Origin of the sequence: Nocardiopsis sp. FIRDI 009, from assembly GCF_003386285.1 — a bacterium.
Classification (GTDB): Bacteria; Actinomycetota; Actinomycetes; order Streptosporangiales; family Streptosporangiaceae; genus Nocardiopsis.
Window position 1 is genome coordinate 1 of sequence record NZ_QPNC01000017.1, and the last position, 56,306, is coordinate 56,306.

Here is a 56,306-nt window from a genome sequence, read left to right on the forward strand (position 1 = left end):
AGACTGTCCCACGTGAGCTCAGTGGCGTCAGCGAGTTCCTCTTCGATGATCTCGTTGCACAGACCGACGCACTCATCGCAGATACACAACTCGCCCGGGCCCGCGACGAGTCTGCGGGCCGCCCGCTGATCCCTGCCGCAGAACGAGCACGTCGGCAGCGGTTGGCCGGCGTCGGCGCGTGTCACTCGGACCCTCTCCTCACACGGGCGTCCGGGCGGTCGACAACGGTGCCCGAATCCCAGATGATGTGATCATCTGGACTGCACGGTATCCCGGGTCGGGGCGGGCCGCAAAGCACGCTTTCCGGGCCGGTCAGCGGTGGTCTGCGGGAACGCGGGTCGCCACGGCGTGACCCGCGCCCCGGCCGACCGCCCCGGCCGTGATCCGTCCCGCCTCGACCCGGACGGCGGCCTCGGTGGTGTCCCCGACCGGTGCCACCCCCGCTGCGGCGGCGACACGGCCGTCGCCGTCCAGGACCAGACGCAGGCGCGGCCGGGCGGGCTCGGGTAAGGCCGCGCGCAGTGCGCCGCACACCCGCGCGACCGCCAGCCGGGCCAGCGGCGCCCCTTCGCCGGGGGCTCCGGTGACCACGACCGCCGTCACGTCGGCGCCGGCGGGTGCGGAGCGCACGGCCTCCTCCACCCCTCCAGGCGCCGATCACCCCGAAGGGATCGGCGAAACCCGGTGCCGTGCCGGTGAGCCGCACCGCCCCGCAGAGCATGGTCAGCACCGTCTCGGCGGCGCGGACCCGGCGTCCGCCCCCCGGTTCGGCCAGGGCCTCCAGGGACAGGCCGAGCAGGATCGCGCCGAGCCGCATCAACTGCGTGTACGCCAGCCGCAGCGGTGCGTCCGCGAGGGTCTCGGGGGACGGTTCGGCCCACACCGACGGGAGGTCGGGGCCGTCGGGCGGCGTCCCGGCCCCGGCCAGGGTCGCGCGGGCGAAGGCGCCCAGGGCCCGCCGTGGCGTGGCACCGGCGACGGTCGGCGGAGCCGCCCCGACCGCGCGGCGGTCCGGGAGGCGACCGGGACCCCGGAGCGGCCCCGGGTGGTCAACCGGTGGTGCGCCTGTGGTGCTTTCCGGTCATCGGTCTGGCACGCGGGGCGGGCGCGCGGCGCGCGTGCGAGCGGCCCGACTCGAAGATCCGGCGGTCACGCGCCAGCCGCAGCAGCCCGCCGGCCAGGACCAGGGCGGCGGCCCCCAGCAGGACGTGGAACACGAGGTCGACCCACAGCGCGGCGGTGCCCTGCGCACCGGCCAACGTGCGCAGCGCGGTGTACGGCCACGGGGAGCCGAGCAGGACGACCAGGCTCGCCAGGACGGCGGCGGCCACCCCCCTGGACTCGGGGAACACGCCTCGGGCGTACCGCCAGCCGAAGACCGCGACGGCGGCCGCGGCCCCCAGCATGAGCGCGTCCCACGCGGTGAGCACCATCAGCGGCCACGGCCGGTCCGCCGCGGGTTCAAACACGAACAGCATCGAGGTGAGAAGGTAGGACAGGAGCGCCACGACGGCGACGACGGCCGTGACGGCTCCGACCCTGAGCAAACGCGGCACGGAGAACGCCTCCTCGGGCAGGGCGCGATCGGGTGGGAACGGCCTGACCCAACACTCGACTCATACCCGTTGACCTGGCCCGCCATCCGTGTTGGGCTCCCATCATGGACAGCTTCGCCCCCATCGAGACGGACGCCTGGGCCGTCGGTACCCCCGGGCCGATCGGGACCCGCCCGCTGCACCGCGTGCGGCGGACGGTCGGACCGCCGACCGGACGCCGGGTCGTGGTGCGGGTGCGGGTGTGCGCCGTGTGCCGGACCGACCTGCACCTGGCCGAGGGCGACCTGCCGCCCCGTGCGCCCGGCACGGTACCGGGCCACGAGGTCGTCGGAGACGTCGTGGCCGTCGGGGAGTCGGCGACGCGGCTGGCACCGGGCAGCCGCGTCGGTGTGGCCTGGCTCGCCTCCACCTGCGGGGAATGCCGCTACTGCCGACGCGGGAACGAGAACCTGTGCCCCGACTCCGCCTACACGGGTTGGGACGCCGACGGCGGGTACGCGCGCTACCTGACCGCCGACGAACGCTACGTCCACCCCCTGCCCGAGGGCCTGGCGGACCGGACCGCCGCGCCGCTGCTGTGCGCGGGCATCATCGGGTACCGCGCGCTCACCCGCGCGGAGCTGCCCGAGGGCGGGGTCCTCGGGATCTACGGGTTCGGCGCCTCGGCCCACCTCACGGCACAGGTCGCGCTCGCCACGGGGGCCCGCGTCCACGTCATGACCCGCTCCGAGCGGGCGCGGGAGCTCGCGCTGCGGCTGGGCTGCCACTCGGCGACCGGCGCACGCGGGACCCCGCCGGAACCGCTGGACTCGGCGATCCTGTTCGCCCCCGTCGGCGACCTGGTCCCCACCGCCCTGTCGGCGCTGGACCGGGGCGGAACCCTGTCGATCGCGGGGATCCACCTCACCGACGTCCCACCGCTGAACTATCAGCGGCACCTCTTCCAGGAACGCACGGTCCGCAGCGTCACCGCCAACACCCGCGCCGACGCACGTGAGTTCCTCGCCCTGGCCGCGGAGCACCCGCTGTCGGTCCAGACCACGCCCTACCCCTTCGAGCGGGCCGACCAGGCACTGGCGGACCTGGCCGCCGACCGGGTCAACGGCGCCGCCGTCCTGACCGTCGGGGAGGGCTGAGAGCGGCCCCGGCGGCGTGCTCAGGTGCGGTGGGCGACCAGAACCGGGCACGGCGCGTGGTGCAGCAGCGCGTGCGCGACCCCGCCCAGCGCCAGCCGGGCGAACCCCCGGGTGCCCCGGGCCCCGACCGCGATCATGCGCGCGCCCGCCGCCGCGTCGATCAGCGCGGTCGCGGGCTGTCCCCGCACGACCCGCCGGACCACCTCCACGTCCGGGAAGTCGGGCAGGTGGCGCGCCAGGACCGCCTCCAGGGCCGCTCCCTGGGTCCGGGTCATCTCCTCGTCCACACTCGCCCAGGGACCGAGTCCGGCGGAGGAGAACACCGGAGGCGACCACGCCCAGACCGCGCACACCCGGTCACCGTGGTGGGACGCCGTGCGCAACGCCGCCACCACCGCGCAGTCCGCGTGCCGGGAACCGTCCACGCCCACCACGATCTCCCTGGCCCCCGGGTCGACCCCCGCCTCTCCCACGACCAGCACGTATCCGGGGGCGTGCGCCGCCACCTGGTAGGCCACCGAGCCGATCCGCATACCCGGGAAGCCGCCCCGGCCCCGCCTGCCGACCACGAGGACGTCGAACTCCCGGGCGTGCCTGAGCAGCTCCTCCGCCGGTGACCCGGTGACCACGCGCACGTCGACGTCCAGGTCGGGCCAGCGCTCGTGCACGTGGGCCCCGGCGGTCTCGGCCGCCGCCACCGCCTCCCGCTCCAACAGGTCGGAGGGCCAGCGCGACGCCGACTCGGCCAGGCCGGTCTCGTAGACGGTCATCAGCGTCAGTCCGCCCTCCCGGTACACCGCCTCCCGCGCGGCGCACTCGACGGCCCGCAGGCCGGTTTCCGAGCCGTCCACCCCCACCAGGATCGATCCCACGAGCGTCCCTTCCGTCGTCCTCGGTTCCCATCGTCCCCCGGACACCGCGCCCCCGCGCGGCGACACGACGGCGCCCCGGACGTCGCGGCCCTCCCCGCCCACGGCACACGTGGTCCTCCCTTTACCTACACCACCGCCACCGACGCGTATCGTCGAACGTGGGGCCGTGCCACTCGAGGTGACATGGGAGGGACCATGTCCGACACGACCGCGCGGCGTGAGGAGACCTCCGACCGCGCACCGGGGCTCGGGGACCTGGGTGAGGAGCTGCGCCGGGCGATCCGGGCGGTGGGCGCCCACGCCGGAGCCCTCTACCTCCGTGAGCCCGGTGACTCCACGCTCGTGATGTCCGTGCTGTCGGGGGTGGCGCGCGACATCGTGCGCTCCTGGTTCCGGGTCGCCCTCACCACCGGCCTGCCGGTGGCCGAGGCGGCCCGCGAGCGGCACCTGGTGTGGCTGCCGAGCGGCGAGGAACTGGCCCAGCGCTTCCCGCGCGCGGCGATCACCGTCCCCTACGACTTCGCCACGGTCGCCTACCCGCTGGCGAGGGACAAGGAGGTGCTCGGCGGGTTCTTCACCATCGGACGGTCCGACCGGCCGGGGCTGTCGAGCGCGGAACGCCAGGCCCTGGCCGAGCACGCGCGGGCGATGGTCGACATCCTGGAGCGCGCCCGGTCGATGGGGCAGCCGATCAACCCGACGCCCTCGCCCTACATGCTGCGGCCCCCTCCCCAGTCCGCGGACCCCGGCGAGGCGCTGGCCACCCTGGTCGGCCGGCTGCCCGAGGGGTTGTGCTCCCTGGACGTCAACGGCCGCGTCACCCTGGTCACCGACGCCGCGGCCGAACTCCTGGGCAGGTCCGGTGAGGATCTCGTCGGCCACCGGCCCTGGACCGCGCTGCCGTGGCTCGACAACCCCGTCTACGAGGACCGGTACCGGGCGGCGGTGCTCAGTCACCGATCGACGGAGTTCGTGGCGCTGTGCCCGCCGGACCGGTGGCTGTCGTTCCGGCTCCACCCGGGCGAGACGGGGGTCAGCGTGCTGATCTCCCCGACGGAGGTCGAGTGGGAGGGCGAGGAGCCGCACACCCGGCAGGCGCCGACCCGGGCCAGTGTGCTGTACCACATCCTCCACCTGGCCTCCGCGCTGACCGAGGCCGCCAGTGTCAACGACGTGATCGACCTGGTCGCCGACGAGATCGTCCCGGCGGTGGGCGCGAGCGCGCTGGCCCTGTTCACCCACGTCCCCGAGCGGCGGCGGCTGCGCCTCATCGGCCAGCGGGGGTTCGACCCCGCGTTCGTGGCGGGCATCGACGGTGAGTCGGCCGACGCCAGCGCCCCCGCGGCCCGGGCGGCGACCACCGGCGTGCCCGGGTTCTTCCGTTCCCTCAGGGAGCTGGAGATGGTCTATCCGTCACCCGACGTGTACGTCCAGAAGGACATGGAGGGGTGGGCGTTTCTGCCGCTGGTGGCGTCGGGGCGCCCGATCGGCGCGTGCATGCTCGGCTTCACCCGGCCGCACAACTTCACGGTGCAGGAGCGGGCGGTGCTCAACTCCCTCGGCGGACTCATCGCCCAGGCCCTGGAGCGGGCCCGGTTGTACGACCTCAAACTCGACCTGGCGCGGGGGCTCCAGGCCGGGATGCTCCCGCGCTGGCTACCCCGGGTCGACGGGCTGTCCAGTGCCGCCCGCTACCTTCCGGGGAGCGAGGGCATGGACATCGGCGGTGACTTCTACGACCTGATCCCGCTGGGGCCGGGGCGCGTCGCCGCGGTGATCGGCGACGTGCAGGGGCACAACGTGTCCGCGGCCGCCCTGATGGGACAGTTGCGCACGGCGGTCCTGGCCTACGCCACCGCCCGCGACGGCCGCCCGGGAGAGGTGCTCACCCAGACCAACCGCCTGCTGTGCATGATGGAGTCCGAACTGTTCGCCAGTTGCGTCCTCCTCCGGCTGGACACGGTGTCGGGACAGGTGCGCATGGCGCGGGCGGGACACCCCGAGCCGCTGTTGAGCGGGCCCGACGGCGGCCGTGTCCTGGAGTCGCCGGACGGGCTGCTGCTGGGGATCGACCCGGACGCCGAGTACCCGGAGACGGAGTTCGAACTCCCCACCGGGGCGACCCTGGCGCTGTACACGGACGGGCTGGTCGAGGCTCCGGGCACCGACCTGGACGAGGCCAAGGCGGAGATGGCCGAGCGGCTCGCGACGCTCCACCGTCTTCCGGTCGACCGGGCCGCCGACGAGCTGACGTCCGACGTGGACGCCGTCCCCCACCGCAGGGACGACATCGCGCTGCTGCTCCTGCGCGCCATGCCGTGAGCGCGTGCTCCGGAGCCCCGGGCGGTGCCGGTCAGCCCGCGCCGCCGCCGATCCGGCGCCGCAGCCAGTCCGGGGTGTGCTCGGCGTCGCGGGGGAAGTGGAGGGCGTCGACGGCGTAGTGGACGTCCCCGGGGTCGAGTCCGAAGGCGGGTTCGTCATCGTAGGAGTAGTCGACGCGGTAGCGACCCGGGCGCGTGACGACGTACTCCAGGCCGAACCAGGTGCCCTCTCCCCGGGTGTACATGCCCTCCCGCAGCCGGGACAGGGCACGGTGCACCCCCTGCGGCTTCCGCAGCGGCGTGACCTCGCCGGACGGGTCGACCGCGCGGTACTCCACGCCCTCGTACCCCAGCAGGGTCCGGTAGGAGAGGCGGAGTTCGCGCCAGTCCTCGAGGGCCTGCTCGACGAGTTCCAGGCCGACCTCGACCAGGATCTCCCGCTGCTCGTCCGGGGACAGGGGCCGGAGGGGGACGCTGGGCGATCCGCCCGGCTCCACCGTGAGGGCGGGAGGGGACCAGCGGGTCTCCTCCGTGGCCAGGTGCACCCACTCCGGGCGCCATCGCGGCGCGCGTCCGCGTACCTCCTCGACGACCGTGCCGGGCCAGACCCGACCGCCCGACGGATCACGCGGCGGGTGCCAGCGCGGCCAGTGGTCGTAGGCGCGGTCGACCTCCGCGGTCCGCTCCGTGACGACCATCCGGACGAAGAACCACCGCCCGTGCTCGGGGTGGGCCTCGGCGTCGCGTAGGGCCCGCAGGAGCGGGTGCAGCTCGAAGCCCGTGATCCGCTCACCGGACTCCTTGGTGATCCACCACCCGGCCAGCGGTGAGTAGGTCACCGTGGTGCTGGCACCCGGGTCGAGCGCCTCGGCCCGGATCCAGTCCACGACCCGGTCCAGTTCCGGGCTCGGTGCGGGGGCCGGGCGCTCCGCCTCCCCGGCCTGGCGCATCGCGTCACCGATGAGCAGTCCCCACGCGACGTCACCGATGGCCGCGGGCGCGGGGCGCTCCGGCCTGGCATGCCCGGCGGGTAGGGCGGGACGCTCCGTTCCCGGCATCAGCCCGGTCCGCCGGGCGATGTCCATGGCGGCGTCCACGCCGTAGGCGTGGGGTGCGACGAGGCCGCGGACCGCCGTCACGTCAGCCCGGTCGACCGCGCCGGACTCGGCGCCCAGCAGCACGCGCCGGACCGCCGCTCGTACGGCGCCGGGGGTGGCCTCCGACGACCGCCCCCCTCTCAGGTGTCTGGTCAGAGCGTTCACGGCCTCGTCGGTGGAGGCCAGGTCCTTCAGGAGGATGGCCAGCCCGTCGTCCTCCAGGTCGTCCGGGTAGGGCGTGCGCCCCCAGGCGCCGTCCCACCAGTAGACGAAGGCGGCCTGTTCGGCGGCCTCCAACCCGCCGACCCACTCCCAGGGCAGCCAGTCCGGGGCGCCCCGGAGCAGGTCGAGGGAGTCCGGCAGGAGTTCGAGTGTGTCGCTGCACTCGTGGTCGTAGCCGACCAGGACGGCGCGGTTCCCCTCGACCCAGGTCAGGCGCCAGGTGTTGCCGCCTCCGTCGTCGTAGAACAGGATCCGTCCGTCGAGCGCCAAGGGGGTCCGGCAGCCGAGCGCGGCCAGGGCGGCCATCGTCGCGGCGCGCGCCCACAGCAGGTGGGGAGGGGGGAGGTCGTCGGGGCGTCCGGGGTGGTGGAACGGCACGGGGTCTCTTCCTGTCGGCGGGGTCCGGGGGAAGAGTAGGGGCACGGGCGGACAGGCCGTGCGGGCCCCGGGCGGAACGGGGTGGTCAGTCCGCGCGGGTGAACTCGAACCTGGCTCCGTCGGCGCTGTGGGAGACGTACTCGACCGAGTAGGTCATCAGCTCCGCGGACTCCCCGGGGCGCAGGGTGGCCGACTCCTCCTCGTCCCGGCGGGTGCGCTCCTCCTCCCGCTCCACGGTGACCTCGGCGCTCTGGTCGTCGGCGACCTCGATCTCGAACTCGAAGTCCACGCGCTTGGTGTCCTGGAGGTCGCCGGAGTACCTCGTGCCGTTGACCACCACGGTGCAGTCACCGCCACGGCACCGGGTGTTGTTCATACCCGAGCAGGAGGTCGAGGCGAGCGCCACGAGGAGGGTCACAGCGCAGACGGCGAGTGCGCGAGGTTTCATGTTCGCCCTTCTGATCCGGCGCCGGGGGGATTCCCGGTCGACGAGCAGGCGTCAGGCTAGCAGTGCGGAGAAGCTCCTCCCCTGTCCCCTCAGGGGCACCGCTGGTCGGGCCGCCCCGGTTGGTCGGGCTCGGCGGGGTTGTGCGCGGCGCACCGGGGGTCCGGGGGGCGCCCCCCGGAAGAAACGACGAGACGACCCGGTGAGCGCGGTCACGCGCGAACAGGGCCGTCTCGGAGGCGAGTGGGCGCGAAGGGACTCGAACCCCTGACCTATTGCTTGTAAGGCAATTGCTCTAACCAACTGAGCTACGCGCCCGGCATCGCAGGCGATCATACCGCCTCACAGGGGGCGCCGCTCCTTCCGGTTTCCGGCGAGCGAACGCAGCTCCCGGAGATAGGCGTCCACGTCACGGGGTTCGGAGATCGGGGTGGTGACCGTCCAGCGGACGATCCCCTCGGCGTCGAGGAGGAAGGTTCCTCGCCGCGCGGTCCCCCGGGCGGTGTCGAAGACCCCGTAGGCGTCGGCGACGGCGCCGTGCGGCCAGAAGTCCGACAGCAGCGCGAACGGGAAGGACTCCCGGTCCGACCAGGTGCGCAGGGCGAACACCGAGTCCACGGACACGGCCAGGACCGTGGCTCCGAGCGCGTCGAACTCCGCGTGGCGCGCGCTCAACTCGGCGAGCTCGCCCGAGCAGACCCCGGAGAAGGCCAGGGGATAGAAGACGATCAGCACGGGGCGGCCCCGCAACCCGCTCAGGGTCGTGTCCTGCCCGTACTGGTCGTGCAGCGTGAAGTCGGGCGCGCGGGCGCCCTCGGTGATGATGTCGTTCATGTTCGTCGGCGGGCGCCCCTCAGCGCCGCGCGCCCTCCTTCGGGACGCGCGGCACCGGATGCCCCCACCCCGTCGGGGTGGAGTCCGTCACCGCTTGGGAACGACCATACGGGTGCAGGACCAGTCAGCGCCGACGCTGATCGCACTGGTCTGCGACAGGCCGGACGTGGCGGCCGCTTCGGAGACGTCACCCGGGGACACGTGCAGTTCGCGCCCCGCCTTCGGCGTCAGTACCAGGATGATGCCGCCGTCGGCGATCAGGGGCACCGTGTCCATCAGGGCGTCGGTGAGATCCCCCTCCTCGTCGGACCGCCACCACAGCAGTGCCGCGTCGACGTCACCGTCGAAGTCCTCGTCGACCAGCGCCTCGCCCGTGAGTTCGGCGATGGATGCGCGCAGTCCCTCGTCGACGTCGTCGTCGAAACCGAATTCCTGCACCACCTGACCCGGCTTGAATCCGAGTCGGTCAGCCAAGCCGCGTTCGCTCTGTGCCTGGCCCGCGGTCGCGCTCACGAAAGTTCTCCTCCACAGATGATTTTTCTCAATCTTGCCTGCACGAAGCAGTTGTCACAACGATGTCGGGCCATGCCAAGCGCCTGTCCTGTGGGTCCGTAACCATCGTTGATCGCCTAGTTCACACGCTAGTGGCATCTCCCGTCAACGCACCGTCCAACCCGGATCCTTCCTGGTTCCCGTCCTCACGCCGACGTCAGGAACGACAGGCGCACCTGCCGGTCCGGGTTGTCGATGTTGAGGTCGACCACCGCGATGGACTGCCACGTGCCCAGTTCGAGCCGTCCGGACAGCACCGGGACGGTGGTCTGCGGTGCGACGTAGGCCGGCATGACGTGGGATCGCCCGTGGCCCCGGGAACCGTGCTTGTGCCGCCACCGGTCGTCGGCGGGGAGCAGGTCGTCGAGCGAGGCCAGCAGGTCGTCGTCGGACCCGGCCCCGAGCTCGATGATGGCCACACCGGCGGTCGCGTGCGGGACGAACACGTTCAGGAGCCCGTCGCCGCCGTCGGCGACAAAGTCCGCGCACTCACGGGTGATGTCCGTGACGCTCTCCGAACCTCCTGTGTGCAGCTCAAGGATCTGTGTCCGCATAGCGCCACCTTCGCGCAGCCGGGGCGCTCGTGCAACCATCTTCGGCCGAGCTGTGGATGACGGGGGGTCTACGAAACGCCATACTCGTCCACGACGTGTGAGAACCTGGGACAAAAGAGGGGGAACGGTGACTGTCTCGTTACGTCTGGGGCCCCTGTTGCGGCACGTGGCCCCGACCAGCGCGACGGTGTGGGTGGAGACCGACGCCCCGTGCCGTGCGCGGATCCTCGTCGACGGCCGCGAGGCCGCCTCGGCGCGCACCTTCACCGTGCACGGTCACCACTACGCCGTGTGCGAACTCACCGACCTCCGGCCGGGGGCACGCCTGCCGTACGAGGTCCTGCTCGACGACACGCCCGTCTGGCCCGAGCCGGACAGCCCCCTTCCGCCCAGCGTCGTGCGCACACCCGCCCCGGACGCCCCCACCCGCCTGCTGTACGGCTCCTGCCACACCGCCACGGGCGACAGCCCGGAGGGGCTCGTCCGCCACGGGCCCGACATGCTCCGCGCCACCGCGCGGCGCCTGGCCCGCGAACCCGTCGAGGGCAACCTCCTCCTGCTGCTCATCGGCGACCAGGTCTACGCCGACGAGGTCCAGGAACCCGTGCGCGAACTCCTGCGCCGGGCGCGCGAGGACGATCCCGCCGACGGCGCCCCCGACGACGAGGTCGTCCGGTACGGCGAGTACGCCGAGTTGTACCGGCAGGCGTGGAGCGACCCCCAGGTGCGCTGGCTGCTGTCGACCGTCCCCACCCTCATGGTCTTCGACGACCACGACATCCGCGACGACTGGAACACCTCCGCCGCCTGGCGCCGCGCCATGGACGCCCGCCCCTGGTGGCACGCGCGGATCACCAGCGGGCTGGGCGCCTACTGGGTGTACCAGCACCTGGGCAACCTGTCCCCCGCCGACCGCGACGCCGACCCGGTGTGGAACCGGATCCGCGACCACGGCTCCGACGCGGGCGAAGTCCTGGACGCGTTCGCCTGGCGGGCGCACGACGAGCCCTCGTCCTACCGCTGGAGCCACCGTTTCGACGCGGGGGCCGTCCGCGTCCTGGTCACCGACACCCGGTGCGGCCGCGCCCTGGGCGGGGACGGGGAGCCGGAGCGGTCCATCCTCGGTCCCGACGGACACGCGTGGCTGGACGAGCACCTGACCGGCGGCCACGAGCACGTCGTGGTCGCCTCCACCGTCCCGGTCCTCCTCCCCCCGGCGGTACAGCACCTGGAGGCGTGGAACGAGGCGGTGTGCGAGGGCGCGTGGGGCGGCTGGGCCCGGGGGCCGGCGGAACGACTGCGCCAGGCCCTGGACCTGGAGCACTGGGGCGCCTTCCAGCGCTCCTTCCGCCGCCTGGGCGAGGGGGTTCGCGCCCTGTGCCGGGGTGAGCGGGGCCGGGCGCCGGCCACGGTCCTGTTCCTGAGCGGCGACGTCCACTTCTCCTACCTCGCCCGGACGGACGTGGCGGAGGACGCCCCTCCGACCGGGCTCCGGGACGGGACCGGGCCGGAGGGGCGCCGCACGCGCGTCGCCCAGCTCGTCTCCTCGCCCCTGTGCAACCAGCTGCCGCTCTCGCTGCGCCGGAGCGCCCGGCTGTCCGCCAGCTGGCCGTTGGCCGCCGCGGGGCGGGTGCTGACGTGGTTGGCGCGGGTTCCCCGCCCCTGGCTCCGCTGGCGCCTGGACGGCCCCCTGTACTTCGGCAACACGATCGGCGAGGTGGTCTTCGACGGCCCCGACGCCGAGGCGGTCTGGTACCACTGCCCGGAGGCGGGGCAGGACGCCCCGCCGCGTGTGCACCGGCGCGTGAACCTGTGACGAGGGTCCGTCCGTGCCGACGGCGCGGACGGACCGCGGCGGACGCCGTCAGTGCTTGGGCGCGCTCGGACGCCGCGTCGACCGCGTGCCGTGGCGCTGCCGCCCGACGGTCCGCAGGGCGCCGCCGCCCTCGATGACGCGCCGCGCCGCGCGGTGCACGGTGGCCCGCGTCCCCCCGACGGTGATCCGTCGTCCCACGGCTCCGGCGCCGGAATCGGAGCCGGTGTCCCCGGCGGTCTCCGGTGTGGTCTCCGGTCCGGTCGGGGCGGCGTCCGTCCCGCTCACGGACGCGTCGGCCCTACGCTCCCCCTCCTGCGCCGCGCTCCGCGCGCGGTCACGCTCCTCGCGCCACCGCCGCCAGGCGACCGCCAGCGGCGTGGCCACCGGCCAGGTGACCTTCGCCGGCCGTGACAGGGCGTGCCACAGGTAGGCGGTGGTGCCCCACGCCTCCATCGCGCGGCGCGCCCGCGTGATGGTGAAGAAGGTGGGCATGGCCATCAGCAGCTGCGGCCAGGACAGCGCCAGGGCGGCGAGGAGCGGGTACAGGCCGCCGCCGACGAGCGACGCGGTCGCGCCGAGCGCCACCGGGACGAGCGCGAGGCAGATCCGCAGGTTGGTGAACTGCCGGAAGCGGTGCAGGGACCGGCGGGCGGAGACCTGGGGCGAGAGCCCCTCGGGCAGCGGCGTGGGCTGGACGACCAGCGCCAGGAGGAGGGTGCCCACACCCATCGAGGTGGCCAGGAGGATCGTCCACCCGGGCGCGGAGAGGTCGCCTCCGACGGCGAGGGCGACCAGCGCGAGCACCGGGACCGGTGCCGGAACCCAGAACAGGACGCGTCTGCGCAGCTCACCCTCCTGCGTGGGTTGGAGGGCGGCCTCGGTCGCCGCCTCGATCAGCCGGAACCTCGTCGTCGGTCGCTCGACCACAGCCTTGACCCCCCAAGAACGTCGTGTCGGAGCGGCGCGGGGACCTCGCCCGAGGCATGCCCTTCCTCGCGGTCCCACAGGCGTCCCGCCCACCACAAAGCTATCCCTTTTGGTACGGTCCCCGGGCGCACACGGGCAGTTACAGACATACCCGACCGGAGTGAAACATCCATAAGTAGCCAGGTACGACGCACAACGATCAGGTTACGGATGGGTTCGTGCCGCTGATCACAGCGTCCCCCGCCGTCGACGGCGGTCGCGCGAAGGCCCCTACTCCGCGCCGGCCAGGCGTCCCAGGGCCACCGCCACCCTCAGCACGAACGACCCGCGCCCGTCCGAGGGCGTGTGCCCGGTCAGCTCGGCGATCCGGCTGAGCCGGTACCGGACCGTGTTGGGGTGGACGAACAGCATCCGGGCCGTCGCCTCCAACGACGACGCGTGCTCCAGGTACACCGACAGCGTGTCCAGGAGCGGCGACCCCGCCCCGGCCAGGGGGACGTACACCTGCTCGACCAGCTCCCGCCGCGCGTCGGCGTCCCCGTGCAGCGCGCGTTCGGGCAGCAGGTCGTCGGCGCGTACCGGACGCGGCGCGTCGGGCCAGGCCACCGCGGCCCGCAGACCGTTGACCGCCGCGCGCGCCGAGGCCCCCGCCGCCCTGAGGTCGGGCACCGCCGGACCGACGACGACCGGCCCCGGCCCGAACAGCCCGGCCAGCGGCTCGGCGGCGGCCAGGGGCAGCTCCTCCTCCGGGTAGCGGTCTCCGACCCCGACCACCACGACCACCCGGGAGCCCTGACGGCCGGCGAGGACGTCGTGCCCGAGTCGGCGGGCGGCCGCGCGCAGGTCGTCCAGGACCTTGGCGCCGCCCTCCCCCTCGCTCTCACCCGCGACGGCGATCACCGGCGTGTGCGACCATCCCAGGGCCGAGCCCCAGGTCTCCAGCCCCTCCTCCCGGTCGCCGTGCAGCAGAGCGTCGACGATGAGGGCCTCCAGACGGGCGTCCCACGCCCCCCGGGCCTCGGCCGCGCGCGCGTAGACCTTCGCCGAGCTGAACGCGACCTCCCGCGTGTACCGCAGCACCGCCTCACGCAGCTGCTGGGCGCCGCCCGGCGCGGCCAGTTCGTCGACCTGGGCCTCGACCACCTCGATGACCACGCGGATCATGTCGACGGTCTGCTGCAGCGACACCGACCGCGTGAGTTCGCGCGGGGCCGTGCCGAAGACCTCCACCGTGATGGCGGGGCGGCCGCGCACGGGGTTGCGGAACCAGTCGACGAAGGCCGCCACCCCCGACTGCGCCACCAGGCCGATCCACGACCGGTCCTCCGCCGACATCCGGCGGAACCAGGCGAGCCGATCCTCCATGCGCGCCACGGCCGCCGTGCCGAGCGCGCCCATGGAGCGCTCCAGGCGACGCACGGTCTCCGCGCGCACGCGGTCCTGCTCGGTCTGGCCCGTGTCCTCGCCGTCGGGCTCTCGGGCATCCTGGTGTCGGGTGTTCACACCCCCAGGTTCTCATCCCGTGTCCCCCGGGAGGCGGCCCGCTCCGCGTCGGCGGTCGGCGGGAAGGCGCGGTCACCCTCCTCCGCCCCTGCTGGCGCGCCCCCGCGGCCCGGGAGGGTGATCTCCCCCACCCGGGGACGAGGGCGCGAACCCACCCTCGACACCGCCTTTGTGGAGGGCCTACAAACGACCTCAAGGTAAGTTCGTGTGCCTCCCCCTCTGACTGGTGATCCTCTACAGGGCAAGGTTGATGCTGTGCTTGTAATCGTTGCTCCCGGCCAAGGTGCCCAGGTCCCCGGTTTCCTCTCCCCGTGGCTGGAACTGCCCGGTGTCCCCGAACAGTTCGCCGCGTGGTCCGAGGTGACCGGTCTCGACCTGGTCCGCTACGGCACCGAGGCTGACGCGGACGAGATCCGCGACACGGCCGTGGCCCAGCCCCTGCTGGTCAGCGCCGGGCTGGCCGCCGCCTCCGCCATCTTGGGCACGCTGTCCGCCCCCGGCGCCGGGTTGCCCGCCGACCGCACCCTCGTGGACGCCGTCGCCGGTCACAGCGTCGGTGAGTTCACCGCCGCGGCGGTGACCGGAGTCCTGTCCCCCGGCGACGCCCTCGCCCTGGTCGCCGAGCGCGGCCGGGGGATGGCCGACGCCGCCGCCCGCACCGAGACCGGCATGACCGCCGTCCTCGGCGGGGTGCGCGAGGAGGTGCTCAAGGCCATCGCGGACTCCGGTCTCACCCCCGCCAACGACAACGGGTCCGGGCAGATCGTGGCCGCCGGGACGACCGAGCAGCTCGCCGCGTTCGCGGAGAACCCGCCCGCCCGCGCCCGGCTGCGCTCCCTCTCGGTCGCCGGGGCGTTCCACACCGAGCACATGGCCCCGGCCGTGGAGCGCGTCCGGGCCGCCGCGGCCTCCCTGTCCCCGCAGGACCCCTCGACCCGACTGTTGTCCAACGCCGACGGCGCCGTCGTCGGGAGCGGGTCGGAGTACCTGGACCGCCTGGTCTCGCAGATCTCCTCCCCGGTCCGCTGGGACGCCTGCACCCAGACCCTCGCCGACCTGGGCGTGACCGCCCTGATCGAACTGACCCCCGCCGGGACCCTCACCGGGCTGGCCAAGCGGGCCCTGCGCGGCATCGACCTGCTCGCGGTGAAGACGCCGGACGACATCGACCGCGCCACCGCGCTCATCAAGGAGCACGCCGGCGTCAGCGCCCCGACCGGCGCCGACCAGGAAGGCTGACCATGTTCAAGACCCCGAACGCTCTCGCGGGCGCGGCCATCGTCGCTTTCGGCGAGTATCAGCCCTCCCGGGTCGTGACCAACGCCGACCTGGAGGCCCGTGTCGACACCAACGACGAGTGGATCCAGAGCCGGGTCGGCATCAGGGAGCGCCGTGTCGCCGGTCCCGAGGACACCGTGGAGAGCATGGGCGTGGCCGCCGGCGGCAAGGCCCTGGCCGCCAGCGGACTGTCCCCCGAGGACATCGACCTCGTGATCGTCGCCACGTGCACCGTGACCGACCAGATCCCCAACGCCGCCGCGACCGTCGCCGCCCGTCTGGGCATCACCGCCCCCGGCGCCTTCGACGTCAACGCCGCCTGCGCGGGCTTCTGCTACGCGCTGGGCGTCGCCTCGGACTCGGTGCGCGCCGGCAGCGCGCGCAACGTCCTGGTGATCGGCTCCGAGAAGCTCAGTGACTGGGTGGACTGGGACGACCGTTCCACGTGTGTGATCTTCGCCGACGGCGCCGGGGCGGCCGTGGTCTCCGCGACCGAGGAGCACGGCATCGGCCCCGTGGTCTGGGGTTCCGACGGCGGCCGTGCCGACAAGATCTACCTGCGCGACCACAAGTATCTTTACCAGGAGGGCCAGGCGGTGTTCCGCTGGACCACCACCGAGCTGTACAAGGTCGCGCTGGAGGCCCTGGAGCGGGCCGGGGTGGAGCCCGGTGAGCTGACGGCGTTCGTGCCGCACCAGGCCAACCTGCGGATCGTGGAGGCCATCGCACGGAGGCTGGGCGCGCCCCAGGCACTCGTGGCCCGCGATATCGTCACCGCTGGCAACACCTCCTCCGCGTCCATTCCCCTCGCGCTCTCGCGCATGGTCGGACGCGGAGAACTGCCCTCGGGGAGCACCGTGCTCACCCTGGGCTTCGGGGCGGGACTGGTCTACGCCGCTCAGGTGATCCGCATCCCCTGACCCCGTCCCTCGGCCCGCGGTCACACCCCACGAGCCGACCCCGTAACGCGGGGGGCACCCCCGCGACAGAAGCGTCAACCAAGGAGACACACGACATGGCTCACAGCGAGCAGGAGATCCTGACCGGCCTCGGCGAGATCATCGAGGAGATCGTCGGGACCGAGCCCTCCGAGGTCACCCCGGAGAAGAGCTTCGTCGACGACCTGGACATCGACTCGCTGTCCATGGTGGAGATCGCCGTCGCCGCCCAGGACAAGTTCGGCGTCGAGATCCCCGACGACCAGCTCAAGGACCTCAAGACGGTCCAGGACGTCATCACCTTCATCCAGAAGTAGCGTCCCCGGGTCGCCGGTGCCCCGCGCCCCGGCGACCCGAACCGCGTGCCGCGGCGGCCAGCCGCCGCCCGGCCCCGTCCAGACATCCGCCAACGCCTCCCGGCACCCCGCGGCCGGGTACGATCCACGAGAAGGGCGATCGGATCATGTCCAAGACCGATGTCGTCGTCACCGGCCTCGGTGCCACCACCCCCCTCGGGGGTGACGTCGCGACCACATGGTCCGCGCTCCTCGACGGCCGGTCCGGTGTCACCATGCTCGACCCCGACTGGCACGAGACGCTCCCGGTGCACTTCGCCGGGCGTATCGCTCAGGAGCCCTCCGAGAAGCTCCCCCGCCCGAGGCTGCGCAGGCTCGACCGCACCCAGCAGTTCGCCCTGATCGCCGCCGAGGAGGCGTGGGCCGACGCGGGCAGCCCCGAGGTCGACCCCCTCCGTCTCGGTGTCGTCGTCTCCAGCGGTATCGGTGGCATCCTCACCATCCTGGAGCAGTACGACACCTTCCGTGAGAAGGGCTGGAAGCGGGTCTCCCCGTTCACCGTGCCCATGCTCATGCCCAACAGCCCCGCCGCCGCGGTCTCCCTGGAGTACGGCGCCCGCGCCGGTGCGCACGCCCCGGTCAGCGCCTGCGCGTCCAGTGCCGAGGCCATCGCCAACGCCGTCGACATGATCCGTGACGGCCGCGCCGACGTCGTGATCGCCGGTGGCACCGAGGCCGCGCTCCACCCGCTCAACATCGCCTCGTTCGCGTCCATGCGCGCCCTGTCCACCCGCAACGACGACCCGCAGGGCGCCTCCCGCCCGTGGTGCACCACCCGTGACGGGTTCGTGATGGGCGAGGGCGCCGGGATCATCGTCCTGGAGTCGGCGGAGCACGCCGCCAGGCGCGGTGCCCGCGTGTACGCCCACGCCTCCGGGGTGGGCTACACCGCCGACTCCTACGACATCGTCCAGCCCGACCCCGAGGGCACGGGCCAGGCGCGGGCGATCGAGCTGGCCCTGGCCGACGGCGACCTCGCGCCGGGCGACATCGTGCACGTCAACGCGCACGCCACGTCCACGCCCGCCGGGGACGTCGGCGAGACCCGCGCGATCCGCGCGGCGCTGGGCGAGTCCGCCGCCGACCGGGTCGCCGTGTCCTCGACCAAGTCGATGACCGGCCACCTCCTGGGCGGTGCGGGCGCCGTGGAGTCGATCGCCACGATCCTGGCGCTGCACGACGGCCGTATCCCGCCGACGATCAACATCGAGCAGCTCGACCCGGACGTCGTCGTGGACATCGTCCGCGACAAGCCCCGGGACATGCCCGCCGGTGACGTGGCGGCCATCAACGAGTCCTTCGGCTTCGGCGGCCACAACGTCGCCCTGGCCTTCCGCCGCGCCTGACCCGGCCTCCCGCGGGCGCCGCGACGGCGCCCGTCACCGCCGCCCGGCCCGAAACCGCCTCCGGTGAACCGGACGCGGTTTCGGGCTGTTTCGGTGCGATGTGACGGTCCGTGTCTGGATCGGTCTTCGCACAGGTGAAGGTCTGCTGAACAGGAGCGCACAGACCTTTTTCCCGGGTTCGGGACCCGCCACCATGAGAATGTGTCTGTCCACTCGCCCCAGCGGCTCGCAGAGATCCCCCGTACCGACAAGAGCGCTCCGGCGCCCCGACGTTCCTCCGGTGCCGTGACCTACCGACCCGTCGTGGACCTGGACTCCAGCGCCGTCGTGGCCGTCGAGGTCGTCACGTCCCTTCCGCCCACCGGCCGGGACAGCATGGCCGAGGTGACCCCCCGTGAGCAGATGATGGTCGCCGAGTGGCTGTTGACGCTGGTCAGGGAGGCCGCGAGCACGGAGAGCCTGCTCCCGCTCGTCCTGCCCCTGCCCGCGCGCACGCTGACCGCGGGAGACGAGTTCGTCTCGCTGGTCGACAGCCGACTGCGCCAGGCGGGTCGACGGCCGCGCGACATCACCTTCCTGCTCACCGCCGACCTGGCCGACCTGCCCCGCCAGACCGTCACCTCCGGGGTGGCCCGGCTGCGGACGGCCGGGTTCCGCTGCGGTTTCGGTACCGCGTTGGTCCGCCCGGACCTGATCCTGGAGACCACGCCGTTCCTCATCCGTCTCGACCCCACGATCGTGTCGGGGATCTCCTCCGACCAGCGCAGGACCACCGTCGTCGAGGGCCTGGCCCGGCTCGGCCGGGGCAGCGGCGTCTACGCGATGGCCTCGGGCGTGTCGAGCGCCGACGACGTCGTCCGACTGCGCCGCTGCGGCCTGCGGGTGGGAACGGGAACGTTCTTCGCCGACGACGACTGGCGGCCCGGCGACCGCGTCACGCAGGTGCCCGAACCGGTCACCACCGACCAGGACGCGAGCGACGCCGGCCCGCAGATCACCGAGTTCATGCTGCCGCCGGTGGGCTTCGACGCCGACTCCACGGCCGGGGAGATCCTGGACGCGTTCACCAAGGACCCCGCGCTCAACAGCGTCATCCTCATCGACCACCGCGACCGTCCGCTGGGCGTGATCGACCGCACCCGGTTCCTGCTGTCGGTGACCGGCCGGTACGGGCACGCGCTGCACGCCAAACGGCCCTCGATGCGGCTGGCCGAGTCACCGCGGACCGTGCCCGCGTGGATGTCGGCGCTCGCCGCGCTGCGGGTGGCCGGTCAGGACAACAGCCGCGTCTACGAGGACCTGATCGCGACCAACTCCTACGGGCAGGTCGTCGGCGTGGTCCACGTGTCCGACCTCATCCAGTCGCTGTCGCGTAGCTGACCGGCCCCGGCCGGACCCCCGCTAGTGGCTGGGGGTGGGTCCCTTGGTGCCCGAGGGACTGCTGGTCGGCGTGCCCCCGTCGGTCGGATCGAACCGGCCGGGCTCCATCCCCCGTGCGATGTCCCGCGCCATCCGCTCCCGCGTCGCCTCGTCGTGGAGGTAGTCCAGCGTGGGGCGCTTGGGCAGGCGGCCGTCCCCCGAGGAGCGGCCCAGGGCGCGGCGGCGCAGCCACGGCACCAGGTACTGACGGGCCCACCGGCGGTTCTCCCGACGGCGCAGGATACGCGGCAGCTGCCGGGGCGGGGTGCTCCAGGGATCGGTCCACGACTCCCGGGGACCCATGGGGAACCCGAGCAGGTCGGCGACCCGGGCGGCGACGATCTGGTGGCCGGTGCCGTTGAGGTGGAGCCGGTCGTCGCTCCAGGCACGGGAGTCGGTGAGCGCGTTGAGCGCCCACAGGTCGACGATCTCGGTCCCCGTGCGTTCGGCGACGGCGCGCATGTGCATGCTGAACACCGCGATGCGGCCGCGGTAGTAGCGCAGGACGGGGATCCATCCGGTGTCGTGGCCGGACAGGATCACGACGCGGATCCCGGCGTCGCCCAGTCGGCGGACGCCCTCCTCGAACTGCTCGGCGAGCTGGTCGAGGTCGCCGCCGGGCCGCAGGACGTCGTTGCCGCCCGCCAGGACGGTGACCAGATCCGGCTTCCACTCCAGGGTCTGGTCGAGCTGCTCGCCGAAGATGTGCCGCATCCGGCGACCGCGCACGGCCAGATTCGCGTAGCGGAAGTCGGGCGTGTACGAGCCGAGGTGCTCCGCGAGGCGGTCGGCGAAGCCGCGGTACTCACCGCCGGGGCCGCTGTCGTCCTCCATCCCCTCGGTGATGCTGTCGCCGATCGCGACGTAGGACCGGATGACGTCCGGTCTGGTGGCTCGCGCGGCCGCTGGGGGATTCGTCTCTACGTCTGTCACGTCAACCAATCGTCCGGCTCGACCGTCCCACGCTCGCGAGGCGCCGAGGGCGCGTGGGAACGGAAGTCTGGCAGGGGCCGCGATGCCGCCGCCCCGATCCGAACACCGTCGACCCAGGTCGGCCGCTGGGCGGCCACCCGACCGAAGGGCGTTCGGACGAGGACAGTGCCCGTCCAGCATACCCGCGCCCCGTCTCGGCGCGCGGGTACGGGAAGGGTTCGGGGCGCGCCGGACACACCCGCCGCGGCGTGCGAACACGTGTCGGGTCCCCCGCCCCGGCAAGGCCGTTCGCACCATCAGCACCATATGGGGTAGATCACATACACAGCGGGTGCTTCGTCTCCGATGGCCCTTGTCACCGTCGCCGCACGAGCAGATCACAGTCACATCAACCGAGCCCGGGACGCCTCGGGGGTACCCATGTGGCTCCCGGCCACGTACGATCTTGCGACAAGTACTCACGGCGCCCCTGTCCCCCGGCACGCCGTGCCCACTCACGGCACAACCGACCGGTACCCGCCGGTCCGGCCCCCACTGGGTGAAGGGCGCGTACTGTGGTGCATCGAACCGAAGGCCCGTGCGGTTCCTCCCCAATTCACGTGCAGTCACCAGGAGGTCGAGGTCCCCAGCGGATGAACGCCGTCTCCCCGATCTGCCTCGTCGACCTCGCCCCCGCCCTGCGGTGGTCGCGTTCGCCGGACGTGGCACCCCTGCTCCACCACGACCGGCTCATCGACGGCTGGTGGCACTCGTTGCCGGTGGCCCGGGTGCTGGACATCGCCGGCCCGCCCTGGCTCGCCCACAGCATCGCCCGGCTGGCCACCGAGCAGTGGAGCCACGTCCCGCTCGGCGAGTTTCTGCCCAGTCTGCGCACCCAGAGAGTGGACTGCTCCGACCTGGCCGAACCGGTGCGCGGTGCGGTCACCGCCACGGTCGGCGACTGGGACCACCTCATCTCCGCCACCCCCCAGGAGATCCGTGAGTGGCCGGTCCCCGGGTGCGGCGTCCTCGACATCGTCAGCACGGTCGCCTGGCGGGCCCTCCAGCCCTGCTGCGAACTGCCCGGCGGCCCCACCCCCTCCCCCGCGCTGATGCTGGAGGCCGTCCGCACCGTCTCCCACTGGCTGCCGGACTCGGCCCCCGAACACGTACGCAACGCGTTGGAGTACCTCACCGCCGCCACCGGCGTGGCCGACGGGTCGGAGGTCTCCGAGGGTGCCGGACTCGACCCGGCACCTCCGCAGACCCCGGCGACCCGCGCCATCCGCACCCTCAGGGCGCTGCGCGCCCAACGCGCCGAGGAACAGCCAGGGAGCGGCGAGGCCGGGACCGCCGCGGTCGGCCGCGGCACCGCGCCCACCGGCATGGTCAGCTCCGCCGCGATGATCCCCGGCGGCGCCCGGGGCGCCGAGGCCGCGGCCACCGAACCCGTGGTCGCGGAGGGGGTCGGGGACCTGCGGTCGCAGTTCCGCAGTTCCCTGCTGGGTCCCGGCCGTACCCTGCGCCGCCCCTCCTTCGGTCCGCCCAAGGCGATGCGCTCCGAACCCGCGGAGGAGCCCCCCGCCCCCGCCCTCGGCGAGCACCCGCTGGTGGACCTGGTCGACGGCATGTTCCGCTCCTGGCCCGACCTGGAACGCACGGTGGCCGCCGAGCGGCTCTTCGCCACCGACCCCATCAGCATCCGGGTGCTCTCGGAGCAGATCGCGGTGGACGTCACGGAGATCCGCGCGGCCCAGCGCAGGGTCGAGGAACGCCTGCTGCGGTGGCTCAACTCGTCCGAGGGCGCACCGATCACCAAACACCTGCGTGAGCTGTCCGAGCAGCTGGGGTCGGCGACCACCATCGATCGGCTGATCAACGCCCACCCCGACCACCCGGTGAACGTGCCCACGCTGCACACACCCCTGTGGCGGGTGGTCATCACCCTGTTCACCGACCGGCGGATGCACAACGGCTGGCTGATCGCCGACGACCCCAGCCGGCTGCGCTGGCAGACCCGCGAGCTGCTGGGCGACGGACCGAGCCTGACCGAGGCGGGGATCCGCCTGGGACGGATCGGCATCCGCCAGCAGGAACTGCGGGCCTGGCTGCTGAGCACACCGGGGGTGAGCCTCAAGGACGGGTACGTGTACGTCGACCCGTCGGTGCCGATGGAGGCGCCCGCCAACCCGACCGGCGTCCCGGGCGCCTCGGGGGCACGGACCGAGAACGGGCTGCCGATCCGGCGCCGCCCCGACGGCCCCGCGCACGAGGAGGCCCCGGCCGCCCCCGCCCCGGACCTGCCCCCGTACAGGCCGACGCACGACCGCCCCCCGGTGGCCGCGACCCCCGATCCCGCGCCCTCCGGTCCGGTCCCGACCGTCCCCCCTCCCGCGGCGGGCGACCACGCGGCCTCGGGCGACCCCGCCATGGCCGCACGCTGCTTCCGCGCCCCGGACGGGCGCTGGTGGCACCGGGTCGACATCACGGCCGACCACCTCAACGGCGCGCCCGTGGCCGTCCCGGCGGCCTACGCGACGCACCTGGGCCTCCAGCCGGGGCGGCTGCTGTGCCTGACCGCCCCCGGTGCGGACCTGCTCGTGTTGGTGTGGCGCGACCAGCCCGCGTTCGACTCGCTGCGGCCGCTGCTGCGCCGCCAGGCCGCCCAGCCGGGCGACCGGGTGTTCATCACCGTCTCCGGGGACCGGCTCGACGCGCGCAAGCTCCCGGCCGCCGACCTGAGCGGTTTCGCCCCCGCCGCGCGGGCCCTGCACCTGAGCGGCTACACGGCGCACGCCTCCACCGAGGACTCGCTGCGGATCCTGGCCCGCCGGATCAGCGACGACGACGCCTCCCTGGCGGACCCGCAGTCGCTCATCGACCGGTTGGAGCAGCGCGGGGACGCCGACATCGCCGGGGAACTGCGCTCCGGGCTCTTCGCCGCCCGCTGACCGTCCGCCGCGCGTGCGGCCGGTGGGCCGTCGTGAGCAGCCCGGCGGGGCACCCGACCGCAGACGTCCGGTGGGGTGCCCCGCACCGGCGCCGACCCGAAGATCGCTCCCGCCTTCGCCGCCCTGACGGACGCACCCGCCACGGCTCCGCCCGCGTCGACCGGGACTCCGGACCGCGACAGGTCGTGGGGGGCGGTGTCGCCCGCGTGTCCTTCCCGGGACCGCGGCACCGTCACGCCGTCGCTCGCCGGTTCGGCGGTCGGCGCCGAGGACGCGGCGTGCTTCCCGGCCGTTTCCTCGTGCCCTGAGCCGCGGGCGAGGGCGCCGCCCCGGAGTGAGCGCGCGTCCTCCGTCGACCGAGCGGCCTCGGATCCCGGGGTCGTCCGCGGCGCCCCTGCGGACGGGGTGTCGCGGCGACCGGCAGGACCCACGCGTGCCCCGGGACCCTCATGTGTTCGCGGCATCCGGGCTGGCCCAGGAAACGGAAAATCATGTAGGTTAGCCTTACCTAAGAGAGTTGAGGTGATCCTCGTGCGTGCACCCCACCGCGCCCTGGAGCCGTCCCCCGCCGAACGGGCGCGTTCGGTCCTGGCCCGGCCCAACCCCGCGACCGTGACGACCTCCGAACTGACGCTGGACCTGACCGCCCCCGTCTGCCACACCGGCCCCGGAGACGAGATCACGCTGCTGGTCCCCGACGACCATCCGATCCTGGACGAGGTCGGCGCGGACTCGCTGGAGGCGACCGTCGAGTTCGTCGACACCGCCCCGCTGGACCTGCGCGACCCCACGCGCTCGCTGCTGTGGATCAGCGGCGCCCTGAGCGTCCCGGAGCCCGACGAGGCGCGCGAGCGCGCGCTGGACGTGCTGACCAGGGACCCGGACGAGCGCCTCCTGGACCTGGGCCACGGACACGCCCTGGTCGTCCTGGTCCCGTATCTGGTGGTGTACTCCGCACAGGACGGCTGCCACCTGCTGCACCCCGGCGAGCTCGGCCGCGCCCACGCCGACCCGTTCGGCCGATGGGAGGGTCCGTGGCTGCGCCACCTGGAACGGGACCACCCCGACGTGCTGCACGCCCTGCTGGACCGCTGCGGCGTCCCGCTGCCGGCCGGCCGCCCCCGCCCGCTGGGCGTGGACCGCTTCGGACTGCTGCTGCGGTTGGAGTCCGCCGACGGCGACCACGACGTACGCATCCCGTTCCGCCGACCGGCGCGGACCCCGCACGACGTCGCCCACGAGGTCCATCTCCTGGCCGGGATCGACCACCGCCACTGAGGCGGCCCGGCGCAACCGGACACGCCGGGGCGCCGCTCGCTCAGCCCAGCACCCCGGCGAGCAGCCGCACCCCCTCGTCGATCTCCTGCGCGCCCGCCGTCGCCGCGAAGCTCAGCCGCAGGTGCGGGCCGGTCGGTTCGGCCGGGAAGTAGGCGCGTCCCGGAGCCACGGCCACCCCCGCCCGCAGCGCCTCCGTGACGGCCCCCGCCTCGTCCGTCCCCTCCGGCAGGGACAGCCACAGGTGGTAACCGCCCAAGCGGGAGACCGGCTGCTCCAGCCCCGGAAGCTCCCTCAGCAGGGCGGCGCTCATCGCGGTGCGGCGTTCGGTCAGGCCCGCCGCGAGCGCACGCAGGTGACGGCGCCAGGCGGGGGAACCGACCAGTTCCAGCGTCGCCTCCTGGAGGGGACGCGGCACGAAGAAGCTGTCGACCACCTGGATGGCGCGCAGACGGCCCAGCACCGGCCCACGGGCGGCCAGGGCGCCCACCCGCAGACTCGGCGAGACGGCCTTGGTCAGCGAACAGACGTGGACGACGGTGCCGTGTTCGTCATCGGCCGCCAGCGGCGGCGGCAGGGGCCCGGAGTCGGCGTGGGCCAGGCGCCGGGCGAAGTCGTCCTCGACGACGAAGGCGCCCGCCTCCCGCGCGATGCGCAGGACCTGCGACCTGCGTTCGGACGCGAGCACGGCCCCGGTGGGGTTCTGGAAGAGCGGCTGGCAGACCAGCACGCGCGCCCCGGTGGCGCGGAAGGCCCCCTCCAGCAGTTCGGTGCGCAGCCCGTCGGCGTCCACGGGCACGGGCACCGGGCGCATCCCGGAGGCGCGCGCCACGGCGAGGAGCCCCGGATAGGTGGGCGACTCCACCAGGACGGATCCGCCGGGCGGCGCGAGGGCGCGCAGCGCGGTGGTGAGCGCGCTCTGCCCTCCCGCCGTGATCAGCACGTGCGAGGCGTCCAGCGGTCCGGCGGGGCCGGTGATCTCGCGGGCGAACCACCCGCGCAGCTCCTCGATCCCCTCGACCGGCGGCTGCCCCCACGCACCCGGGCGGCGCGCGGCGCCCGCCAGGACGGAGGCCAGCGCCCGGTCGGGGCGCAGGGAGGGGTGCGGGTACCCGCCGTGGAAGGAGATCGCCCCCGGAGGCGGCGCGGAGAGCGTCGCCAGGACCCCGGTGTCGTCGACCGTACGGGGCACGGAGGCGCCGCTCTCCGCGCTGAGCGCGACCTCCTGCCACGAGGTGTCCCCTCCCCGGCGGACCGGGTCCGGGCGTCGCGCCCGGAAGGCTCCGGCGCCGGGGCGGGTGACGAGCAGCCCCTCGGCCGCGAGCCGGGCGACGGCGCGCGAGACGGTTCCGGGGCCCACGCCGTACCGCTCCATCAGGGCGCGGCTGGACGGCAGTTTCTCCCCGGTCTGGTAGCGCTCGAAGTCACGACGCAGCGATGCGGCGAGCGCCTCGACACTGCTACTCTCATTCATGAGAATACAGAATAGCGCTATCGCCACGAAACCGGTAGCGGTGCGCACCGGAACCTCGCTGGCCGCCCTGGGCGTACTGACGTTTTCCTTCACCTTTCCCGCCACAGTCTGGGCGATGGACGGTTTCGGCCCGTGGAGCGTGACGGCCCTTCGTGGCGCCCTGGCCGGGTTGGTGGCCGTCGTGGTGCTGCGCGTCGCCCGGGTACCGCTACCCGACCGCCGACAGTGGGCGCCGATCGCGATCGTGGCCCTGGGGTGCGCGGTACTCTTCCCTCTTCTGACCACGCTCGCCCTCCAGACCACCTCCACGGGGAACGCGGCGGTCATCGTCGGCGCCCTGCCCCTCGCCACCGCCGCCTACGCGACCGTACGCACGGGAGCGCGCCACTCCCCCGTGTTCTGGGGGGCCGCGGGGGTCGGGACCGCCGCGGTCGTCGTGTTCACGTTCCTGCGCAGCGGGGGCGTCCCCGGGGTCGGGGACCTGCTCGTGCTCGGCGCGCTCGTGGGCGGCGCCGCCGGCTACGCCGAGGGCGGACGGCTCGCCGCCGGGATCCCCGGCTGGCAGGTCATCTCCTGGGCGCTGGTGTTCTCACTGCCGATCGCCGTTCCCGCGTCGGCGCTCGCCCTGGCACTGGAGCCCGCACATCCCACGCCGACGGCGCTGACCGCCCTGCTCTTCCTCGCGACCGTGAGCCAGCTCGGCGGCTTCGTGCTCTGGTACGGCGGGATGGCGCGCATCGGGGTGGCCAGGGCCAGCCAGCTCCAGCTCGCCCAGCCCCTGCTCACCCTGGTGTGGGCGGCGCTGCTGATGGGTGAGCGGATCACCCCCGCCGCCCCGCTCACCGCCGCGGCGGTCCTGACCTGCATCCTGGTCACCCAGCGCGCACGGTAGGCGCGGGGGACGAAAGAAAGAGAAGCGGGCCGGAACCCCGAGGGATTCCGGCCCGCCCGTCGTCCACCACCGGCCGGGAACCGCTGCGCGGGAGCGGCGGCTCCCCCTCAACGGACACCTGCGGCGCGGTGTCTCACACGGAACGTCCCGGGACGTCCCTCAGACGTTGAAGCCCAGCATGCGCAGCTGGTCCCGGCCGTCGTCGGTGATCTTGTCCGGACCCCACGGCGGCATCCAGACCCAGTTGATGCGGACCTCGCGCTCGAACTCGTCCAGGGCGCTGGTGGCCTGGTCCTCGATCACGTCGGTCAGCGGGCAGGCCGCGCTGGTCAGGGTCATGTCCAGGGTGATGACGTCGTCGTCGGCGTTCACCCCGTACAGCAGACCGAGGTCCACGACGTTGACGCCCAGCTCGGGGTCGATCACGTCCTTGAGCGCCTCGCTGATCTCCTCGACCAGCTGCTCGGCCTCCGGGGACAGGGGGGCGGCCGACTCGGCGGCCCCGTCGGTCCCGGCCTTCGCCGTCTCGTTCTCGCTCATCGGGCGCCTTCCTTCTCCAGGGACTTCGCCACAGCGTCCTTCCAGGCCATCCACCCCAGCAGGGCACACTTGACCCGCGCGGGGTACTTCGACACGCCGGCGAACGCCACCGCGTCCTCCAGCACGTCCTCGTCGGGCTCACCCTGGCCCTTGGACTGCATCAGCTCCGTGAAGGCCTCCAGGGTACGCATACCCTCGGCGACCGTACGCCCGATCAGCAGGTCGGTCAGCACCGAGGTGCTGGCCTGGCTGATCGAGCAGCCCATTCCCTCGTAGGAGACGTCCTCGACGATCGCCTCCTCGTCGAGGGCCGCCCGGTCCGCCGGGGCCAGCGCCACCCGGAGCGTCACCTCGTCCCCGCACGTGGGGTTGATGTGGTGCGCCTCCGCGTTGTGCGGGTCCCGCAACCCCTTGTGGTGGGGGTTGCGGTAGTGGTCCAGGATGATCTCCTGGTACATCGCGTCCAACTGCATGGTCAGGCTGTTCCTCGCTCGCTTCAGGGCCGGGTTCCGAAGAACCGCTGCGCGTCCTGGATCGCCGACACGAGCGCGTCCACGTCCTCCAGGGTGTTGTAGAGGTAGAACGACGCGCGCGTGGTCGCGGGGATGCCGAGCTTGCGGTGCAGCGGCCAGGCGCAGTGGTGGCCCACCCGCACCTCCACACCCCGGTCGTCCAGGACCTGGCCCAGGTCGTGGGGGTGAATGCCGTCCACGACGAACGACACCGCGCCCCCGCGGTCCACGGCCTCGGTGGGGCCGACGATCCGCACGCCCTCGACGGCGCCCACCCGCTCCAGCGCGTACGCCGTGAGCCGGTGCTCGTGCTCGGCCACCCGATCCATGCCCACCTCGCTGAGGTAGTCACAGGCCGCGGCCAGACCGACCGCCTGCGGCGCCATGGGCACCCCGGCCTCGAACCGCTGCGGCGGCTCGGCCCAGGTGGAGTACTCCATGTGCACCACGCCGATCATGGAGCCGCCGGTGATGAACGGCGGCATGGCCTCCAACAGCTCCCTCCGGGCCCACAGGACGCCGATCCCGTTGGGGCCGAGCATCTTGTGCCCGGAGAAGGCCAGGAAGTCCACGTCCAGCTCGGCGACGTCCACCGGCATGTGCGGGACCGACTGGCAGGCGTCCAGCAGCACCAGCGCGCCGACCTCGCGGGCGCGGGCGACGATGGGCGCCACCGGGTTGACCGTCCCCAGCACGTTGGACTGGTGGGTGAAGGCCACCAGGCGGGTGCGCTCGTTGACCAGGTCGTCCAGATCGGACAGGTCGAGGCGCCCCTCCCCGGTGACCGGGAACCACCGCAGCGTCGCGCCGGTGCGCTGACACAGCTGCTGCCAGGGCACCAGGTTGGCGTGGTGCTCCATCTCGGTGACGACGATCTCGTCCCCGGGCCCCACCTGGAATCGGCGGAGCCCGTCGTCGGCCGTGGCGGCGTTGCTCATCGCGTAGGCGACGAGGTTGATCGCCTCGGTGGCGTTCTTGGTGAACACCACCTCGCCGGCGGACGCGCCGATGAACCGGGCGATGGTCTCCCGGGCGGCCTCGTAGGCGTCGGTCGCCTCCTCCGCGAGCTGGTGGGCGCCGCGGTGCACGGCCGCGTTGTGGCGCTCGTAGAACTCGCGTTCGGCGTCCAGTACCCGTCTCGGCTTCTGGGAGGTCGCCCCTGAGTCGAGGTACACCATGGGGCGCTCGTCGCGGACGGTCCGGGAGAGGATCTCGAAGTCCTTCCGGATCGCCTGGGTGTCGAGCGGGCCCGTCTCGGGCCGACCGAACTCGCGGAGGGTCACGGTTACGCGCCCGCCTTCACGAACCGCTCGTAGCCCTCGGCCTCGAGCGTGTCGGCCAGCTCCGGACCACCGGACTCGGCGACGCGGCCGTTGGCGAAGACGTGGACGAAGTCCGGCTTCACGTAGTTGAGGATGCGGGTGTAGTGCGTGATGAGCATGACGCCCATCTCGCCGCCGGCCTTGGCGCGGTTGACGCCCTCGGACACGACCTTGAGCGCGTCGACGTCGAGGCCGGAGTCGGTCTCGTCGAGGATGGCGACCTTCGGCTTGAGCAGCTCCAGCTGGAGGATCTCGTGACGCTTCTTCTCACCGCCGGAGAAGCCCTCGTTGACGCCGCGGGCGGCGAAGGTCGGGTCGATGGCCAGGTCCTTCATCGCGCCCTGGAGCTCCTTGGAGAACTGGCGGAGCTTGGGGGCCTCGCCGCGCACCGCGGTGACGGAGCTGCGCAGGAAGTTGGACATGGACACGCCCGGGACCTCGACCGGGTACTGCATGGCCAGGAACACACCGGCGCGGGCGCGCTCGTCGACGCTCATCTCCAGGATGTTCTCGCCGTCGACGAGGACCTCGCCCTCGGTGATCTCGTAGCGGGGGTGACCCGCGATCGCGTAGGCGAGGGTGGACTTGCCCGAGCCGTTGGGGCCCATGATGGCGTGCGTCTCACCGGAGTTGATCGTCAGGTCAACGCCCTTGAGGATCTCCTGCCGCTCGTCCTCTCCGATCAGGACGTCGGCGCGCAGACCGCGGATTTCGAACTTCGTCATATCAAGCCTCAGGAATTCTTCTCATCCAGCGACACGAACACGTCGTCGCCGTCGATCTTCACGTCGTAGGTGGGAACCGGCTGGGTGGCGGGCGGGTTGATCGGCGCCCCCGAGCGCAGGTCGAAGCAGGAACCGTGCAGCCAGCACTCGATGGCGCCGTCCTCGACCTCGCCCTCCGACAGGCGGACCTCGGCGTGCGAGCACACGTCCCGCACCGCGAAGACCTCACCCTCGGAACGGACCAGCGCCAGGGGGGTCTGGTCGTCGAACTCGATCCCCAGGGCCCCCTCATCGGGGATCTCGGAGAGCTCGGCGACCTTCACCCACTGCCTGGTCTCACTCATGGACCGCCAGCTTCCGCTCGACCTTGGCCATGATCTCGTCGCGCAGCTCCTCGACCGGGATCCGGTTGATGAGCTCCAGGAAGTAGCCGCGGATGACCAGGCGGCGTGCCTCGTCCTCCGGGATACCGCGCGAGCGCAGGTAGAACAGGTGGATGTCGTCGAGGCGGCCGCTGGCGGCGGCGTGCCCGGCGCCCTCCACCTCACCGGTGAAGATCTCCAGGTTGGGCACCGAGTCCACGCGGGTGTCGTCGGTGAGCTGGAGGTTGCGGTTGTGCTCGTAGGAGTCCGTGCCGGTGGTGCCCTCGCCGATGATCACGTCACCGATCCAGACACCGTGCGCGTCCTTGCCGCTGAGCGCGCCCTTGTACTCCACACGGGAGCGGGTGTAGGAGAGGTTGTGGTCGATCAGCGAGCGGTGCTCGTGGTGCTGGCCGTCGCCGGTGAAGTACAGGCCGTGCAGCTCGGCGTTGCCGCCGCGCCCGGTGTAGGCCACCTTCGGGGAGAGCCGGACCAGGTCACCGCCGAGCGTGACGACGATCGACTTGAACGTGGCGTCCTTGGCGACCTGGGCGTTGTGCTGCGTGACGTCGACCGCGTCGCCGTCCCAGTCCTGGAGGCTGACCAGCGTGAGGCGGGCGCCCTCGCCGACGTGGATGTCCACGCTGCCCGCGCGCACACCGGTACCGGTCTGGTTGAGGACGACGACCGCCTCGGCCAGCGGCTTGACGTCGATGACGTACTGGTTGAAGCGGGTCCCGCCCTGGGCCTCGCGGTTGATGGTCACGTGCCGCTCCAGGGCCCTGCCCTGGGCGACGGTGACGACCGTGGCCTCCTCGAAGGAGGTGTGGGCCTGGGCGACCACGCGGTCCGCGGGGCGGCCGGCCTTGCCGATGCGGGGGTCGTCACGGCCGACGCGCTCGACCGTGACGCCCTCGGGGGCGTCGACGTCGAGCTTGTCGGCGCCGTCGGCGACGGCGCTGCCGTCGTGCAGGCCCCTGAGGCGGCGGATCGGGGTGAAGCGCCACTCCTCCTCGCGGCCGCTGGGGACGGGGAAGTCGTTCACGTCGAAGGACCCGTGGGTGGCCAACTTGGAGAACGGGATGTCCCCGAGACCGTGACTGTGGGCCTTGGGTTCGATGCTCGGGCTGGTCAACTTAACCAACCGCTCCTTCCATCTGAAGCTCGATCAGCCGGTTCAGTTCCAGCGCGTACTCCATGGGCAGCTCGCGCGCGATGGGCTCGACGAACCCGCGCACGATCATGGCCATGGCCTCGTCCTCGTCCAACCCCCGGCTCATGAGGTAGAACAGCTGGTCCTCGCTGACCTTGGAGACGGTCGCCTCGTGCGCGAGCTCGGCGTCGTCCTCGCGCAGATCGTTGTAGGGGTAGGTGTCCGAGCGGCTGATGGTGTCGATCAGCAGCGCGTCGCACTTGACGGAGGACTTGGCGTGGTCGGCGCCCTCCTGTACCTGCACCAGGCCCCGGTAGGAGGCGCGGCCCCCGCCGCGTGCCACCGACTTGGAGATGATGGTGGAGGAGGTGTTGGGCGCGCAGTGCACCATCTTGGAACCGGTGTCCTGGTGCTGCCCCTCACCGGCGAAGGCGATCGACAGGGTCTCGCCCTTGGCGTGCTCGCCCATGAGGTAGACGGCCGGGTACTTCATGGTGACCTGGGAGCCGATGTTGCCGTCGATCCACTCCATGGTGGCGCCCTCTTCGGCGACGGCGCGCTTGGTGACCAGGTTGAAGACGTTGTTCGACCAGTTCTGGATGGTCGTGTAGCGGCAGCGCGCGTTCTTCTTGACGATGATCTCCACGACCGCGGAGTGCAGCGAGTCCGACTTGTAGATCGGCGCGGTGCAGCCCTCGACGTAGTGGACGTAGGCGCCCTCGTCGACGATGATCAGCGTCCGCTCGAACTGGCCCATGTTCTCGGTGTTGATCCGGAAGTAGGCCTGGAGCGGGATCTCCACGTGCACGTTCTTGGGCACGTAGATGAAGGACCCGCCGCTCCACACGGCGGTGTTGAGCGCGGCGAACTTGTTGTCGCCGGGCGGGATCACCGAGCCGAAGTACTCCTCGAAGATCTCCGGGTGCTCCCTGAGGGCGGTGTCGGTGTCCAGGAAGATGACACCCTGCTCCTCCAGGTCCTCACGGATCTGGTGGTAGACGACCTCGGACTCGTACTGCGCGGCGACGCCGGCGACGAGGCGCTGCTTCTCGGCCTCGGGGATGCCCAGCTTGTCGTAGGTGTTCTTGATGTCCTCGGGCAGGTCCTCCCAGGAGGCCGCCTGCTTCTCCGTGGACCGCACGAAGTACTTGATCTTGTCGAAGTCGATCCCGGACAGGTCCGCGCCCCAGTTGGGCATGGGCTTCTTGTCGAAGAGACGCAGGGACTTGAGGCGGAGCTTGGTCATCCACTCCGGCTCGTCCTTCTTGGCGGAGATGTCGCGAACGACCTCTTCGTTGAGACCGCGACGGGCCTTCGACCCGGCCTCGTCGGAGTCGGCCCAGCCGTACTCGTAGTTGCCGAGCCCTTCGAGCTCGGGGTGCGCGATAGACGTCATGCGCGGACTCCTCCTGGACTCAGACGTCCTTGTGGTGTTCCGAGCCGCCCGCCCCCTGGCGGACGGCGCTGGTCGCGGGGATGCCGTCGTCCCCGTACGCCACGTCCCCCCGGGGGGTGACGTGCGTGGTGCACACACCGTCGCCGTGGGCGATGGTGGCCAGCCGGCGCACCGGGGTGCCCAGAAGCCGCGAGAAGGCCTCGACCTCGGCCTCGCAGAGCTGCGGGAACTCGGCGGCGACGTGGGCGACGGGGCAGTGGTGCTGGCACAGTTGGTCGCCGCCCCCGGGTGCGGGCGCCCGGCCCGCGGTGGCGGCGTAACCGTCGTTGGACAGGGCCTCGGCCAGGAGCCGGACGCGTTGTTCGGGAGGAACCGCGTCGAGCTGCGGCTTGTAGCGCCTCTCCAGGTCGGCGACCTGACGCCGGGCGAACTCGCCGACGGCCTCGGGGCCGGCGGTCTCCGCCAGGAAGCGGAGCGCACTGGAGGCGAGGTCGTCGTAGGCGTGCACGAAGGCGTCCCGCCCGGCCTCGGTGATGGCGAAGACGCGTGCCGGGCGACCCCTGCGCCGACGTCCGCCGACGGGTCGTGCGTCACGGGCCTCGACCATGCCCTCGCTGGTCAGGTTGTCGAGGTGACGGCGGATGGCCGCCGGGGTGAGTCCGAGCCGTTCCCCCAGGGAGGAGGCGGTGATCGGACCCTGTTCGAGGATGAGCCGCGCCACCCGCGCGCGGGTGCCGTTCTCGCCCCCGCGGTCGGGACCGGACATCGGGCGGGGCAGACTGGACGCGTTGGGCACAGCGTTCCCCTCCCTTCTCCGGACGCCGCTCGTGTTTTAGACAACATCAGTGTGGCCTAAATAAGTCCGCGTAGGCAAACCCGCATTCATGCCCTTCGTCACGAAGGTCAGCCTTGCCTAACAGCGAATTCACGCGGCCGCCGTCGGCGCGTCACGACGCCGACCGGCGCCGCAGCACCCCCGCTTCCCACATCGTGAGACACCGAGCCGCGATGTGGACACCCTGGAGATCCGTCCCGCCGCGGCGCGCGGACCCGCCGTGCCGGGCCGGTGACCCACCCCGCCGGGCCGCACGTAGACTCATGGCCCATGGACACAGCCGCGGTCGAGGTCGTCGACCTGGTCAAGCGCTACGGCACCACCACCGCAGTCACCGACCTCACGTTCACCGCGCGCAGGGGCGCGGTCACGGCGCTGCTCGGCCCCAACGGCGCGGGCAAGACGAGCACCATCGAGATCTGCGAGGGGTTCCGCCGCGCCGACGGCGGGCGGGTGCGCGTACTGGGCATGGACCCGGTCGCCGACGCCGCCGCCCTCAAGCCCCGGGTCGGCGTGATGCCCCAGGCGGGGGGCGTTCCCACCGGCGCCCGCGCGGGCGAGTGGCTGCGGCTGATGGCCTCCTTCCACGCCCGGCCGATCGACCCCGGCCTCCTCCTGGAGCGCCTCGGGCTGACCTCGGCCGCCGCCACCCCGTTCCGCCGCCTCTCCGGAGGCCAGCAGCAGCGCCTCTCCCTGGCCTGCGCCGTGGTCGGCCGCCCCGAACTGGTCTTCCTCGACGAGCCGACCGCCGGGCTCGACCCGCAGGCGCGTATGGCCACCTGGGACCTCGTGGTCTCCCTGCGGACGGCCGGGGTCGCGGTGATCCTCACCACCCACCACATGGACGAGGCCGAGCGGTTGGCCGACCACGTGATCGTCGTCGACCGGGGCCGCGTGGTCGCCGAGGGAAGCCCCCGCGAACTGACCGGCGACCGGCGCGAGGTGCGTTTCCGCGCGGCCCGTCCGCTGGACGCCGAGGCGCTGCGGGCCGCCCTGCCCGAGGGCAGCCGGGTCGGTTCGGCGACCGCCGTGGGCGGCGGTCAGGAGTACGTGGTCACCACCGACGACCCGGACGCCCTGGGTCCGGAGTTCCTGGCCACGGTCACCGCCTGGTGCGCCTCGGCCGGGATCCTCGCCGAGGACCTGCGGGTTCGGCGGCGTACCCTCGAAGACGTCTTCCTCGAACTCACCGGCCGGGAACTGCGCGACTGATGACCGAGCACACCTCCAGCACCCCCACGGCCGACCCCGTCGGCCGCTCCGCCGACAGCGACGCCGACCTGTTCCGTCCCGATCCGGGGGCCGCCCCGGCCTGGCGGATGGTCGCCGCCCAGGCGGGGATGGAACTGCGGATCATGCTGCGCCACGGCGAGCAGTTCCTGCTGACCATGGTCATCCCGGTGCTGCTGCTCGTGGGGTTCAGCCTCACCTCCGTCCTGGACGTGGGCGGGGGGGAGCGCGTCGACGCGCTCACGCCCGGTGTGCTGGCGCTGGCGGTCATGTCGACGTCGTTCACCGGCCTGGCCATCGGAACGGGCTTCGAGCGGCGCTACGGGGTGCTCAAACGGCTGGGCGCGACCCCGCTGTCACGCTTCGGGCTGCTGGCCGCCAAGACCCTGGCCGTGCTCGGCGTGCAGGCGATCCAGGTCACGGTGTTGTGCGCGGTGGGCCTGCTGCTGGGCTGGTCGCCGTCGCTGGACCCGGTCGGCGCGGTGGCGGTGCTGGTCCTGCTGCTGCTGGCCACGGCCGCGTTCAGCTCGCTGGCGCTGCTGATGGCGGGCACCCTGCGCGCGGAGGCCACGCTGGCCGGGGCCAACCTGGTCTACGTGCTCATGCTGGGGCTGGGCGGCGTGCTCTTCCCGACCAGCAGCTTCCCCGGGCCGGTGGAGCAGGCGGTCTCGGTCCTGCCGATCACCGCCCTCACCTCCGGACTGCGGGCGGTGCTGGTCGGCGGCTCCCCGCCCGACGCCGCCGCCTTCACGGTGCTGGCCGTGTGGAGCGCGGTGGGCGCCCTGCTGGCGAGCCGCCTGTTCCGCTGGGAGTGAGGGGTTCACCCGAGGGGGAGCAGCCGCCACTGCTGATGGGCGTGGCCCCCGTCGGCGGCCTGGGTGACCAGCGTGCCGTTGTCCGGCGCCCCGCCCTGGCCCTCCAGGGCCTGCCCGGTCGCGCGGTTGACGATGCGGACCACCCCGGCCCCCACCTCGACCAGGGACCACTGCTGGTTGGGCTGCCCCGTCCGGGTGAGCAGGGACGCTCCGGGACCCGCGTCTGGCCCGGTGGGGATCTCCAGGAGCTTGTTGGCTCCGATCGCCTCGATCTCGTAGAACCCGCCCTCCACGGGAACGAAACGCCACTGCTGGTTGTCGCCGTCGTGACGGTCCCACAGGTGTACGGGGGCCCCGTTGCCGGTGGCCGCCTGGGCCACGTCCATGACACGGCCGCCGTGGACGTTCTGCAGCACGTAGACGGTCTCGGGGTCCAGGCCCGCCGGGTGGGTGGGTTCGGCGGAGGGCTCCTCGCTCGGTTCGGCGGAGGGCTCGGCCTCCGGGGCGCCCGGGGGCTCGACGAGGATGCCGGAGGCCACGGTCATCTCCGGTTCCTCCGTCGGCTCCCCTCCGGTGAACAGGAGACCGCCGGTGTATCCGGCGATGACGACGACCAGGACGAACGCCGCCGCGCCGACCGTGATCGGCCAGCGGGGGAGGTGTCGTTCGGGCGGGGTGTCGGTTCGAGGGGACATACGTGGGTGCTCCAAGGCGGCGGGTGGACGGGCCGTCTCGGCGACGACCCCGGACTATTTCACACCACATGCACCGGTTCACGCATGTTGGCCGTTCGGCGCACCCCTCGCGCGGTTCCCGATAGTGTCGGCCGCTATGGAGGTCATCGGAGTTCCCTGGTTCGTCGCCGTCCGCCACCTCGGGCCGCCCCTGTTCCTGCTCGTCGCGGGCGGAGCCCTCCTGCTGTGGCGGCGCCCGCCGCGGCGCGGCCTGGCCTGGGCCGCGCTGGCGACCAACCTGGCCGCGGCGGCGCTGCCGTACCTGTGGATCGGCGCGCAGACCCTCGCCGACCAGGCCGAGCGGACGGTGTACGGGCTGGTCATGACGCTCCTCCAGCCGGGCCTGGTGGTCGTGGCCTGGTCACTGCTGCTCGTCGCCCTGGCCGCGCCGGAACGCGGCCCGGGGGGCGGCGGGCCCGGGGACGGGAAGGGGTCGACCGTCGACCGGCGGGACCCCGAAAACATAGGATGACCGACCATGAGTTCCTCGTCGGGCCGTACGGGCCTCTCCCCACGTTCCGCGATGGCGTCCGTGCCGCCGGTCTGGTTGGTCCTGGTCAGCATCTCCTCCGTGCAGATCGGTGCGGGGGTGGCCAAGAACCTGTTCGAGGCGCTTCCCCCCGCGGCCGTGGTCTGGCTGCGGCTGCTCACCTCGGCGGTCCTCCTCGTCCTCGTGGCGCGGCCCGCCCTGCGCGGACGCGGCCGCACCGACTGGACGGTGGTCGTCGGCTACGGCGTGGCCCTGGCGATGATGAACTTCTTCATCTACCAGGCCTTCGCCCGGATCCCGCTGGGGATCGCGGTGACCATCGAGTACCTGGGGCCGCTGACCATCGCGATCCTCGGCTCCCGCCGCCGCATCGACCTGCTGTGGGCGGCGCTGGCCGGGCTGGGCGTGGTCGCGCTCGGCCTGGAGTCGGGGTCCATGGACCCGTGGGGCATCGTGTTCGCCGTGCTGGCCGCCACGGCGTGGGCGGGCTACATCCTGCTGAGCGCGGCGACGGGCCAGCGGTTCAGCGGCGCGTCGGGACTGGCGATCGCCAGTGTCGTCGGCGTCGTGCTCCTGGCGCCCGTGGGCGTGGCCCAGGGAGGCGCGGCCCTGCTGGACTGGCGCCTGCTCCTGTTCGGCCTGGCCGTCGGCGTCCTGTCGTCCGTGGTGCCCTACTCGCTGGAGCTCACCGCCCTGCGCAGGATGCCACCGCGCGTGTTCGGCGTCCTGATGAGCCTGCAACCGGCCGCCGCCGCGCTGGTGGGTCTCGTACTGCTGGGCGAGCTGCTCACCGTGTGGCAGTGGCTCGCGGTCGTCTGCGTCATCGTGGCCAGCGCCGGGGCGACCCGTACCTCGGCCCGGCGGGACGGGGGCGAACGGGAGGTCGACCCCTCCCCCACACCACCGCGCCGGAACGAGTGAGACCCGCCACGCGACACCTCGGGAGCACCGTCGGGGCCGGACGGCCCCGAACCTCGAACCGACCCGGGTGAGGGCCGTCGACGCAGGTCGCGTCCCTCGGCGGGGGCGGGCGTCGGAAGCCGGGGCCATGTACTACGCTCTGTCGTATGCTTGCGCTCCCGGCCACCGCGACCACGGCCCCGCCACCGCTCCCCACGCTCGCGACGGAGGCCATCGAGATCCTCGGCGCCCCACTGTGGGCCTGGCAGATCGCCTTCGCCGTCACCGGGGTCCTGGTGCTCGTCCTGCTGGCCCGCACCATCTGGACACCGACCCCGCGGTCGCTGCGCGCCTGGGCGCTGGGCAACGTCGTGGTCAACGCCGGGATCGCCGTCACCGGCGCCACCGTGCGCGTCACCTCCTCCGGGCTCGGCTGCTCGGAGTGGCCGCGGTGCACGCCCGACAGCTTCGTGCCGGTCGAGACCGAGCACGCGGCACTCAACGCGGCGATCGAGTTCGGCAACCGCACGCTCACGTTCCTCGTACTCGCGGTCGGCCTCATCACCCTGCTGGCCGTCCTGCGGTCCCGGCCCCGCCGCCGTGACCTGACCCGGTTGGCCGTGATCATCCCGTTCGGCGTACTCGGTCAGGGGGTCGTCGGCGGCATCACCGTCTGGACCGACCTGCACCCGGCCTCGGTCGCCACGCACTTCCTGCTGTCCATGGCGGTGACCTTCCTGGCCGTGGCACTGTACGTGCGCTGCCAGGAACCCGAGGGGACCCCCCGGGTGTCGGTCGGCCCGATGCTGCACGCGCTGAGCGTCGCCCTGGTGGTGATCGGGTTCCTGCTGCTGGTCGCCGGGACCGTCGTCACCGGCACCGGCCCGCACGGCGGCGACGCCCAGGCCCCGCGCTGGGACCTGGTCCTGAGCGCGGTCACCCGGGTGCACTCCGCCCTGGCCTGGCTGACCCTGGCCGCCGCGGTCCTGGCCGCCGTCGTCGCGGTCCGCGACGGTGCGCGGCGTCCGGTCAGGATCAGCGCCGTCACCCTGGTCGTGGTGGTGTTCCTCCAGGGGATCCTGGGCTACACGCAGTACGCGCTCGCCCTGCCCGAGGGCCTGGTGGTGCTGCACGTCCTCGGTTCGACCCTGACCTGGATCGCGATCTGCCGCCTGTACTTCTCCACCACGCGGCTCGTCCCGGCCGGCGAGGGGCTCACCGGCCCGGACGCTGACCGTGACGGGGAACGTAGTCCTGTTGAGCCCGCGCCTGGGCGATGACGTGCGCGAAGTCCGACCTGCGGAGGAAACCGGAGTCCGTCGGGTTCTCCGCCCAGCCGGGGGCCACCGGCTGGGGCAGCCGCCCCAGGAAGGTGTCGCGCGCCACGTGCATGAGCGCCAGGAACGAGTCCCTGCGGAGCTTCCAGTCGTCGCGTGACAGGCCGGCGTCCAGTTTCTTGTGCAGGAGCGCGAGCTCGGTCGCGGCCAGTTGGTACTCCTTCATCGCCGCGCGCCCGCGTCGGCCCGCGTTGCGCGCCGCCCACTCGCGGGCCTGACGCCGCCCGCCCATGCTGCTGAGCATGGTGATGTCGGCCGGCGTCACCAACCCGGTGGGGACGTACCGGGGCAGGTGGTGGGCGATGGCGCTGATCTGGGCGTGCCGGTCGCGCACCGCCGTGGCCAGGAGGCAGAGCAGCACGAAGAAGAGCACGAGGTAGGCGGCGCCGAGTCCCAGCCAGCCGTAGCGGGTGGAGGCGTTCCACATACCGTGCAGGACGACCGCCAGCCCCCACCCGGCGACGGGCGCGAACAGGCGGACCAGGCCCGTGTTCATGGCCGCGTAGGCGACGCCGACACCGATCATCGCGGTGTAGATGGGGTGCCCGAAGGGGGCGACGAGCCCGCGGATGGCGAAGGTGGCCACGAGGGTGTCGTCGAAGAACGCGCTGAGGAAGTACAGGACGTTCTCGGTGAAGGCGAAGCCGGTGGCGACCATCGCGCCGTAGATCACGCCGTCGGTGAAGGTGTCGATCTCGTGGCGGCGGCGCCACAGGAGGATGAGCAGCACGGCGCCCTTGGCGCTCTCCTCGACCACGGGCGCCACCACCGAGGTGGCGAGGTAGTCGCCCAGGTCCCGACCGTACAGCGGGACGGTGAGGTTGTTCATGCCCCAGGTGTTGAGCAGGAGCGACACCACCACGGCGACGCCCGCGCCCCAGACGAAGGCGAAGAACATCACCCATCCGGGTTCGGGCTCGAACCGGTCCAGCATGAGGATGAGGGGCACCAGGACGGTGACCGGGATGACCGCGGCGACCAGGCTGACGACGAAGCCCACCGCGCCGTCGATGCCGGCGGCCGCGCCGCCCGCCATGGCCAGCAGCCACAGGTACACGAGCATGCCGATCAGGCACACCACACTGACCGTGATGCCCACGATGAGGGTGAGCGAGTGGCGGGAGCGTCGGCCCTGGAGGATGGCCTTGCTGTCGAGACGGGGCATGGGCACCGATCGTATCCGGATCCGGGGCCGGGCGCGTCGTCGTCCACAGACGTCGTCGCCGCTCTCCCGCGGGGCCGCGAAATGCGGGAAGATCGTGGTGTTCCGACTCCTCCCCTCGCAGAACCGTCCGTCCGCGCTCCGACTGGAAGGCCCGCGATGAACACGACCTCCGCTCCCCCTCCGACCGCCCTGTGGGCACTGCGGGCCGCGGTGCTCCTGCACCTGGCCGCCGTGCTGTGGGAGGGCGCCACCGCGGGTCAGCTGGTGACCTTCAACACCGACGCCCTGCCCCTGCACTACTACGGCGCCTTCGGGGTCCATGTGGCCGCGGGCGCCCAGGTCCTGGCCGCGTGGTGGGTGTGGTCGGGTACCGGCCGCGCCCCGCGGGCGCCCAGAACGGCGCTGGCGGTGAGCCTGGTCGCCTTCGTCCTGGGCTTCGTCCAGGCGGCCCTGGGCACCTACGGCCCGCTCCAGGCCCACGTGCCCGCGGCGATGGTCCTGACCGGTCTGGTGGTCTGGGCCGCCGTCCTGTCCTGGTCGCCCGGGCTCCGGCGGACGCCGGTCGGGGCCTGACGGCGCGGACGCGGGTCGCGTCCGAGGAGGGTGGACCGACGCGGACCGCGTTCCGGCCGCGGCCCTACGGCGTGCCCGCTCCCGGCGCCGCCGACCGGACACGTACTCCAACAATGTGTTGCCTATTGACAACCACATAGACGGAACCAGCCTCCAGGTGTTGCCATCAGAGCTGGTGTCCGCCCGAACCCGGCGGGCGCGAAGGACGAGCTGGAGAGCCGACATGAACGTTTCCCGCCCCCTGGGGACGGCCGTCGCGGTGGGCTGCGCCCTGGTGCTGGCGACCGGATGCACACTCTTCGGGGCCGGCCCCGAGCCGGTCTGCTGCGCACCACCACCGGAGGACACGGTCGACTACGGCGAGGGCCCCTACGTACGGGAGGGGCTCTTCGGCGCGCACGACTTTCCCGCCCGCGTCGCGGTGCGGCACGTCGAACGGTGGGAGGACCGGAGCGTCCTGCGCTTCACCATGACCCCGACCGGCGGGACCGGCGAGTCCCACATCTTCCAGATGTACGCGTTCGGCCGCGGGCTGACCGGCCGCGACTGGGCCTTCGACCTCATCGACCCGGTCAACGGAGCGCACTACGCCCCGCTCCTGAACGCCGACGACGCCACCATCGGCAGCCCCATGCCCAACGCGTGGGTCCCCGGCGCGGACTACGAGATCGAGGTCCACTTCCCGCCGATCCCCGACGGGGTGGAACGCGTGTCGGTGCACTCGGCCAGCACCGCCGGGGAGTTCACCGGCATCCCCGTGGTCGACGGCGGGCCCCCCGCCGAGCCGCCCTCGGACAGCGCCGACCACGCCGACATCGAACCGGGCGACACCGTCCGCATGGAACTGCGCGACACCGGGATCGCCGGAGACCCCCAGGACCGCGTCAACGACCTGTACACGGTCACCGACCGGCCCGACCGGACCGACAGCCGGGGCGACGACGAGGCCGTGGTGGCCCTGCGCGCCGACGTCCTCTTCGACCTGGACGAGGCCGAGCTGACCGGGGCGGCCCGCGCCACCCTGAACGAGGTCGCCGAGGAGACCCGCGCCCAGGCCGACCCCTCACGGCCACCGATCAGCATCGTCGGGCACACCGACGGGCAGGGGGGCGACGCCTACAACCAGGACCTCTCGGAGCGCCGCGCCGCGTCGGTCCGCGCGTTCCTCGCCGAGGAGCTCGGCGCCGACTACGAGTACGAGACCGAGGGCCGGGGCGCCACCGAACCCCTGGTCGAGGAGGGCGGCGAGGACATCGAGGAGGACCGGGCCGCCAACCGGCGGGTCGAGATCTCCTACCGGCTCCTTCCCGAGGAGGAGCGGGAGCCCGCGGGACCGGAGTCCTCGGAGGGGACCGACGCCACCGTCTCCGCGGCCCCGGCCGACGGCGCCGCTCCCCCGGCCCCGTTCCGCCCCGACGACGGCGCGGTCGTGGCCACCGGCAGCACGGAGTTCCTCAGTGACAGCGCCGGATACGACCTGGACGTGTACCCCATGTACCGGGACGGCGCCTACCTGGTGGGGGTCTTCGAACTCGTCCACGACGGCGACGACGGATCGGTCCCGCCCGTCGTCTCCCCGCTCGCCGCACCCGAGCACCCCGGCGGCGACTTCACACGGCTGTCGGTGTCCGTGCCCGGCGACGAGGAGAACCTGCGCGGGGTCCGCGTCGGAGCGGCACGCGCCGCGGAGGACGGCGGCGCACCGTTCGTGGCGCTGCGCGAGTCCGACCCCTTCCCCGCCGGTGGGGAGAGCCGGCGGCTGTTCGTCTACTTCCCCGCTCCCGCCGAGGAGGTCACCGAGGTCGACCTGGACGCCGGGCCGTTCGGTGAGTTCTCCGGCGTCCCGGTCGGGTAGCCCCGCAGAACGCGTGTGGCGGCGCCCCGTGCGGGACGCCGCCACACGTGGGCCGGAGGGGCCTCAGCCCAGCAGGTTCGCGATCAGCGGGTCGACGGTGACCGCCACGAACAGGAGCGCCAGGTAGGCGTTGGACAGGTGGAAGAAGCCCATCGTCTTGAGCCTGGCCCCGGTCACCCCGGCCATCGAACGGCTCAGCAGGCGGTGCGCCTGACCCACCAGCAGCGCGCCCAGCACCAGCGCGACCACACCGTAGAACCAGGTGGTGCCCGCCACCGGCCAGAAGATCAGCGACACGACCACGGTGGCCCAGCTGTAGAGCACGCACTCCAGGAGCACCCGGCGGTCGCTCGCCACCACGGGCAGCATCGGGACCTTGGCCGCCGCGTAGTCCTCGCGGTAGCGCATGGCCAGCGCCCACGTGTGCGGGGGCGTCCAGAAGAACACCACGAGGAAGAGCACGAACGGGGCCCACGACAGTCCGTTGGTGACGGCCGCCCAGCCGATGAGGACCGGCATGCACCCGGCGATACCGCCCCACACGACGTTCTGCGCGGTGCGCCGCTTGAGCAGCATCGTGTAGACGAAGATGTAGAACAGGATCGCGAAGACCGAGAGTGCGGCGGAGAGCCAGTTGACGAGAACGGCGAAGCCCACGGTGGAGCCCACGGCGAGCACCAGCCCGTAGGTGAGGGCTCCGCGCGGGGTGACCAGGTCCATCGCCCCCGGACGCTGGCGGGTTCGGCGCATCTCACGGTCGATGTCGCGGTCGATGTAGCAGTTCATCGCGTTCGCGCTGGCCGCCGACATGGTGCCGAACAGCAGGGTCGCCACCGCGGTCCACAGCGGCGGGATGCCTCCGGCCGCGACGAACATCACGGGGATGGTGGTGATGAGCAACAGCTCGATCACGCGGGGTTTGGAGAGGGCGACGTAGGCGCGCACGTGATCGCCGAAGGAGGCCCTGCGGGGGGCCTGGGGAGCGGCGGTGTCGGCGGCGCCGGTGTGCGGGGAACGGTCGGCGAGGGCCATCAGCACCGCGCCCCCGGTCGGCTCGCTGGCGTCCCCAACGGGGGTACCGGCTCGGTTTCGGACACGCGGATACCTCGACAAGTCTAAGGGTCTCGACACTGCTCGCCATGCGGGGTCGAACGGACCGACAAAGCGTCTGGATCGGCGGAAACCCCGTCAACGACATACTGTAGTACTTCCTCGCGAACCCTGGGGACGAGCCCCCGGGCAACGGAAAGCCCCAGGTCCACGCGGTACCGGGCGGCGGGGGTCCAGCGGGTGTAAGCAGGGTCGCACACGCCCGCGCACGCCGCCAGCGTGCCACGCGCCGCTCGGAGCCAGGCATGGGCCGGTTCCCTCGCCCGACACGGCACCAGGTGGACGTCGACGCTCCGGTCGCGGACACGGTGCAGCTCGACGCGGGGGACGCCGTCGTCGACGCCCGGCACCCCGGCCAGCGCCTTGAGGGCCGACAGGACGTCGATGATGACCGTCGGCGGCGCCCGCTGCGGCAACCGCCTGGCCACGTACAAGGCCGTGGCGCCCCGTCCGGCATCACCGACCGCCCGGGTGGGACGAGCCTGGGCACGGCCGCTCCCAGCCGGTTCTCCGCCTCGGTCATGGCCGCCCCGCGCTGTTCGAGGTCGCCGTGGAACACGGCCGAGGTCTGGGGTGTCGCACCGCCGCGGACCTTGCGCAGCCACCCGTGCGGCTGGAGCGCGTCCAGGTCGCGGTGGACGGTCACCGGACTGACGTCGAACTCCTCAGCGGGCGCGCCCACGCGGACGAGCCCGGCGTCGGCGACCCGTTCCCGGACGCCCGACTGCCGGACGGTGCCGGGCGGCGCCCGGCGCCGTCCTGGTCGACTACGACGCCGTCTGCCGCGCCCCGGGGTCGGGGCGCGGGCGCCCCGTTCCCCCGAGAGACGGAACACACCGTCGAGGGGGCCGCACCGGGCCGTTGGACTCGCCGGTCCGCGATGGACGGTGTCGGGTAGCGCCTCACCCAGGCGCGGACGATAGGCTCACAGTTGGCCGTACCTGTCGGGATTCCCTCGACCGTCGCGATGGTTGCACTGGGTGACCTCGCGGCCGGGGGCACCGCCGCCCCACGGCACCACCCAGGGTGATCCACCCCGCCAGGTCCTCGGCCCCGCCTCCCGGCGGGCCGCGCCGGGCACCGACCGCGGTTCCGGCGACCGTACGCCCACAACCTCACGCACACCGGTGCCGAACGGGTACCCGAGAAGGAGAACGAAAGTCCGTGAACGCCCACACGCCGCACGAACTTGAGTGGTCGGACCTCGACCTCCGCGCCGTCGACACCGTCCGGGCCCTGGCCATGGACGCCGTCGAGAAGTCGGGTAACGGGCACCCCGGCACCGCCATGAGCCTGGCACCCGCCGCCTACCTGCTGTTCCAGAAGGTCATGCGGCACGACCCGACCGCCCCCGAGTGGGTGGGCCGGGACCGGTTCGTGCTCTCCTGCGGCCACTCCAGCCTCACCCTCTACATCCAGCTCTACCTCGCCGGATACGACCTGGGCCTGGACGACCTCAAGGCGCTGCGCCAGTGGGACAGCCGTACCCCGGGCCACCCCGAGTTCGGCCACACGCCGGGCGTGGAGACCACCACCGGACCACTGGGCCAGGGCATCGGCAACGCGGTCGGCATGGCCATGGCCGCCCGCCGCGAGCGCGGTCTGTTCAACCCCGAGGCCGGTCCCGGCGCCAGCCCCTTCGACCACCACGTCTACGCCATCTGCTCCGACGGTGACGTCCAGGAGGGCGTCAGCCACGAGGCGAGCGCGCTCGCCGGCACCCAGCGGCTGGGCAACCTCATCGTGATCTGGGACGACAACCGGATCTCCATCGAGGACGACACCCGCGTCGCGCACACCGAGGACGTGGCCGAGCGCTACCGCGCCTACGGCTGGCACGTCGAGGAGGTCGACTGGACCGCCTCCGGCGAGTACCACGAGGACGTCCAGGCCCTGTACGCGGCGATCCAGCGCGGCAAGGCCGAGACCGACCGCCCCACCTTCATCCGCCTGCGCACCATCATCGGCTGGCCCGCGCCCAACAAGCAGAACACCGGCGCCATCCACGGCGCCGCCATCGGCACCGCCGAGATCTCCGCCACCAAGGAGATCATGGGTCTGCCCGACGAGCCCTTCGCCGTCGAGGACGCCGTCATCGAGCACACCCGCAGCGCCCTGGACCGGGGCCGCCGGGCGCACGCCGAGTGGGAGTCCGCCTTCCAGGCCTGGCGCCGGGGCGCCGGCGAGCACGGCGACCTCTTCGACCGGCTCCAGTCCGGCAAGCTGCCCGCGGGCTGGGAGGAGAACCTGCCCGTCTTCGAGGCCAGCGAGAAGGGCATGGCCACCCGCAAGGCCAGCGGCGAGGTGCTCAGCGCCGTCGCCCCCGTCCTGCCCGAGCTGTGGGGCGGCTCCTCCGACCTGGCCGGGTCCAACAACACCACGCCCAAGGGCGAGCCCTCCTTCCTGCCCTTCGACCGGGCCAGCACCATGTTCCCGGGCAACCCCTACGGCCGCGTGCTGCACTTCGGCGTGCGCGAGCACGGCATGGGCTCGATCCTCAACGGCATCGCCCTGCACGGCCCGACCCGCCCCTACGGCGGCACGTTCCTGGTGTTCAGCGACTACATGCGCCCCGCCGTCCGGCTCGCCGCGCTGATGAAGCTGCCGGTCACCTACGTGTGGACGCACGACTCCATCGGCCTGGGCGAGGACGGCCCCACCCACCAGCCGGTCGAGCACCTGTGGTCGCTGCGCGCGATCCCCGGCCTCGACGTCGTCCGCCCGGCCGACGCCAACGAGACCGCGGTCGTCTGGCGCAAGGTCCTGGAGACCACCGACCGCCCGGCGGCGCTCGCCCTGACCCGCCAGAACCTGCCGGTCCTGGACCGCACCGAGTACGCGCCCGCCGAGAACGCGGCCCGCGGCGGCTACGTACTCGCCGAGGCGGGCAACGGCTCCCCGGAGGCGATCATCATCGCCACCGGCAGCGAGGTGCCGATCGCCCTCGCCGCCCGCGAGGAGCTGGAGGCGGCCGGCACGCCCACGCGCGTGGTCTCCATGCCCTGCGTGGAGTGGTTCGAGGCCGAGAGCGCCGAGTACCGCCAGAGCGTCCTGCCCGCCTCCGTGCGCACCCGCGTGTCGGTCGAGGCCGGGATCGCCATGGGCTGGCGCTCCTACGTCGGCGAGGCCGGTGAGTCGGTCAGCCTGGAGCACTTCGGCGCCTCCGCGCCCTACCAGACCCTGTACGAGAAGTTCGGCATCACCTCCGACGCCGTGGTCGCGGCGGTCCGCGACAGCGCCGCCAAGGCCGGACGCTGACGTCGCGGGCCCCGCGCCGAGACCCGGCGCGGGGCCCGCTCCCTGTGTGTACCGGGCGCCGGACGCCCATGAGGAAGGCACGAGACACCATGAGCCACACACCACTGAAGGCCCTCTCCGAGGCGGGCGTGTCCGTCTGGTTGGACGACATCAGCCGGGAGAGGCTGCGCACGGGCAACCTGGCCGCCCTGATGTCCACCCACCACGTGACGGGTGTGACCTCCAACCCGACGATCTTCGACAAGGCGCTCGCCGAGGGCGACGCCTACGACGAACAGGTGCGCGAACTCGCCGCGCGCGGCGTGTCGGTCGACGAGGCCGTCCGGCTGCTCACCGCCTACGACATCCGCTGGGCCGCCGACACCCTGCGCCCGGTCTACGACTCCACCGACCGCGTCGACGGCCGGGTCTCCCTGGAGGTCGACCCCCGCCTGGCCCGCGACACCGAGCGCACGGTCGCCGAGGCCAAGGCGCTGTGGTGGCTGGTCGACCGCCCCAACCTGATGATCAAGATCCCGGCCACCGCCGAGGGCCTGCCCGCCATCACCCGCGTGCTGGGCCTGGGCATCAGCGTGAACGTGACGCTGATCTTCTCCCTGGAGCGCTACCGCCAGGTGATGGACGCCTTCCTGGCCGGGATGGAGCTGGCCCGGGTGAACGGCCACGACCTGTCCCGGATCCAGTCCGTGGCCTCGTTCTTCGTCAGCCGCGTCGACACCGAGGTCGACAAGCGCCTCGACGCCATCGGCACCGACGAGGCCAAGGCCCTGCGCGGCCGCGCCGCCGTCGCCAACGCCCGCCTGGCCTACCGCGAGCACGAGGAGGTCTTCTCCTCCCGCGAGTGGAAGGCCCTGGCCGACCTGGGCGCCCGGCCGCAGCGCCCGCTGTGGGCCTCCACCGGTGTGAAGGACCCCGCCTACGAGGACACCCGCTACGTCACCGAGCTGGTCGCGCGCGACACCGTGAACACGATGCCGCAGGCCACCCTGGACGCCACCGCCGACCACGCGACCGTCACCGGCAACACCATCCTGGGCACCTACGAGCAGGCCGAGGACGACTTCGCCGCCCTGGAGGACGTCGGCGTCAACCTCACCGAGGTGTTCGGGGTCCTGGAGGACGAGGGCGTGCGCAAGTTCGTCGACTCCTGGGAGAGCCTGCTGGGCGGCCTGTCCGCCAAGCTCGACCGGGCCTGCTGAGCGCCGCCCGGCCACGCGGAGCCGTTCCACGGGCGAGGCGGCTCCGTCCCTGACGAGGGGCGCCGTGGTCCACCGACCGGGGCGCCCGGCCCGGGTCTCCGTCCCCACCCGGACGGGGACCCGGGTGCCCAGCCACCATCCACCGGACACTCTCGACAGAAGGACGAGACCTCGTGAAAGAACCGGTGATGCCCGGAGCGGTGCCCAACCCGCTCCGCGACGCCCGAGACCGCCGTCTGCCCCGCATCGCCGGGCCCAGCGTGCTGGTGCTGTTCGGCGTCACGGGCGACCTGGCGCGCAAGAAGCTGCTGCCCGCCATCTACGACCTCGCGAACCGGGGCATGCTTCCCCCGGGGTTCGGTCTGGTGGGCTTCGCCCGCCGGGACTGGGAGCACCAGGACTTCGCGGCCCAGGCGCACGAGGCGGTCCGTGAGCACGCGCGCACCCCGTTCCGTGAGGACGTGTGGCGCCAGCTGAGCGAGGGCATCCGCTTCGTCCAGGGCGACCTCGGCGACGACGATGCCTTCGACCGCCTGGCCGACACGGTGCGTGAACTGGACGCCCGGCGCGGCACCGGCGGCAACTACGCCTTCTACCTGTCCCTGCCGCCCAAGCTGTTCCCGACCGTGGTCACCCAGCTCAAGCGGTCCGGTCTGGCCGAGGCCAAGGAGGGCGAGGGCCCCGGCGGGAGCACCCCGTGGCGGCGGGTGGTGATCGAGAAGCCCTTCGGCCACGACCTGGAGAGCGCCCGGGAGCTCAACACGGTCGTCGACGACGTGTTCCCGCCGTCGTCGGTGTTCCGCATCGACCACTACCTGGGCAAGGAGACGGTCCAGAACATCCTGGCGCTGCGCTTCGCCAACACCCTGTTCGAGCCGCTGTGGAACCGCAGCTACGTGGATCACGTGCAGATCACCATGGCCGAGGACATCGGTGTGGGCGGCCGGGCGGGCTACTACGACGGGATCGGCGCCGCCCGCGACGTCATCCAGAACCACCTGTTGCAGCTGCTGGCCCTGGTCGCGATGGAGGAACCGGTCTCCCACGACGCGGACGCGATCCGCGCGGAGAAGGAGAAGGTGCTGTCGGCGGTGTCGCTGCCCGCGGACCTGTCCACCGGCACCGCGCGCGGCCAGTACGCCGCCGGGTGGCAGGGCGGCGCCGCGGTGCGCGGCTACCTGGAGGAGGACGGCATCCCCTCCGACTCCGAGACCGAGACCTACGCCGCGCTCAAGCTCATGGTCGACACCCGCCGCTGGTCGGGCGTGCCGTTCTACCTGCGCACGGGCAAACGGCTGGGACGTCGTGTCACGGAGGTGGCGCTGGTGTTCCAGGGGGCGCCGCAGCAGCTCTTCCCCCGCACCGACATCACCGAACTGGGGCAGAACGCCCTGGTCCTGCGCATCCAGCCCGACGAGGGGGTGACGCTGCGCTTCGGGTCCAAGGTGCCCGGCGCCAGCATGGAGGTGCGCGACGTCAGCATGGACTTCACCTACGGGCAGTCCTTCACCGAGGCCAGCCCCGAGGCCTACGAGCGGCTCATCCTGGACGTGCTCATCGGCGACCCGCCGCTGTTCCCCCGGCAGGAGGAGGTCGAGCTGTCCTGGCGGATCCTGGACCCGGTCGAGGAGTTCTGGGCCAAGTCCGGCCCGCCAGAGCAGTACGGCTCCGGCACCTGGGGTCCGGAGTCGGGTGAGGCCCTGCTCGCCAGGGACGGCCGCCAGTGGCGGCGCCCGTGACCGTCCACGACCACGCCGGAGGGACCCGCCGATGACGCTCTACCTGCCGAACACCACGACCGCGGCGATCACCGAGGCGCTCATGGCCGAACGGCACAGTGTCGGCGGCGGCGCCATGAACATGGTCCTCACCCTGGTTATCGTCACCGACGAGGCCGACCACTACGACGCCGTGCGCGCGGCCACCGAGGCCGGACACGAGCACCCGTCGCGCGTGGTGGCGCTGATCCGGCGCGACCCGAGGGCCGAACCGGCGATCGACGCCGAGATCCGCCGCCCGGGCACGTCCGGGCCGGGCGAGGCGGTGCTGCTGCGGTTGTACGGGCCGCTGGGCGAGCACCCCGACTCCGTGGTCACCCCGCTGCTGGTGCCGGACGCGCCGGTCGTGGCGTGGTGGCCGGGAGTGGGGCCGACCGACCCGGGGTCCGACCCCGTGGGGCGGCTGGCCCAGCGGCGCATCACTGACGCGCTACGGGCCCCGGACCCGCTGCGCGACCTCCAGGAGCGGATCGAGCACTACACCCCGGGCGACACCGACCTGTCCTGGACCCGCCTGACGCCGTGGCGGTCGCTGCTGGCCAGCGCCATGGACCAGCCGTGCGGGTGGGTGACCTCGGCGACGGTGACCGCCGAGGAACACTATCCGAGCGCCGACCTCATGGCGGCCTGGCTGACCGACCGGCTGGCGGTGACCGTGGAGCGCGCCGTCTCCGACGGGCCGGGGCTGACCGAGGTCCGGCTGACCACCGACCACGGGGACGTCGCCCTGACCCGGGTGGACGGGAGGGTGGCCACGCTGTCGCGGCCCGGCCAGCCGGACCAGACGGTGGCGCTGGAGCGGCGCGGGGCGGCCATGGCACTGGCCGAGGAGCTGCGCCGTCTGGACGCCGACGAGACCTACGCGAGCGCCGCCCGCCAGCTGGGGTCGTCGCTCGCTGGAAGCGGAGCACAGTGAAGATGAGTGAACCGGAGATCCTCCGTCACGAGGACGGGGACCGGCTCGCCGACGCGGCCGCGCGGCGGCTGGTCGACATGATCGCCGAGGCCGCGCGGGAGGAGCGCGAGTTCCACCTGGTGCTGACCGGCGGCGGGGTCGGGATCAGGACCCTGCGGGCGGTGGGCGACCGGGCCGAGGCGGTCGGTCTGGACTGGTCCCACGTGCACCTGTGGTGGGGGGACGAGCGCTTCCTGCCCGAGGGCGACGCCGAGCGCAACGAGACCCAGGCCCGGGAGGCGCTGCTGGACCGGGTCAAGCTCCCGGTGCACCACGTGCACCCGATGCCCGCCTCCGACGGGATGGACGGGGACCACGTCGAGCACGCGGCCACCCGGTACAAGCGGGAACTGACGGCGGCGGCGCGCGGTGCGGCGCCGGTGCCCCGGTTCGACGTGTGTCTGCTGGGTGTGGGTCCGGACGCGCACGTGGCCTCGCTGTTCCCGGGGCTGCCCGCGGTGTGCGAGGACGAGTCGGCCGTCGCGGCGGTGCACGACTCGCCCAAGCCGCCGCCGCGGCGGATCTCGCTGACGCTGCCGTCGATCCGGTCGGCCCGCGAGGTGTGGGTGCTGGCCTCCGGCGAGGGCAAGGCCGAGGCGGTGCGGTTGGGTCTGGCGGGCGGGGACCCGTGCGAGGCCCCCGTGGCGGGTGCGCGCGGCGCCGAGCGGACCCTGTTCTGGGTGGACGAGGCGGCGGCCTCACGTCTGTGACGCACAGCGAGGTCGCCCCCGGCCGGACAGGTCGGGGGCGACCTCGCTGTCGGTGGGTTCAGTCGAAGAGGTCCTCGGCGCGCTCGACGACCGCCACACGGCGCGCCCAGCCGTGGAGCTCCTTGAGGTCGGTTGAGGACGTGATCCGCTCACGGACCTCGTCGCTGACCCCGATCCCCCTGGAGTCCAGGAATTCGAGAACCGCCTCGGCCAGTCCCTCAGCCTTGCCCTCAGCCTTGCCCTTGGCCTCGCCTTCACGGAAGGGGCGGCCGATCAGTTCGGTCTTGAACTCGTAGTCGCGCAGTTTCACGATCTCCTCCAGGGATCCTCGGGCCGCTGCGGACAGCGCCGCGAGCACGTAGTCAGAGTACAACGAGGAGTTCGACGTATCGAGGCTCCTCAGGGCCACGTACAGGGCTTCGAGCGCGGCCCGGTCCTCGGTCGGGTTGGCGGCCATGGCCAGGATGGTCAGAAGGGGATGGTCCGCGGCCGTCTTCTCGTCGGTGACGGGAGCGAGCCCGTCGAGCGAGAACACCACCGGCTGAACGTGGCCGCACCCCAGGTCGATGGGGTCGCCGTACCTCCCCGCCAGAGCGGAGTCGGGTGTCAGGACCAGCAGGGCGACCGGGCACCTCAGCCGCAGGCGCGTGTACGCCACGTAGGCGGGCCAGGAGTAGTGCTTGCGCGGGTCCCAGGACCGTTGGGGCTCGGTGATGATCGCGAGAACCGCCACGGGTTCGTCGCCTTCGTGCGGCAGCGGAGCGCGCTCGCACACCACCACGTTGTCGGAGTTCAGGTACGGCAACGCGGTACTCGTGGCCTCGGCGGCGTCGCACCGCACCCGGGTGTAGGCGGGCAGGGACTTGCCGGTGACCTCGTGCAGAAGCTCCGCCGCGAACTCCGGATCGTGCCGGATCAGGTCGAGGGGGAACTCGTGTTCGTGTGAGGGCATAGCGGAAAACTATGGCCCCTGCCACCATCTCCGCAGCTCAACGACCAAACGTCCGCATACGACCCATCCGCCCCGGTCCGTTCGGCCCCAGAACCGCGCGCACGAGCGCCCCCGGGTCTCCGTCGCGGCCCGGAGAGGCGCTCGTGCCCTGTCGGACGCCGGTCAGGCCACCGGCGAGGTGCGCCAGAAGACCGGGACCAGGATGGCGGCGGCCAGGAGGTGGGTGAACACCAGGACCGCCTCGGTCGCGGCGGCGCCGCTGACCGACACCGACGGCACGCAGGACACCACGGTGAACACGACCGCCACGACCGTCCACAGCAGGCGGCCCCGGGCGCCGAGGAGGCGTTCGGCCAGGGCGAGCGCGGCCCAGCCGAGGAGGCCGAAGAGCGCCGTCCACAGGACGAAGGCGAACACCGGGACGGGGCCGGGTTCCATCCCGGGCATCTCGATCACCATGTCGACGCCCAGGAACGGGGCCAGCCCGCCGACGACGGCGGTGGCGACGCTGGCCGCGGCGACGGCGCCCAGACGGGGCCGCCAGGCCGTGCGGCGGGTGCGGGCGGTACGGGTCTGAGGGGATGTCGTGGTCATGACGGTCTTCCTCGCATCTCGAAGGTACGGATATGACCGTACGGACCCCTGGTGAGACTTCCTATGCGTCAGACGCTCTGATGTTTACGTGATCGTCTCCCACGCTCGCACTCCGGGATACGATCACCGCATGGACGTACTCAGCGACGTGGTCGGGACGATCCGGTCGGGGCAGCCGCGCGCGGCCCGCGTCGAGTGGCACTCCCCCTGGGGGATGCGGTTCCCGGGGGTGTCCGGTGCCGGGTTCCAGGTGGTGCTCCAGGGGTCGTGCTGGCTGCGGGCCGACGGGAGCGATCCGGTCCGCCTCGGGGTCGGTGACGTGGTCTTCCTGCCGCACGGCCACGGGTACGCGCTGTCCGACCGGCCGGACACCCCCCTGGGCGACCTGGCCTGCGTGTCGTCACTGGACGCGGGCGTGAACGGGGCTCCGGTCAGCGAGTTCGTGTGCGACGCTCAGGGGACCCGTCCGCGCTCGCGGTTCGGCTCGGCCGCGCTCGGCTCCTTCGACGGGGACGCGCCGTCCTGCGTGACCGTCGGAGGGGCGTACCAGACCCGCGCCTCCCGCCCGCACCCGATGCTCGCGGAGCTTCCCGACGTGGTGCACCTGCCCGCCCGGGTGGGCCGGCACCCGGAACTCTCCTGGGCCGTCGACCTGCTGGGCCGTGAGCTGGAGACCTCGCACCACGGCGGCGACACGGTGGTTCCGGCGCTGTTGGACATCCTGCTGATGTACATCCTGCGGGCGTTCCTGGAGGAGCACCGGCCCGAGGCGGCCTGCGGCTGGATCGGGGCGCTGCGGGACCCGGCGGTGAGCGCGGCGATCCGGGCCGTCCACGAGGACCCGGCGCACCCGTGGACCGTGGCGGAACTGGGTGAACGCGCCGGACTGTCGAGGGCGGCGTTCTCGCGGAGGTTCACCGCGATGGTGGGGCAGCCGCCGCTGGCCTACGTCACCTGGTGGCGGCTGACCCGGGCCAGGGCGCTCCTCCGGGAGACGGACGCCCCGATCGGCGCGATCGCGGCGCGGGTGGGGTACGGGTCGCAGTTCGCCTTCGCCAACGCTTTCAAGCGGGAGTTCGGGACCTCGCCGGGGCGGTACCGGGCGGGGCTGTCCGACGCCTCCTGAGCGCCCCGCCCGGACGCGCGGTCCGGGCGGAGCCTTCGTGCCAGGGGCCGAGGTCAGAGCCAGACGAGTTCCCCGCAAATGCGGTCGGCGAACGCCTCCGCGCTGCGGATGCTGTGGAACCCGGAACCGGAGATGGGACGGGCCATGCCGCCTTTGCCGCCCGGGGCGGTCACACCGTAGTAGGCGTGCTCCATGGTGTCGGTGTCCTCGTTCCAGCTGTCCACAAGGAACGCTCGGGGGAGAGCGGGCTCGGGGTCGTTCTGATAGACAGAGTTGAGGTCATGGTGGGGGCTGTCCGGCATCGGTTTCCCTTCCGTGGCCGTTCAGGCCCGGACGGACAGGTTCCAAGCTTCCCGTCCGGGCCGCCTTCGTTTCCGACAATCGGCACAGACAGCCACCAATCCGACATCGCTCCGTGATGACCATCTCACCTTCTGCTAGGGTGTCACCCAGAATCCGATAACACAACTCTGCATCAAAAGATTCTGTAGGTCACTCAGGGGGAACGATGGCGAAGAAGAAGCGCTCCAACCGGATGACCCTGCGCGGCCGTTGGCTGGGCCAGCGGCTCCGGGAGCTGCGGGAGGCCAACGACTTCACCCTGGAACACGTCGCGGAGTTCATGCAGCGGACGAACGGCACGATCAGCCGGTTCGAGAACGGCGTGTATCCGGTGCGTCGCCCGGACATGCTCGCCATGCTCGACCTCTACGGCGTGAACGACCCCCGACAACGCGACGGGCTCCTCAAGCTGAGTGCGAGTGTCTGGCAGTCCGGCTGGTGGGACGGGTACGCCGACGTCTCAGAAGAGTTCGTCGACTTCGTGTGGTTGGAAGAGCTGGCCACCGAGCATCGGCTGTTCGACAACACCGCACTACCCGGCATCCTCCAGACACGAGCCTACGCCGAGGCGGTCATCCGCACAGCGGAGTTCGACGGATCCGACGACCTCATCCAACGAGGCGTCGAACTGCGGTTGGAACGACAGAAGCTGCTCACCCGCGCAGAGCCACCGAGGATCCGTTCCGTATTGGACGAAGCCGTGCTCCGGCGACACGTCGGCTCGTCGGAGATCATGCGGGAGCAACTCGCCCACCTCGTGGAGTGCTCGAAGCTCCCCACCGTGAGCCTGCGCGTCCTCCCCTTCTCAGCAGGAGCACACGAAAGTCCGACGGGTGCGTTCAAGTACTACGTCATGGACGACCCCTATCCCGACCTCGTGTACGCGGAGACACCCAAGGGGGCGGTCTACATCGAGCAGCCCGATACCGAACGACTGGCCGCTCGTTATGATCGATTGTGGGAGAAATCCCTACCAGAAGCCGATTCCGTCGAGTTCATCTCGGCTCTCACCGAGGAGCTACCGTGACCCCCGAGCCGACGTTCCAGCACCTGACCAGCGAGGAACGCGCCGCCATCGACTGGCACATCAGCACGTTCAGCGAGAACGGCGGCGCCGCGTGCGTGGAGGCCGGGGCACTGCGGGACGGGACCGGCCGCGTGGCCGTCCGGCACAGTCACCGCCCCGAGGGCGCCTACATCGTCTACACCCGCCAGGAGTGGGAAGCCTTCACCCGGGGCGTCCGCGCCGGAGAGTTCGACTTCCACGCCTGAGACCACACACGA

53 protein-coding genes, 1 tRNA gene and 1 pseudogene are annotated in these 56,306 nt (G+C 72.5%); 26 read left to right on the forward strand and 29 right to left on the reverse strand.

Features of this window, described 5'->3' with window-relative positions; translation table 11 throughout:
• The 3 genes from DVR05_RS14695 to DVR05_RS14705 form a co-directional block, all read right to left on the reverse strand.
• On the reverse strand, nucleotides 1–185 hold a 185-nt coding region (locus DVR05_RS14695), incomplete at its 3' end, for a ClpX C4-type zinc finger protein (protein WP_304598594.1).
• A gap of 127 nt (nucleotides 186–312) precedes the next feature.
• Nucleotides 313–630 carry a hypothetical protein gene (locus DVR05_RS14700; protein ID WP_157982446.1) on the reverse strand — a complete coding sequence of 106 codons (318 nt, stop codon included), beginning with the start codon at nucleotides 628–630 and terminating at the stop codon, nucleotides 313–315.
• 419 nt (nucleotides 631–1,049) lie between these two features.
• Nucleotides 1,050–1,556 (reverse strand): hypothetical protein, encoded by a 507-nt coding sequence (locus tag DVR05_RS14705; protein WP_116246458.1) that lies wholly within the window; start codon nucleotides 1,554–1,556, stop codon nucleotides 1,050–1,052.
• A gap of 104 nt (nucleotides 1,557–1,660) precedes the next feature.
• On the opposite strand from DVR05_RS14705, the gene DVR05_RS14710 reads away from it, so the two are divergent.
• Nucleotides 1,661–2,692: a zinc-binding alcohol dehydrogenase family protein gene (locus DVR05_RS14710; RefSeq protein ID WP_116246459.1), complete on the forward strand. Its 1,032-nt coding sequence runs from the start codon at nucleotides 1,661–1,663 to the stop codon at nucleotides 2,690–2,692.
• Between the two features lie 20 nt (nucleotides 2,693–2,712).
• Here the strand turns inward: DVR05_RS14710 and DVR05_RS14715 are convergent, their stop codons facing one another.
• Nucleotides 2,713–3,564 carry a universal stress protein gene (locus tag DVR05_RS14715; protein WP_157982447.1) on the reverse strand — a complete coding sequence of 284 codons (852 nt, stop codon included), beginning with the start codon at nucleotides 3,562–3,564 and terminating at the stop codon, nucleotides 2,713–2,715.
• A gap of 195 nt (nucleotides 3,565–3,759) precedes the next feature.
• Between DVR05_RS14715 and DVR05_RS14720 the strand changes: the two genes are divergently transcribed.
• Entirely contained in the window at nucleotides 3,760–5,886 is a 2,127-nt protein-coding gene (locus DVR05_RS14720) for a SpoIIE family protein phosphatase (protein ID WP_116246554.1), read from the forward strand.
• Between the two features lie 31 nt (nucleotides 5,887–5,917).
• Here DVR05_RS14720 and DVR05_RS14725 read toward each other — a convergent pair whose 3' ends face one another.
• The 6 genes from DVR05_RS14725 to DVR05_RS14750 all read right to left on the reverse strand — a co-directional run bounded on the left by DVR05_RS14725 (nucleotide 5,918) and on the right by DVR05_RS14750 (nucleotide 9,967).
• Nucleotides 5,918–7,582, reverse strand: a complete 1,665-nt coding sequence (locus tag DVR05_RS14725) for a hypothetical protein (RefSeq protein WP_116246461.1) — start codon at nucleotides 7,580–7,582, stop codon at nucleotides 5,918–5,920.
• A gap of 85 nt (nucleotides 7,583–7,667) precedes the next feature.
• Nucleotides 7,668–8,030: a hypothetical protein gene (locus DVR05_RS14730; protein ID WP_157982448.1), complete on the reverse strand. Its 363-nt coding sequence runs from the start codon at nucleotides 8,028–8,030 to the stop codon at nucleotides 7,668–7,670.
• Between the two features lie 241 nt (nucleotides 8,031–8,271).
• Nucleotides 8,272–8,345 (reverse strand) — tRNA-Val (locus tag DVR05_RS14735).
• Between the two features lie 24 nt (nucleotides 8,346–8,369).
• Nucleotides 8,370–8,861 (reverse strand): peroxiredoxin, encoded by a 492-nt coding sequence (locus DVR05_RS14740; protein ID WP_116246463.1) that lies wholly within the window; start codon nucleotides 8,859–8,861, stop codon nucleotides 8,370–8,372.
• 87 nt (nucleotides 8,862–8,948) lie between these two features.
• Complete coding sequence (locus tag DVR05_RS14745; RefSeq protein ID WP_116246464.1) at nucleotides 8,949–9,374, reverse strand: DUF3052 domain-containing protein; 426 nt, start codon at nucleotides 9,372–9,374, stop codon at nucleotides 8,949–8,951.
• Between the two features lie 185 nt (nucleotides 9,375–9,559).
• Nucleotides 9,560–9,967 (reverse strand): secondary thiamine-phosphate synthase enzyme YjbQ, encoded by a 408-nt coding sequence (locus tag DVR05_RS14750; RefSeq protein ID WP_116246465.1) that lies wholly within the window; start codon nucleotides 9,965–9,967, stop codon nucleotides 9,560–9,562.
• A 127-nt stretch (nucleotides 9,968–10,094) separates the two neighbouring features.
• Between DVR05_RS14750 and DVR05_RS14755 the strand changes: the two genes are divergently transcribed.
• Nucleotides 10,095–11,783: an alkaline phosphatase D family protein gene (locus tag DVR05_RS14755; protein ID WP_116246466.1), complete on the forward strand. Its 1,689-nt coding sequence runs from the start codon at nucleotides 10,095–10,097 to the stop codon at nucleotides 11,781–11,783.
• A gap of 48 nt (nucleotides 11,784–11,831) precedes the next feature.
• Here DVR05_RS14755 and DVR05_RS14760 read toward each other — a convergent pair whose 3' ends face one another.
• Entirely contained in the window at nucleotides 11,832–12,710 is an 879-nt protein-coding gene (locus tag DVR05_RS14760; protein ID WP_198659194.1) for a hypothetical protein, read from the reverse strand.
• 270 nt (nucleotides 12,711–12,980) lie between these two features.
• Complete coding sequence (locus DVR05_RS14765; protein ID WP_116246467.1) at nucleotides 12,981–14,213, reverse strand: CdaR family transcriptional regulator; 1,233 nt, start codon at nucleotides 14,211–14,213, stop codon at nucleotides 12,981–12,983.
• 255 nt (nucleotides 14,214–14,468) lie between these two features.
• On the opposite strand from DVR05_RS14765, the gene DVR05_RS14770 reads away from it, so the two are divergent.
• From DVR05_RS14770 to DVR05_RS14790, 5 genes are all read left to right on the forward strand, one after another.
• Nucleotides 14,469–15,452: an ACP S-malonyltransferase gene (locus DVR05_RS14770; RefSeq protein WP_198659195.1), complete on the forward strand. Its 984-nt coding sequence runs from the start codon at nucleotides 14,469–14,471 to the stop codon at nucleotides 15,450–15,452.
• 2 nt (nucleotides 15,453–15,454) lie between these two features.
• On the forward strand, nucleotides 15,455–16,411 hold the full coding sequence (locus tag DVR05_RS14775; RefSeq protein ID WP_116246468.1) for a beta-ketoacyl-ACP synthase III: 957 nt from the start codon (nucleotides 15,455–15,457) through the stop codon (nucleotides 16,409–16,411).
• Nucleotides 16,412–16,506: 95 nt separating this feature from the next.
• Entirely contained in the window at nucleotides 16,507–16,746 is a 240-nt protein-coding gene (locus DVR05_RS14780; protein WP_017598397.1) for an acyl carrier protein, read from the forward strand.
• A 146-nt stretch (nucleotides 16,747–16,892) separates the two neighbouring features.
• Complete coding sequence (fabF, locus tag DVR05_RS14785) at nucleotides 16,893–18,131, forward strand: beta-ketoacyl-ACP synthase II (RefSeq protein WP_116246469.1); 1,239 nt, start codon at nucleotides 16,893–16,895, stop codon at nucleotides 18,129–18,131.
• A 285-nt stretch (nucleotides 18,132–18,416) separates the two neighbouring features.
• Nucleotides 18,417–19,511 (forward strand): EAL domain-containing protein, encoded by a 1,095-nt coding sequence (locus DVR05_RS14790; RefSeq protein WP_369974539.1) that lies wholly within the window; start codon nucleotides 18,417–18,419, stop codon nucleotides 19,509–19,511.
• A gap of 21 nt (nucleotides 19,512–19,532) precedes the next feature.
• Here the strand turns inward: DVR05_RS14790 and DVR05_RS14795 are convergent, their stop codons facing one another.
• Nucleotides 19,533–20,483 carry an SGNH/GDSL hydrolase family protein gene (locus DVR05_RS14795; RefSeq protein WP_116246471.1) on the reverse strand — a complete coding sequence of 317 codons (951 nt, stop codon included), beginning with the start codon at nucleotides 20,481–20,483 and terminating at the stop codon, nucleotides 19,533–19,535.
• Between the two features lie 632 nt (nucleotides 20,484–21,115).
• On the opposite strand from DVR05_RS14795, the gene DVR05_RS14800 reads away from it, so the two are divergent.
• A complete protein-coding gene (locus DVR05_RS14800) occupies nucleotides 21,116–23,413 on the forward strand; it encodes a hypothetical protein (RefSeq protein WP_116246472.1) in 2,298 nt (765 codons plus the stop codon).
• A gap of 531 nt (nucleotides 23,414–23,944) precedes the next feature.
• Nucleotides 23,945–24,691, forward strand: coding sequence for a DUF2470 domain-containing protein (locus tag DVR05_RS14805; protein WP_369974540.1), 747 nt, complete (start codon nucleotides 23,945–23,947; stop codon nucleotides 24,689–24,691).
• Nucleotides 24,692–24,731: 40 nt separating this feature from the next.
• On the opposite strand, the gene DVR05_RS14810 is transcribed toward DVR05_RS14805, so the two are convergent.
• Entirely contained in the window at nucleotides 24,732–26,162 is a 1,431-nt protein-coding gene (locus tag DVR05_RS14810) for a PLP-dependent aminotransferase family protein (RefSeq protein ID WP_116246473.1), read from the reverse strand.
• Between the two features lie 40 nt (nucleotides 26,163–26,202).
• On the opposite strand from DVR05_RS14810, the gene DVR05_RS14815 reads away from it, so the two are divergent.
• Nucleotides 26,203–27,054 (forward strand): DMT family transporter, encoded by an 852-nt coding sequence (locus DVR05_RS14815; protein WP_369974541.1) that lies wholly within the window; start codon nucleotides 26,203–26,205, stop codon nucleotides 27,052–27,054.
• 159 nt (nucleotides 27,055–27,213) lie between these two features.
• Here the strand turns inward: DVR05_RS14815 and DVR05_RS14820 are convergent, their stop codons facing one another.
• Genes DVR05_RS14820 through DVR05_RS14855 form a run of 8 tightly spaced genes read right to left on the reverse strand, consistent with a single transcriptional unit; the run spans nucleotide 27,214 to nucleotide 33,860 of the window.
• Nucleotides 27,214–27,594, reverse strand: coding sequence for a metal-sulfur cluster assembly factor (locus DVR05_RS14820; protein WP_116246475.1), 381 nt, complete (start codon nucleotides 27,592–27,594; stop codon nucleotides 27,214–27,216).
• Nucleotides 27,591–28,067: a Fe-S cluster assembly sulfur transfer protein SufU gene (gene sufU, locus DVR05_RS14825; protein ID WP_116246476.1), complete on the reverse strand. Its 477-nt coding sequence runs from the start codon at nucleotides 28,065–28,067 to the stop codon at nucleotides 27,591–27,593. Before sufU ends, DVR05_RS14820 begins: the two co-directional genes overlap by 4 nt.
• 23 nt (nucleotides 28,068–28,090) lie before the next feature.
• Nucleotides 28,091–29,389, reverse strand: coding sequence for a cysteine desulfurase (locus DVR05_RS14830; protein WP_116246477.1), 1,299 nt, complete (start codon nucleotides 29,387–29,389; stop codon nucleotides 28,091–28,093).
• Between the two features lie 2 nt (nucleotides 29,390–29,391).
• The gene (gene sufC / locus DVR05_RS14835) at nucleotides 29,392–30,153 is read right to left on the reverse strand and encodes a Fe-S cluster assembly ATPase SufC (RefSeq protein ID WP_116246478.1); all 762 of its coding nucleotides are present in this window, start codon (nucleotides 30,151–30,153) and stop codon (nucleotides 29,392–29,394) included.
• An 8-nt stretch (nucleotides 30,154–30,161) separates the two neighbouring features.
• Nucleotides 30,162–30,497 carry a non-heme iron oxygenase ferredoxin subunit gene (locus tag DVR05_RS14840; protein WP_116246479.1) on the reverse strand — a complete coding sequence of 112 codons (336 nt, stop codon included), beginning with the start codon at nucleotides 30,495–30,497 and terminating at the stop codon, nucleotides 30,162–30,164.
• Nucleotides 30,490–31,650, reverse strand: coding sequence for a Fe-S cluster assembly protein SufD (gene sufD, locus DVR05_RS14845; protein ID WP_116246480.1), 1,161 nt, complete (start codon nucleotides 31,648–31,650; stop codon nucleotides 30,490–30,492). The genes DVR05_RS14840 and sufD overlap by 8 nt, the downstream gene beginning before the upstream one ends.
• 1 nt (nucleotide 31,651) lies before the next feature.
• Nucleotides 31,652–33,064 (reverse strand): Fe-S cluster assembly protein SufB, encoded by a 1,413-nt coding sequence (gene sufB, locus DVR05_RS14850; RefSeq protein ID WP_116246481.1) that lies wholly within the window; start codon nucleotides 33,062–33,064, stop codon nucleotides 31,652–31,654.
• Nucleotides 33,065–33,083: 19 nt separating this feature from the next.
• The gene (locus tag DVR05_RS14855; RefSeq protein ID WP_116246482.1) at nucleotides 33,084–33,860 is read right to left on the reverse strand and encodes a metalloregulator ArsR/SmtB family transcription factor; all 777 of its coding nucleotides are present in this window, start codon (nucleotides 33,858–33,860) and stop codon (nucleotides 33,084–33,086) included.
• 309 nt (nucleotides 33,861–34,169) lie between these two features.
• Between DVR05_RS14855 and DVR05_RS14860 the strand changes: the two genes are divergently transcribed.
• Together DVR05_RS14860 and DVR05_RS14865 are read left to right on the forward strand one after the other, a co-directional pair.
• Entirely contained in the window at nucleotides 34,170–35,111 is a 942-nt protein-coding gene (locus tag DVR05_RS14860) for an ABC transporter ATP-binding protein (protein ID WP_116246483.1), read from the forward strand.
• Complete coding sequence (locus DVR05_RS14865; RefSeq protein ID WP_116246484.1) at nucleotides 35,111–35,944, forward strand: ABC transporter permease; 834 nt, start codon at nucleotides 35,111–35,113, stop codon at nucleotides 35,942–35,944. The genes DVR05_RS14860 and DVR05_RS14865 overlap by 1 nt, the downstream gene beginning before the upstream one ends.
• 5 nt (nucleotides 35,945–35,949) lie before the next feature.
• On the opposite strand, the gene DVR05_RS14870 is transcribed toward DVR05_RS14865, so the two are convergent.
• Nucleotides 35,950–36,639 (reverse strand): RICIN domain-containing protein, encoded by a 690-nt coding sequence (locus DVR05_RS14870; protein ID WP_116246485.1) that lies wholly within the window; start codon nucleotides 36,637–36,639, stop codon nucleotides 35,950–35,952.
• Nucleotides 36,640–36,775: 136 nt separating this feature from the next.
• On the opposite strand from DVR05_RS14870, the gene DVR05_RS14875 reads away from it, so the two are divergent.
• From DVR05_RS14875 to DVR05_RS14885, 3 genes are all read left to right on the forward strand, one after another.
• On the forward strand, nucleotides 36,776–37,150 hold the full coding sequence (locus tag DVR05_RS14875) for a hypothetical protein (RefSeq protein WP_116246486.1): 375 nt from the start codon (nucleotides 36,776–36,778) through the stop codon (nucleotides 37,148–37,150).
• A gap of 6 nt (nucleotides 37,151–37,156) precedes the next feature.
• Nucleotides 37,157–38,089, forward strand: a complete 933-nt coding sequence (locus tag DVR05_RS14880) for a DMT family transporter (RefSeq protein WP_116246487.1) — start codon at nucleotides 37,157–37,159, stop codon at nucleotides 38,087–38,089.
• A gap of 146 nt (nucleotides 38,090–38,235) precedes the next feature.
• Nucleotides 38,236–39,348, forward strand: coding sequence for a heme A synthase (locus DVR05_RS14885; protein WP_116246488.1), 1,113 nt, complete (start codon nucleotides 38,236–38,238; stop codon nucleotides 39,346–39,348).
• Here the strand turns inward: DVR05_RS14885 and DVR05_RS14890 are convergent.
• On the reverse strand, nucleotides 39,284–40,570 hold the full coding sequence (locus DVR05_RS14890; RefSeq protein ID WP_116246489.1) for a PrsW family intramembrane metalloprotease: 1,287 nt from the start codon (nucleotides 40,568–40,570) through the stop codon (nucleotides 39,284–39,286). The two genes, DVR05_RS14885 and DVR05_RS14890, sit on opposite strands and share 65 nt — an antisense overlap.
• Nucleotides 40,571–40,726: 156 nt before the next feature.
• On the opposite strand from DVR05_RS14890, the gene DVR05_RS14895 reads away from it, so the two are divergent.
• Both DVR05_RS14895 and DVR05_RS14900 read left to right on the forward strand, forming a co-directional pair.
• The gene (locus DVR05_RS14895) at nucleotides 40,727–41,143 is read left to right on the forward strand and encodes a hypothetical protein (RefSeq protein ID WP_116246490.1); all 417 of its coding nucleotides are present in this window, start codon (nucleotides 40,727–40,729) and stop codon (nucleotides 41,141–41,143) included.
• A gap of 223 nt (nucleotides 41,144–41,366) precedes the next feature.
• Nucleotides 41,367–42,998, forward strand: a complete 1,632-nt coding sequence (locus DVR05_RS14900; protein WP_116246491.1) for an OmpA family protein — start codon at nucleotides 41,367–41,369, stop codon at nucleotides 42,996–42,998.
• A 63-nt stretch (nucleotides 42,999–43,061) separates the two neighbouring features.
• Here the strand turns inward: DVR05_RS14900 and DVR05_RS14905 are convergent, their stop codons facing one another.
• Both DVR05_RS14905 and DVR05_RS27925 read right to left on the reverse strand, forming a co-directional pair.
• Nucleotides 43,062–44,030 carry a heme o synthase gene (locus tag DVR05_RS14905; RefSeq protein WP_116246558.1) on the reverse strand — a complete coding sequence of 323 codons (969 nt, stop codon included), beginning with the start codon at nucleotides 44,028–44,030 and terminating at the stop codon, nucleotides 43,062–43,064.
• Nucleotides 44,031–44,739: 709 nt separating this feature from the next.
• A pseudogene (locus DVR05_RS27925) lies at nucleotides 44,740–44,943 on the reverse strand (hypothetical protein); the annotation flags it as partial.
• A 329-nt stretch (nucleotides 44,944–45,272) separates the two neighbouring features.
• Here DVR05_RS27925 and tkt point away from each other — a divergent pair.
• The 5 genes from tkt to pgl all read left to right on the forward strand — a co-directional run bounded on the left by tkt (nucleotide 45,273) and on the right by pgl (nucleotide 52,008).
• Entirely contained in the window at nucleotides 45,273–47,366 is a 2,094-nt protein-coding gene (gene tkt, locus DVR05_RS14920; RefSeq protein ID WP_116246493.1) for a transketolase, read from the forward strand.
• An 89-nt stretch (nucleotides 47,367–47,455) separates the two neighbouring features.
• A complete protein-coding gene (gene tal / locus DVR05_RS14925) occupies nucleotides 47,456–48,565 on the forward strand; it encodes a transaldolase (protein WP_116246494.1) in 1,110 nt (369 codons plus the stop codon).
• Nucleotides 48,566–48,753: 188 nt separating this feature from the next.
• Entirely contained in the window at nucleotides 48,754–50,304 is a 1,551-nt protein-coding gene (gene zwf, locus DVR05_RS14930; RefSeq protein ID WP_116246495.1) for a glucose-6-phosphate dehydrogenase, read from the forward strand.
• A gap of 31 nt (nucleotides 50,305–50,335) precedes the next feature.
• On the forward strand, nucleotides 50,336–51,259 hold the full coding sequence (locus DVR05_RS14935) for a glucose-6-phosphate dehydrogenase assembly protein OpcA (RefSeq protein ID WP_116246496.1): 924 nt from the start codon (nucleotides 50,336–50,338) through the stop codon (nucleotides 51,257–51,259).
• Nucleotides 51,260–51,261: 2 nt separating this feature from the next.
• Nucleotides 51,262–52,008 carry a 6-phosphogluconolactonase gene (pgl, locus tag DVR05_RS14940; protein ID WP_116246497.1) on the forward strand — a complete coding sequence of 249 codons (747 nt, stop codon included), beginning with the start codon at nucleotides 51,262–51,264 and terminating at the stop codon, nucleotides 52,006–52,008.
• A gap of 58 nt (nucleotides 52,009–52,066) precedes the next feature.
• On the opposite strand, the gene DVR05_RS14945 is transcribed toward pgl, so the two are convergent.
• Together DVR05_RS14945 and DVR05_RS14950 are read right to left on the reverse strand one after the other, a co-directional pair.
• Nucleotides 52,067–52,960: a hypothetical protein gene (locus DVR05_RS14945; protein ID WP_198659196.1), complete on the reverse strand. Its 894-nt coding sequence runs from the start codon at nucleotides 52,958–52,960 to the stop codon at nucleotides 52,067–52,069.
• A gap of 162 nt (nucleotides 52,961–53,122) precedes the next feature.
• Entirely contained in the window at nucleotides 53,123–53,554 is a 432-nt protein-coding gene (locus DVR05_RS14950) for a DUF6069 family protein (protein WP_116246498.1), read from the reverse strand.
• Between the two features lie 130 nt (nucleotides 53,555–53,684).
• Here DVR05_RS14950 and DVR05_RS14955 point away from each other — a divergent pair, with 130 nt between their 5' ends.
• Complete coding sequence (locus DVR05_RS14955) at nucleotides 53,685–54,680, forward strand: AraC family transcriptional regulator (protein WP_116246499.1); 996 nt, start codon at nucleotides 53,685–53,687, stop codon at nucleotides 54,678–54,680.
• Nucleotides 54,681–54,733: 53 nt separating this feature from the next.
• Here DVR05_RS14955 and DVR05_RS14960 read toward each other — a convergent pair whose 3' ends face one another.
• Entirely contained in the window at nucleotides 54,734–54,982 is a 249-nt protein-coding gene (locus tag DVR05_RS14960; protein WP_116246500.1) for a hypothetical protein, read from the reverse strand.
• A gap of 206 nt (nucleotides 54,983–55,188) precedes the next feature.
• On the opposite strand from DVR05_RS14960, the gene DVR05_RS14965 reads away from it, so the two are divergent.
• On the forward strand, nucleotides 55,189–56,049 hold the full coding sequence (locus DVR05_RS14965; protein WP_116246501.1) for a helix-turn-helix transcriptional regulator: 861 nt from the start codon (nucleotides 55,189–55,191) through the stop codon (nucleotides 56,047–56,049).
• A complete protein-coding gene (locus DVR05_RS14970) occupies nucleotides 56,046–56,294 on the forward strand; it encodes a DUF397 domain-containing protein (RefSeq protein ID WP_116246502.1) in 249 nt (82 codons plus the stop codon). The genes DVR05_RS14965 and DVR05_RS14970 overlap by 4 nt, the downstream gene beginning before the upstream one ends.
• The last annotated feature ends 12 nt before the right edge of the window (nucleotides 56,295–56,306 follow it).

Bases quoted from the DNA above. Each gene is read 5' to 3' on its own strand.
- DVR05_RS14710 (WP_116246459.1), top strand. From the start codon at position 1,661: ATGGACAGCTTCGCCCCCATCGAGACGGACGCCTGGGCCGTCGGTACC.
- DVR05_RS14720 (WP_116246554.1), top strand. From the start codon at position 3,760: ATGTCCGACACGACCGCGCGGCGTGAGGAGACCTCCGACCGCGCACCG.
- DVR05_RS14730 (WP_157982448.1), bottom strand. From the start codon at position 8,030: ATGAAACCTCGCGCACTCGCCGTCTGCGCTGTGACCCTCCTCGTGGCG.
- DVR05_RS14740 (WP_116246463.1), bottom strand. From the start codon at position 8,861: ATGAACGACATCATCACCGAGGGCGCCCGCGCGCCCGACTTCACGCTG.
- DVR05_RS14750 (WP_116246465.1), bottom strand. From the start codon at position 9,967: ATGCGGACACAGATCCTTGAGCTGCACACAGGAGGTTCGGAGAGCGTC.
- DVR05_RS14775 (WP_116246468.1), top strand. From the start codon at position 15,455: ATGTTCAAGACCCCGAACGCTCTCGCGGGCGCGGCCATCGTCGCTTTC.
- DVR05_RS14780 (WP_017598397.1), top strand. From the start codon at position 16,507: ATGGCTCACAGCGAGCAGGAGATCCTGACCGGCCTCGGCGAGATCATC.
- fabF (WP_116246469.1), top strand. From the start codon at position 16,893: ATGTCCAAGACCGATGTCGTCGTCACCGGCCTCGGTGCCACCACCCCC.
- DVR05_RS14800 (WP_116246472.1), top strand. From the start codon at position 21,116: ATGAACGCCGTCTCCCCGATCTGCCTCGTCGACCTCGCCCCCGCCCTG.
- DVR05_RS14810 (WP_116246473.1), bottom strand. From the start codon at position 26,162: ATGAATGAGAGTAGCAGTGTCGAGGCGCTCGCCGCATCGCTGCGTCGT.
- DVR05_RS14820 (WP_116246475.1), bottom strand. From the start codon at position 27,594: ATGAGCGAGAACGAGACGGCGAAGGCCGGGACCGACGGGGCCGCCGAG.
- sufU (WP_116246476.1), bottom strand. From the start codon at position 28,067: ATGCAGTTGGACGCGATGTACCAGGAGATCATCCTGGACCACTACCGC.
- sufC (WP_116246478.1), bottom strand. From the start codon at position 30,153: ATGACGAAGTTCGAAATCCGCGGTCTGCGCGCCGACGTCCTGATCGGA.
- DVR05_RS14840 (WP_116246479.1), bottom strand. From the start codon at position 30,497: ATGAGTGAGACCAGGCAGTGGGTGAAGGTCGCCGAGCTCTCCGAGATC.
- sufB (WP_116246481.1), bottom strand. From the start codon at position 33,064: ATGACGTCTATCGCGCACCCCGAGCTCGAAGGGCTCGGCAACTACGAG.
- DVR05_RS14860 (WP_116246483.1), top strand. From the start codon at position 34,170: ATGGACACAGCCGCGGTCGAGGTCGTCGACCTGGTCAAGCGCTACGGC.
- DVR05_RS14865 (WP_116246484.1), top strand. From the start codon at position 35,111: ATGACCGAGCACACCTCCAGCACCCCCACGGCCGACCCCGTCGGCCGC.
- DVR05_RS14870 (WP_116246485.1), bottom strand. From the start codon at position 36,639: ATGTCCCCTCGAACCGACACCCCGCCCGAACGACACCTCCCCCGCTGG.
- DVR05_RS14875 (WP_116246486.1), top strand. From the start codon at position 36,776: ATGGAGGTCATCGGAGTTCCCTGGTTCGTCGCCGTCCGCCACCTCGGG.
- DVR05_RS14880 (WP_116246487.1), top strand. From the start codon at position 37,157: ATGAGTTCCTCGTCGGGCCGTACGGGCCTCTCCCCACGTTCCGCGATG.
- DVR05_RS14885 (WP_116246488.1), top strand. From the start codon at position 38,236: ATGCTTGCGCTCCCGGCCACCGCGACCACGGCCCCGCCACCGCTCCCC.
- DVR05_RS14890 (WP_116246489.1), bottom strand. From the start codon at position 40,570: ATGCCCCGTCTCGACAGCAAGGCCATCCTCCAGGGCCGACGCTCCCGC.
- DVR05_RS14895 (WP_116246490.1), top strand. From the start codon at position 40,727: ATGAACACGACCTCCGCTCCCCCTCCGACCGCCCTGTGGGCACTGCGG.
- DVR05_RS14900 (WP_116246491.1), top strand. From the start codon at position 41,367: ATGAACGTTTCCCGCCCCCTGGGGACGGCCGTCGCGGTGGGCTGCGCC.
- DVR05_RS14905 (WP_116246558.1), bottom strand. From the start codon at position 44,030: ATGGCCCTCGCCGACCGTTCCCCGCACACCGGCGCCGCCGACACCGCC.
- tal (WP_116246494.1), top strand. From the start codon at position 47,456: ATGAGCCACACACCACTGAAGGCCCTCTCCGAGGCGGGCGTGTCCGTC.
- zwf (WP_116246495.1), top strand. From the start codon at position 48,754: ATGCCCGGAGCGGTGCCCAACCCGCTCCGCGACGCCCGAGACCGCCGT.
- DVR05_RS14935 (WP_116246496.1), top strand. From the start codon at position 50,336: ATGACGCTCTACCTGCCGAACACCACGACCGCGGCGATCACCGAGGCG.
- pgl (WP_116246497.1), top strand. From the start codon at position 51,262: ATGAGTGAACCGGAGATCCTCCGTCACGAGGACGGGGACCGGCTCGCC.
- DVR05_RS14945 (WP_198659196.1), bottom strand. From the start codon at position 52,960: ATGCCCTCACACGAACACGAGTTCCCCCTCGACCTGATCCGGCACGAT.
- DVR05_RS14950 (WP_116246498.1), bottom strand. From the start codon at position 53,554: ATGACCACGACATCCCCTCAGACCCGTACCGCCCGCACCCGCCGCACG.
- DVR05_RS14955 (WP_116246499.1), top strand. From the start codon at position 53,685: ATGGACGTACTCAGCGACGTGGTCGGGACGATCCGGTCGGGGCAGCCG.
- DVR05_RS14960 (WP_116246500.1), bottom strand. From the start codon at position 54,982: ATGCCGGACAGCCCCCACCATGACCTCAACTCTGTCTATCAGAACGAC.
- DVR05_RS14965 (WP_116246501.1), top strand. From the start codon at position 55,189: ATGGCGAAGAAGAAGCGCTCCAACCGGATGACCCTGCGCGGCCGTTGG.